The sequence below is a fragment of the Streptomyces odontomachi genome (assembly GCF_024435355.1).
Lineage (GTDB): Bacteria > Actinomycetota > Actinomycetes > Streptomycetales > Streptomycetaceae > Streptomyces > Streptomyces odontomachi.
The window spans coordinates 57672-115342 of the sequence record NZ_JAMJWG010000007.1; the positions used below are offsets into that span (position 1 = coordinate 57672).

52 protein-coding genes and 1 tRNA gene (1 of these 53 only partly in view) are annotated in these 57671 nt (G+C 70.4%); 30 read left to right on the forward strand and 23 right to left on the reverse strand.

What is annotated here, in order from left to right:
• Positions 1–435 precede the first annotated feature (435 nt).
• The 3 genes from NQO67_RS16620 to NQO67_RS16630 all read right to left on the reverse strand — a co-directional run bounded on the left by NQO67_RS16620 (position 436) and on the right by NQO67_RS16630 (position 4585).
• Positions 436–2787 (reverse strand): hypothetical protein, encoded by a 2352-nt coding sequence (locus NQO67_RS16620; RefSeq protein WP_255950770.1) that lies wholly within the window; start codon positions 2785–2787, stop codon positions 436–438.
• Positions 2784–3689: a hypothetical protein gene (locus NQO67_RS16625; protein ID WP_255950771.1), complete on the reverse strand. Its 906-nt coding sequence runs from the start codon at positions 3687–3689 to the stop codon at positions 2784–2786. The genes NQO67_RS16620 and NQO67_RS16625 overlap by 4 nt, the downstream gene beginning before the upstream one ends.
• 83 nt (positions 3690–3772) lie before the next feature.
• A complete protein-coding gene (locus NQO67_RS16630) occupies positions 3773–4585 on the reverse strand; it encodes a hypothetical protein (RefSeq protein WP_255950772.1) in 813 nt (270 codons plus the stop codon).
• 182 nt (positions 4586–4767) lie between these two features.
• Here NQO67_RS16630 and NQO67_RS16635 point away from each other — a divergent pair, with 182 nt between their 5' ends.
• Positions 4768–5148 carry a thiol-disulfide oxidoreductase DCC family protein gene (locus tag NQO67_RS16635; RefSeq protein WP_255950773.1) on the forward strand — a complete coding sequence of 127 codons (381 nt, stop codon included), beginning with the start codon at positions 4768–4770 and terminating at the stop codon, positions 5146–5148.
• Between the two features lie 58 nt (positions 5149–5206).
• Here the strand turns inward: NQO67_RS16635 and lspA are convergent, their stop codons facing one another.
• Positions 5207–5818, reverse strand: a complete 612-nt coding sequence (gene lspA, locus NQO67_RS16640) for a signal peptidase II (protein WP_374119011.1) — start codon at positions 5816–5818, stop codon at positions 5207–5209.
• Positions 5819–5933: 115 nt separating this feature from the next.
• Between lspA and NQO67_RS16645 the strand changes: the two genes are divergently transcribed.
• Complete coding sequence (locus NQO67_RS16645) at positions 5934–6476, forward strand: DUF1707 SHOCT-like domain-containing protein (protein WP_255950774.1); 543 nt, start codon at positions 5934–5936, stop codon at positions 6474–6476.
• Between the two features lie 38 nt (positions 6477–6514).
• On the opposite strand, the gene NQO67_RS16650 is transcribed toward NQO67_RS16645, so the two are convergent.
• From NQO67_RS16650 to NQO67_RS16665, 4 genes are all read right to left on the reverse strand, one after another.
• Positions 6515–6590 (reverse strand) — tRNA-Gln (locus NQO67_RS16650).
• Between the two features lie 99 nt (positions 6591–6689).
• Positions 6690–6908, reverse strand: a complete 219-nt coding sequence (locus NQO67_RS16655) for a hypothetical protein (RefSeq protein WP_255950775.1) — start codon at positions 6906–6908, stop codon at positions 6690–6692.
• A 106-nt stretch (positions 6909–7014) separates the two neighbouring features.
• Positions 7015–7638, reverse strand: coding sequence for a CE1759 family FMN reductase (locus tag NQO67_RS16660; protein WP_255950776.1), 624 nt, complete (start codon positions 7636–7638; stop codon positions 7015–7017).
• Between the two features lie 4 nt (positions 7639–7642).
• Positions 7643–8764: an LLM class flavin-dependent oxidoreductase gene (locus tag NQO67_RS16665; RefSeq protein WP_255951018.1), complete on the reverse strand. Its 1122-nt coding sequence runs from the start codon at positions 8762–8764 to the stop codon at positions 7643–7645.
• Positions 8765–9043: 279 nt separating this feature from the next.
• Between NQO67_RS16665 and NQO67_RS16670 the strand changes: the two genes are divergently transcribed.
• On the forward strand, positions 9044–10027 hold the full coding sequence (locus NQO67_RS16670; protein ID WP_255950777.1) for an aldo/keto reductase: 984 nt from the start codon (positions 9044–9046) through the stop codon (positions 10025–10027).
• A 116-nt stretch (positions 10028–10143) separates the two neighbouring features.
• Here the strand turns inward: NQO67_RS16670 and NQO67_RS16675 are convergent, their stop codons facing one another.
• Together NQO67_RS16675 and NQO67_RS16680 are read right to left on the reverse strand one after the other, a co-directional pair.
• Positions 10144–10512 carry a hypothetical protein gene (locus NQO67_RS16675; protein ID WP_255950778.1) on the reverse strand — a complete coding sequence of 123 codons (369 nt, stop codon included), beginning with the start codon at positions 10510–10512 and terminating at the stop codon, positions 10144–10146.
• A 47-nt stretch (positions 10513–10559) separates the two neighbouring features.
• Complete coding sequence (locus tag NQO67_RS16680; protein ID WP_255950779.1) at positions 10560–10934, reverse strand: hypothetical protein; 375 nt, start codon at positions 10932–10934, stop codon at positions 10560–10562.
• Positions 10935–11017: 83 nt separating this feature from the next.
• On the opposite strand from NQO67_RS16680, the gene NQO67_RS16685 reads away from it, so the two are divergent.
• Positions 11018–13261, forward strand: a complete 2244-nt coding sequence (locus tag NQO67_RS16685; protein WP_255950780.1) for a tetratricopeptide repeat protein — start codon at positions 11018–11020, stop codon at positions 13259–13261.
• Positions 13262–13288: 27 nt separating this feature from the next.
• Here the strand turns inward: NQO67_RS16685 and NQO67_RS16690 are convergent, their stop codons facing one another.
• The 5 genes from NQO67_RS16690 to NQO67_RS16710 form a co-directional block, all read right to left on the reverse strand.
• Entirely contained in the window at positions 13289–14203 is a 915-nt protein-coding gene (locus tag NQO67_RS16690) for a carbohydrate ABC transporter permease (RefSeq protein WP_255950781.1), read from the reverse strand.
• Positions 14200–15156, reverse strand: a complete 957-nt coding sequence (locus NQO67_RS16695; protein ID WP_255950782.1) for a carbohydrate ABC transporter permease — start codon at positions 15154–15156, stop codon at positions 14200–14202. The genes NQO67_RS16690 and NQO67_RS16695 overlap by 4 nt, the downstream gene beginning before the upstream one ends.
• A complete protein-coding gene (locus NQO67_RS16700; RefSeq protein ID WP_255950783.1) occupies positions 15153–16520 on the reverse strand; it encodes an ABC transporter substrate-binding protein in 1368 nt (455 codons plus the stop codon). The genes NQO67_RS16695 and NQO67_RS16700 overlap by 4 nt, the downstream gene beginning before the upstream one ends.
• 25 nt (positions 16521–16545) lie before the next feature.
• Positions 16546–17928 (reverse strand): ADP-ribosylglycohydrolase family protein, encoded by a 1383-nt coding sequence (locus NQO67_RS16705; RefSeq protein ID WP_308295669.1) that lies wholly within the window; start codon positions 17926–17928, stop codon positions 16546–16548.
• Between the two features lie 199 nt (positions 17929–18127).
• Positions 18128–19138, reverse strand: coding sequence for a LacI family DNA-binding transcriptional regulator (locus tag NQO67_RS16710; protein WP_255950784.1), 1011 nt, complete (start codon positions 19136–19138; stop codon positions 18128–18130).
• Between the two features lie 221 nt (positions 19139–19359).
• Between NQO67_RS16710 and NQO67_RS16715 the strand changes: the two genes are divergently transcribed.
• The 3 genes from NQO67_RS16715 to NQO67_RS16725 all read left to right on the forward strand — a co-directional run bounded on the left by NQO67_RS16715 (position 19360) and on the right by NQO67_RS16725 (position 22003).
• Positions 19360–19938 (forward strand): carboxymuconolactone decarboxylase family protein, encoded by a 579-nt coding sequence (locus NQO67_RS16715; protein WP_255950785.1) that lies wholly within the window; start codon positions 19360–19362, stop codon positions 19936–19938.
• Positions 19935–20801, forward strand: a complete 867-nt coding sequence (locus tag NQO67_RS16720; protein WP_255950786.1) for an RNA polymerase sigma-70 factor — start codon at positions 19935–19937, stop codon at positions 20799–20801. The genes NQO67_RS16715 and NQO67_RS16720 overlap by 4 nt, the downstream gene beginning before the upstream one ends.
• A 173-nt stretch (positions 20802–20974) precedes the next feature.
• Positions 20975–22003 (forward strand): peptidoglycan-binding domain-containing protein, encoded by a 1029-nt coding sequence (locus NQO67_RS16725; protein WP_255950788.1) that lies wholly within the window; start codon positions 20975–20977, stop codon positions 22001–22003.
• A gap of 146 nt (positions 22004–22149) precedes the next feature.
• On the opposite strand, the gene NQO67_RS16730 is transcribed toward NQO67_RS16725, so the two are convergent.
• Positions 22150–22680: an HAD domain-containing protein gene (locus NQO67_RS16730; RefSeq protein ID WP_255950789.1), complete on the reverse strand. Its 531-nt coding sequence runs from the start codon at positions 22678–22680 to the stop codon at positions 22150–22152.
• A 56-nt stretch (positions 22681–22736) separates the two neighbouring features.
• Entirely contained in the window at positions 22737–22901 is a 165-nt protein-coding gene (locus NQO67_RS16735) for a hypothetical protein (protein WP_255951035.1), read from the reverse strand.
• Between the two features lie 320 nt (positions 22902–23221).
• Here NQO67_RS16735 and NQO67_RS16740 point away from each other — a divergent pair, with 320 nt between their 5' ends.
• Entirely contained in the window at positions 23222–23815 is a 594-nt protein-coding gene (locus tag NQO67_RS16740) for a hypothetical protein (protein ID WP_255950790.1), read from the forward strand.
• 48 nt (positions 23816–23863) lie between these two features.
• Here NQO67_RS16740 and NQO67_RS16745 read toward each other — a convergent pair whose 3' ends face one another.
• The 6 genes from NQO67_RS16745 to NQO67_RS16770 form a co-directional block, all read right to left on the reverse strand.
• Positions 23864–24907, reverse strand: a complete 1044-nt coding sequence (locus NQO67_RS16745; protein WP_255950791.1) for a DMT family transporter — start codon at positions 24905–24907, stop codon at positions 23864–23866.
• Positions 24904–26043: an arginine deiminase family protein gene (locus NQO67_RS16750; RefSeq protein WP_255950792.1), complete on the reverse strand. Its 1140-nt coding sequence runs from the start codon at positions 26041–26043 to the stop codon at positions 24904–24906. Before NQO67_RS16750 ends, NQO67_RS16745 begins: the two co-directional genes overlap by 4 nt.
• Positions 26043–27242, reverse strand: coding sequence for an ATP-grasp domain-containing protein (locus NQO67_RS16755; protein WP_255950793.1), 1200 nt, complete (start codon positions 27240–27242; stop codon positions 26043–26045). The genes NQO67_RS16750 and NQO67_RS16755 overlap by 1 nt, the downstream gene beginning before the upstream one ends.
• Positions 27230–28495: an ATP-grasp domain-containing protein gene (locus tag NQO67_RS16760; protein ID WP_255950794.1), complete on the reverse strand. Its 1266-nt coding sequence runs from the start codon at positions 28493–28495 to the stop codon at positions 27230–27232. The genes NQO67_RS16755 and NQO67_RS16760 overlap by 13 nt, the downstream gene beginning before the upstream one ends.
• A 119-nt stretch (positions 28496–28614) precedes the next feature.
• Positions 28615–29283 carry a heme oxygenase-like domain-containing protein gene (locus NQO67_RS16765; RefSeq protein ID WP_255950795.1) on the reverse strand — a complete coding sequence of 223 codons (669 nt, stop codon included), beginning with the start codon at positions 29281–29283 and terminating at the stop codon, positions 28615–28617.
• 764 nt (positions 29284–30047) lie between these two features.
• On the reverse strand, positions 30048–31412 hold the full coding sequence (locus tag NQO67_RS16770) for an AMP-binding protein (RefSeq protein ID WP_255950796.1): 1365 nt from the start codon (positions 31410–31412) through the stop codon (positions 30048–30050).
• A gap of 929 nt (positions 31413–32341) precedes the next feature.
• Between NQO67_RS16770 and NQO67_RS16775 the strand changes: the two genes are divergently transcribed.
• The 22 genes from NQO67_RS16775 to NQO67_RS16880 form a co-directional block, all read left to right on the forward strand.
• Positions 32342–33607, forward strand: a complete 1266-nt coding sequence (locus NQO67_RS16775; protein WP_255950797.1) for an aminotransferase class I/II-fold pyridoxal phosphate-dependent enzyme — start codon at positions 32342–32344, stop codon at positions 33605–33607.
• Between the two features lie 418 nt (positions 33608–34025).
• A complete protein-coding gene (locus NQO67_RS16780) occupies positions 34026–35870 on the forward strand; it encodes an AfsR/SARP family transcriptional regulator (RefSeq protein WP_255950798.1) in 1845 nt (614 codons plus the stop codon).
• Positions 35871–35974: 104 nt separating this feature from the next.
• The gene (locus tag NQO67_RS16785; protein WP_255950799.1) at positions 35975–36715 is read left to right on the forward strand and encodes a maleylpyruvate isomerase family mycothiol-dependent enzyme; all 741 of its coding nucleotides are present in this window, start codon (positions 35975–35977) and stop codon (positions 36713–36715) included.
• Positions 36716–37050: 335 nt separating this feature from the next.
• The gene (locus NQO67_RS16790) at positions 37051–38817 is read left to right on the forward strand and encodes an AfsR/SARP family transcriptional regulator (protein WP_255950800.1); all 1767 of its coding nucleotides are present in this window, start codon (positions 37051–37053) and stop codon (positions 38815–38817) included.
• 147 nt (positions 38818–38964) lie between these two features.
• Positions 38965–39222 carry a hypothetical protein gene (locus NQO67_RS16795; RefSeq protein ID WP_255950801.1) on the forward strand — a complete coding sequence of 86 codons (258 nt, stop codon included), beginning with the start codon at positions 38965–38967 and terminating at the stop codon, positions 39220–39222.
• Between the two features lie 551 nt (positions 39223–39773).
• Positions 39774–41366, forward strand: coding sequence for an AMP-binding protein (locus NQO67_RS16800; protein ID WP_255950802.1), 1593 nt, complete (start codon positions 39774–39776; stop codon positions 41364–41366).
• A gap of 15 nt (positions 41367–41381) precedes the next feature.
• Positions 41382–41618 carry an acyl carrier protein gene (locus tag NQO67_RS16805; protein ID WP_255950803.1) on the forward strand — a complete coding sequence of 79 codons (237 nt, stop codon included), beginning with the start codon at positions 41382–41384 and terminating at the stop codon, positions 41616–41618.
• A gap of 12 nt (positions 41619–41630) precedes the next feature.
• A complete protein-coding gene (locus NQO67_RS16810; RefSeq protein WP_255950804.1) occupies positions 41631–42560 on the forward strand; it encodes an amidohydrolase family protein in 930 nt (309 codons plus the stop codon).
• Positions 42561–42597: 37 nt separating this feature from the next.
• Positions 42598–43500 carry a chlorinating enzyme gene (locus NQO67_RS16815; protein WP_255950805.1) on the forward strand — a complete coding sequence of 301 codons (903 nt, stop codon included), beginning with the start codon at positions 42598–42600 and terminating at the stop codon, positions 43498–43500.
• A 35-nt stretch (positions 43501–43535) separates the two neighbouring features.
• Positions 43536–43817 (forward strand): hypothetical protein, encoded by a 282-nt coding sequence (locus tag NQO67_RS16820; RefSeq protein ID WP_255950806.1) that lies wholly within the window; start codon positions 43536–43538, stop codon positions 43815–43817.
• A gap of 43 nt (positions 43818–43860) precedes the next feature.
• A complete protein-coding gene (locus tag NQO67_RS16825) occupies positions 43861–44805 on the forward strand; it encodes a beta-ketoacyl-[acyl-carrier-protein] synthase family protein (protein WP_255950807.1) in 945 nt (314 codons plus the stop codon).
• An 88-nt stretch (positions 44806–44893) separates the two neighbouring features.
• Entirely contained in the window at positions 44894–45349 is a 456-nt protein-coding gene (locus NQO67_RS16830; RefSeq protein ID WP_255950808.1) for a GNAT family N-acetyltransferase, read from the forward strand.
• Positions 45350–45442: 93 nt separating this feature from the next.
• On the forward strand, positions 45443–46393 hold the full coding sequence (locus tag NQO67_RS16835; protein ID WP_255950809.1) for a hypothetical protein: 951 nt from the start codon (positions 45443–45445) through the stop codon (positions 46391–46393).
• Positions 46394–46834: 441 nt separating this feature from the next.
• The gene (asnB, locus tag NQO67_RS16840; RefSeq protein ID WP_255951020.1) at positions 46835–48664 is read left to right on the forward strand and encodes an asparagine synthase (glutamine-hydrolyzing); all 1830 of its coding nucleotides are present in this window, start codon (positions 46835–46837) and stop codon (positions 48662–48664) included.
• Between the two features lie 54 nt (positions 48665–48718).
• The gene (locus NQO67_RS16845; RefSeq protein ID WP_255950810.1) at positions 48719–49585 is read left to right on the forward strand and encodes a TauD/TfdA dioxygenase family protein; all 867 of its coding nucleotides are present in this window, start codon (positions 48719–48721) and stop codon (positions 49583–49585) included.
• Positions 49582–51192 carry a GMC family oxidoreductase gene (locus NQO67_RS16850; RefSeq protein WP_255950811.1) on the forward strand — a complete coding sequence of 537 codons (1611 nt, stop codon included), beginning with the start codon at positions 49582–49584 and terminating at the stop codon, positions 51190–51192. Before NQO67_RS16845 ends, NQO67_RS16850 begins: the two co-directional genes overlap by 4 nt.
• A gap of 55 nt (positions 51193–51247) precedes the next feature.
• Complete coding sequence (locus NQO67_RS16855; protein WP_255950812.1) at positions 51248–52648, forward strand: DUF8614 domain-containing protein; 1401 nt, start codon at positions 51248–51250, stop codon at positions 52646–52648.
• On the forward strand, positions 52648–53340 hold the full coding sequence (locus tag NQO67_RS16860) for a class I SAM-dependent methyltransferase (RefSeq protein WP_255950813.1): 693 nt from the start codon (positions 52648–52650) through the stop codon (positions 53338–53340). The genes NQO67_RS16855 and NQO67_RS16860 overlap by 1 nt, the downstream gene beginning before the upstream one ends.
• A 121-nt stretch (positions 53341–53461) precedes the next feature.
• The gene (locus NQO67_RS16865; protein ID WP_255950814.1) at positions 53462–54754 is read left to right on the forward strand and encodes a diaminopimelate decarboxylase; all 1293 of its coding nucleotides are present in this window, start codon (positions 53462–53464) and stop codon (positions 54752–54754) included.
• Positions 54751–55581, forward strand: a complete 831-nt coding sequence (locus NQO67_RS16870) for a 2,3,4,5-tetrahydropyridine-2,6-dicarboxylate N-succinyltransferase (protein ID WP_255950815.1) — start codon at positions 54751–54753, stop codon at positions 55579–55581. Before NQO67_RS16865 ends, NQO67_RS16870 begins: the two co-directional genes overlap by 4 nt.
• Positions 55582–55583: 2 nt before the next feature.
• Positions 55584–56759 (forward strand): aminotransferase class I/II-fold pyridoxal phosphate-dependent enzyme, encoded by a 1176-nt coding sequence (locus NQO67_RS16875; protein WP_255950816.1) that lies wholly within the window; start codon positions 55584–55586, stop codon positions 56757–56759.
• Between the two features lie 241 nt (positions 56760–57000).
• Positions 57001–57671 carry the 5' portion of an MFS transporter gene (locus NQO67_RS16880; protein ID WP_255950817.1) on the forward strand. 646 nt of this gene lie beyond the right edge of the window, so the window shows 671 of its 1317 coding nt (coding positions 1–671); the start codon lies at positions 57001–57003; its stop codon lies beyond the right edge, outside the window.

The window sequence follows — 57671 nt, forward strand, 5'->3', positions numbered from 1 at the left end:
GCGCCCGAGCAGGCACGGCCGATGCCGGTCCACAGGTTCTCCTCGACGTAGCCGTCGTCGTCCGCTGCCGCCCGCAGCTCGTTCTGCCGCGCCACGCCCGCGGACGCGGTGTCCAGCGAATCGGCCGCGCACCCGCTCGCCGGTGGTGTCGCAGCAGGTCCACCAGCTGGGCCTCGTGCCCGCGGCGCAGCAGAACGAGCGGGTTCGGCTGGCTCATGGGCATGCTCGCCGAGGATGACCACGCCATGGAATACCGTCAACGTTCCGAACAAATTCCGTGCGCACGCCGGATGGCGGCCGTTGCCTCAGGGGGATTCAGCCCATACCGGCCGGATGCAATGCGTTGGAGCTCGTCCGTGAGGGCTCCGAGCGGCATGTGGACTTCATCGGGGGACACACGCCGTTCATGACGTGGGTCGTGCGTTATGGCTCGGATCAGTAGCCGGCGCCCCCGCTGAACGCGCGGAACACCTGTTCGCCGAGCTGGCGCACATCGTTGTAGATGGACTCGATGTCTTCTGAGTCGACGGCTCGGCCCAGCCGGCTGGACATGTAGAGGGTTTCGCTCAAGTGCGCACCGTCACGGAGGAGTTCGTTGATCACCCGGTCGTACGTGCGGCACAGGTTGCTGATGTGATCCCCGACGTCGACGGACGAAGCTCGCTCGAAGTCCCGTTCGGCGTTGTGCCGGAGCAGGGCGTAAGCGTCGCCCAACGCATCCCGGAACGCCATGACGATCCGTTCGGCCTCGACGAGCAGACGAAGCAGGGTCGTCACGCGAACGTAGTCGTAAAGGTCCTCACTGGTGAACCGGCCTTCGCGGACTGATGGCCAGCTCATCGGCCGAGCGCCCGTTCCGGAATCCGGTGGGGGGAAAACAGCGGCCAGCAAGGTGTCGGAATAGGACCGCAACGCACGCAGCCGCCCCAACAACCCGTCGATACGGAGCACGACGGTGACCGGAAGGTCGGTTCTGGCCGGGACGTCGAACCCGGTCCGCTCGCCCAACGCGCCGCGAACGGCCCGCAGTACCGTCTGCTCGACCTCCGCGGACGAGGTCTGGTTGTGCTGGACGATGTTGATCTCGCTGCGCAGGCTGCTGGTCTGGCGCAGCAGCCGTTCGATCCGGTTCTCCATGCGGCCCATGCGGTCTTCCGCGGAAGCGGCTTCCAGGCGGTGTACGAAACCGGTGATCGTGGCCGCGAAGTCCTCGGCGAAACGGCGCTGGGAATAGGCGTGCACCCGGTCGAACCGCTCGTCGACCGCTGCCGCCAGGCTGCCGGCCAGATAGCCGTTGACGACCAGGACGCAGAACGAGGGCTGCCCGGTGGCCGCCTTGACCGCCTCCCGGCGCAGCAGCAGGGATTCCGCATCGGCCTCGTGCAGCATGGACTGGCTGATGAGTACCGCGCAGCCGGCGTTCTCCTCGCCCACCGGCAGCCAGAAGTCGACCAGAGTGGCTTCGTCCTCGCCGAGTTTCCTGTTGCGCGCGTAGTCCCAGCCGTTGCCGTCGAAGACGCGTGATATGTCGGCGCGTACGTCATCCGGGGCGGAGATCTCGAACTGTTCGCGCGCGACCTCGCGGACCATGGCCCGGGTGATCGGGTTTCCCGTTGCGAGGCTGGACTGGTAGACGTGGTAGCAGAGCCTGATGATTCTTCGCGCGTTACCACCGGCGAGCTCCACCAGGTAATGGGTGACGTCGTCTCCGAACGGGTCGTCATCCGGGGCGTCGTCCCCCGCGGACTCCAGAACGTGGTGAATGTATTCCTGGGCGTCGGCGAAGGAGAGCGCGGTGGGCCGTACCAGAGTGGCGAACCGCTGCTGGGCGTCCTCCGGGAGGAATTCGAGGAAGTCGGGCAGCCCGCTCAGCACCAGGAGGGAACGCGATTGCGTGAAGACCTCCAGCAACTTCTTGAATGCCAGTACCGAGGCTTCGTCGCGCGCGCTGGGGCGGCCCCTGGAGAGCACCTTCTCGAACTCGTCGATGACCAGGACGAACCTGTGGTGCTGGCGTCCGTAGAGGAAGGCGAAGACACCGATCGCCTCCAGTGCGGCAATGTCGTTGTCGATCGTCCTGGTGATGCCGCGCTCGCGTAGCGCCGAGTCCGCGGGATGCCCGCCCAGCCACTCCCAGACGGCCGACTGGAATTCCGGTCGGATGGCGAGTGCGAGGGCGGTGCCGAAGTCCTCGTGCCGGGTGATCTCCTTCAGCCTGCTCTGGAGTTGCTGGCGGAAGGCCGCCTCGGTCAGCCCCAGACCGTGGATGAGCTCGTCCGGGCCGAGCCGGCGATCCTTGAGGCGCGCGGCGAGCTCCCGGGTCAGCGGGGAGTCGCTGAGATCCTCGGCCACGATGTCCGCGTAGTACTCGGTGACCCGCTGGAGGAGGTCGGCACGGTCGAGCTGCCGGAAGAACCGTTCGCGGTACAACGTGAGGAAGTTGTCCGAGGGCGCGTCGACGTAGAAGGCGTGCACGGTCTCGTCGGACACCGCATGGATGTGGTGCAGGATCTCGACCGCGAGATGCGTCTTTCCCGTGCCGTACTCGCCGACGACGGCGATGACATTGCCACTGTTCTGCTTCTGGGCGTGGCGGCGTTTGCCGGAGCCTTTCGGCTTTTCCGCGCTCGACGCGGCGAGATACTGGTCGACGTACCTGACGACGTCCTTGACCGCCCGGGTACGGATGCTGATCGTCTCGCTGCCGGCGGGCGAGAGCCGGGCCACCGCCGAGATGGGGAACGGATTGCGCCCCCAGGACAGGGGACCTCGGGAATGGGAGCTCACGACAGGGTCGCCTTCTCGATGTAGTACTGCGTGAAGTCGCCGTACTCGACCTGCGGACGCTGCGTCTTTATGGCGACGGAGAAGACGCTCTCGCAGGTCCTCTGCAACTCCCGGATGGTCGTCCTGCCCCGGCCGGTGATCCGGTCGCGCATGAACTGCGCGATGGTCGCCTGCTCGATGGTCGGCGCCGGTATGCCCGCCGCGGTCGCACGGGCCAGCCGATTGTTCACGAACGTCCAGCCGTCGGCTTCCGTGAGCAGGTCGACCTCGAGGTGGACGATCGGCTTGCCGCCGACCGTCAGGCCCGCCTCCGGCCGGGCGATGTAGGAGGACTCGGCGAAGAAGAAGACATTGGGGCGTGCGTACCTCGCATAGCGCCGGATGTCGTCGGGCACCTCGATCGGAGGCAGCAGCACCAGCAGGGCGACGGAGTGCCGCGACAGGGCGGACGACAGGTAGGGCAGGGCCAGGGACAGCTTGTCCTCGCGTTTGTCCAGGCCCTCGAGTTCCTCCGTGCTACAGACGGTGAGTTGTCTCGCCTCGTCCAGCATCCGGCGCATCACGTGCTCGACGCGGACTTCGCTCGCCTCGCCCGCGCTGCGGTCCGCCATGAGGTCGACGATGTGGACGTCCGGCGCGGGGAGACCGAGGTTGCCCCGGGCCCACCACGCCGCCCGATGGATCAGGGCGGACTTTCCGCACCCCTCATGCCCGGTGATGAGCACCATCCGGCCACCCGACTTCAGGTCCGGGTCCTCGCGCAGGGCGCGCTGGAATTCCATGAAGGCCGTCTCGGTGTGGTCCACCGGCGCGTACAGGTGCTCGTGCTCCCCATGCTGCCAGGGGCACAGCGGGCGGGCGTCCGACTCACTACGGGCCGGAACAGCAAAGGGGTTCTGCATGGTGTTCCTTGACCACCCTCTCGTTCAACCATCTTCACGGTGCGGGTCGTGCGGGTCGTGCGGGTCGTGCGGTCGTGCGGGCGTCACGTGAGGGACACGCCGGTGGATGCCGGCGTACGCGTGCGCATGCGGCGTCGCTTGACCACGGACAAGGACTGCACGGCCGACGCCAGCAGTTCCGTATCCGTGTCGAAGGCCCGCAGCAGGCCTTCGACGTGCTCGGCGCGCGCCTGCTTCTCCTGCTCGTTCCTGCCGTGCCAGCCTTCCGCGATCTCCACCCGATACCGCGGGCCGTGCAGATCGTCCAGGAACCTCCGGGCGAAGCTCCAGCGTTTGCGGTGCCCGGTCGTGCGGGCGAGCGTGGCGGCGAGCGTGCGACGCGCCTGGTCCAGCGCCGAAAGGGAGGGCGCCGGGCCGACGGTCGTGCCCACCCAGGCGCTCGCGTAGTCGCCCACCGCTGCACGGAACGCGCCGGACACCGCCCGGATCTCGTTGGCGGCCGACTGGCCGCGGTCCCGTGCACTGCGGTATTCGGTGGCCGCCCAGGTCAGCCCCGCGCCCACCAGCAGGGGCAGGAACCATTCGAGGAACGCGGGCTTGCCGGAGTCGGACGGGGCCGCCTGGTCGAGTGCCGAGGCGTCGACCAGCGCCGTGCAGGCACGCTCGAAGTCCGCCGGCCGTCCCTTGACCCAGGCGGACCACTGCCGCGCCGCGCCGCCGCGGGCCAGCACGATGTGCCCGGGCCGGCTGTCCGCCGTGACGAGTCCCAGCGCGCCGGCGGCGCCGACCAGCTCGGCGCGGTGCTCTCTCGCCAGGCAGAACACCAGTTGGGCGTCGGTCAAGGACGCACGGGCCGCCGCGCTCTGCGCGCCGCCGCCCATCAGCAGAGCGGCCACGAACACCACGATGGCGCACGCACGACCGCGCACCCGTACCCCCCAACGCCATGCCCTCAAGGGTCCGACATGCCGACACACCTGAGACTACCGGCCGAAGTCGGATATTCACTCCGTGCGGTGCACACGACGCGGTGACCGCCCATGCCGTGGGGGCGGCGGGCGCGCGTCATGATGGAGACATGCGGACTCAGCCTGTGCTCGTCTTCGACGGAGACTGCGGTTTCTGTACCACCTCGGTGAGATTCGCCGAGCGACGTCTCCGGCCGCGTTGCGAGATCGTCCCCTGGCAGTTCGCGGACCTCGGAACGCTCGGCGTCACCCGGGAACGCGCCGAGCACGAGGTGCTGTGGGTGACGCCGGCGGGCGCGGTGTACGGGGGCGCCCAGGCCGTTGCGAAGGTGCTCCTGAGCTCGGGCCGCGGGTGGTCGGTGCTGGGTGCGTTGCTCACGCTGCCTCCCGTGCGGTGGGCCGCCCACGGCGTCTACCGGCTGGTCGCGGAGAACCGGCACCGCATGCCGGGCGGGACGGCCGCGTGCGCGCTGCCTCGCCATCGCCCCTAAGGGGTGTGGGGCACGCATGGCGCACATGGCGCGCCTGCCGGGGAACGAGGCGGTGGGCTCACGCGGTGACGTCGGCTCCGTCCGGCCGCGTCGGACCAGGACGGCCGGTGCCGTCCGCGCCGCCGGCGGGGCCCAGGTCGTGCCCGCGGAACGTCAGCAGGAGCACCAGGGCGCTTCCACAGGTGATCGCCCAGTCGGCGAGGTTCATCACGCTGAAGTCGCGTACCGCGATGAAGTCGACCACTGCGCCCTGCATGTCGCCGGGGGCGCGGAAGAGCCGGTCCGTCAGGTTTCCGAGCGCGCCGCCCAGCAGCAGACCCAGCGTGACCGCCCATGCCGTGCTGGTCAGCCGGCGTGACACCCGGACGATGACGACGGCGACGGCCGCGGCGACCAGGGTGAACACGATGGTCGTCGTCTGACCGAGACCGAACGCGGCGCCGGGGTTGCGCTGGACCCGCAACTCCAACCAGGTGCCGATCAACGGGACGGGGGCGTGCCCCTCCCGCCACGCGACCACCGCCAGCTTGCTGCCCGCGTCGACGGCGTACGCGAGAGCGGCCACCATCCACAGCACCCACACCCGTCGCCTGGCGGGTGGTGCCTCGCTCGCAGGCGCGGGGTGTGCGTCGCTCGCAGCCGCGGCATCGGCGGCATCACTGGTCGTCACGCTCGGTCTCCTCGCCGGTCCGGTCTCCCGCCAGCCTACGCGGGCCGCCTTCGGGGGCTGGCGGCCGCTGTGGCGCGGCTGGGCGCGGTCCCGGCACGCCGCTTAAAGTGATGCGGTGAACCCGCAGCCGGAAGACCCGTCGTCGTCGATCGGCGAAGACGACCGCGACAGGGGCGTGCAGCGCCTCCAGGACGCGTACGCCGAAGGGCACATCTCGCACGAGGAGATGGACGAACGCCTCCACCGGGTGCTCACCGCAGGCAACCGGGACGAGCTGGTGGCGGCGCTGGCCGCGCTCCCCCAGGAGCGTGCGGGCACCACGTCCACGATCGGTGCACTGAGCGGGCGGATCAAGCGGCGCGGCGCATGGCGGGTCCCCCGGGTCCTCAAGGTCGAGTCCGCGTGGGGGCGGGTGCACCTGGACCTGTCCCGGGCGGTCATCGACCATCCGGTGATCGACATCGAGCTGGCACTCGGCACCGGCAAGGCCCACATCACGGTGCCACGGGACGCGATCGTCGACCTCGACGGGCTCCAGACGACGTGGAAGGACCCGCGCTACAAGGTCCCACGGCGTCCCCCCTCCGGCGGGCCGACGATACGGATCTCCGGCGTCATGGGATTCGGACGGTTGACGATCCACCACGCGCGGCGTTGAGACCCCGCCAGGCGTCTTAACCGTCTGCCGGGAGAGGGTGGCAGGACCGGCCGGAGTCGAACCGGCGTCCTGGTCATCAGCAACAAGGCGCGACTGCCGCTGCGCTACGGCCCTGCCGTCCGGCAGCGTACGGCGACACCCGCCCGGGCCCGCCCGGGCAAGCGGGTGGAGCGGGTGCGGTGGCGGTGGCGTCGTCGTGCTGCTGCGCCGGGGTCATGGCGGGGGTCCGGGAGCGTCGACGGGCGGGGTGGGCCCGCTGTCGTCGGACGGGGGCCAGCGGTCGGGCGTGAGGTGGTCGAGGAGGTAGGGACTGGTCTCGGCGCATGCGTCGCACAGGTAGTGGCCGGGGGCGTCCGACACCGGGGTGAGTTCGTCGAAGGGGAGCGATCGTGCACACTCCCCGTCGCAGGTACGTGTCCTGATGGCCGCCATACGTTCGACGGTCCGCGGCCGACCGGGGGCGCAGGTAGGGCGCTCGCCGGTTGCACGGGTGCGTCAGCCCAGCTCACCGACGTGCTCCGACGTGCCGGTGGCGGGGTCAGCGGGAGCCGCCGAGGAGGTGCTGCATCGCCGCCACGTCGTCCGCGAAGGCGTCACGCCGCTTGTGGCTGCCGCAGCCGTCGACCAGGCGGGCGTAGTCGGCCGCGGCGGTCCTGATGCGCTCGCCGAGGGCGGTACCCGCGCCGGCGGCACCCTCGGAGCCGAAGTCGTCCGTGGCGGCGTAGACGCCCCGCGGGGAGACGATGGCGTGCAGGTAGGAGAACATCGGGCGCAGCGCGTGCTCGAGGACGAGGGAGTGCCGTTCGGTGCCACCGGTGGCGGCGATGAGCACGGGCATGTCCGACAGCGCCTCCTCCGGCAGGACGTCGAAGAACGACTTGAACAGCCCGCTGTAGGAGGCGTTGAAGGCGGGTGTCACCGCGATGACCCCGTCGGCGCCCGCGACCGTTTCGAAGGCCTCTTCCAACGGCGTGGTGGGGAACCCGGTGAGCATCGCGTCCATGACCGCGCGACCCAGCGGCCGCAGTTCCACGAAGGACGACTCGACGGTGTGGCCCAACTCGCCCAGCTCGGCGCGGACCGTGCTCTCGAGTCGGTCGGCGAGGAGCCGTGTGGAGGACGGCTCGCGCAGCCCGCCGGTGATGACCGTCAGCTTCGTCATGGCGTCACCGGTCCCGCTCACCCGGAGGTGCCTGGGGGTCCGCCTCGGCGGTGTGCGCCGCCTTCGCGCGCAGCGACGCGTGGGTGGGAGCGTCGGGCACCTCGGCAGGACGGCCGACGGCGAACTCCTTGCGGAGCACCGGAACCACCTCCTCACCCAGCAGGTCCAGCTGCTCCAGGACGGTCTTCTGCGGCAGCCCCGCGTGGTCGATGAGGAACAGCTGCCGCTGGTAGTCGCCGGCGTAGTCGCGGAACCCCAGCGTCTTCTCGATCACCTCGGCCGGTGAGCCGACCGTCAGCGGGGTCAGCGAGGTGAACTCCTCCAGGGACGGGCCGTGCCCGTACACGGGCGCCTCGTCGAAGTACGGCCGGAACTCGGAGACGGCGTCCTGGCTGTTGCGCCGCATGAAGACCTGCCCGCCCAGGCCCACGATGGCCTGCGCTGCCGTGCCGTGGCCGTAGTGCTCGAACCGCCGGCGGTACAGCTCCACCATCTGCCGGGTGTGGGAGGCGGGCCAGAAGATGTGGTTGGCGAAGAACCCGTCGCCGTAGTACGCGGCCAGTTCGGCGACCTCGGGGGTGCGGATGGAACCGTGCCAGACGACCGGCGGGATCCCGTCCAGCGGCCGGGGCACGAGGGTGAAGCCCTGGAGCGGGGTGCGCAGCTTGCCCTCCCAGTCCACCGCCTCCTCGCGCCACAGCCGGTGCAGCAGCCCGTAGTGCTCGACGGTCAGCGGGACCGCGTTGCGGATGTCCTGGCCGAACCAGGGGTAGACCGGGCCGGTGTTGCCGCGGCCCAGCATCACGTCGGTGCGCCCGCCGGACAGGTGCTGGAGCACGCTGAAGTCCTCCGCGATCTTCACCGGGTCGTTGGTGGTGATCAGCGTGGTCGAGGTGGAGAGGATGAGCCGCTCGGTCTGCGCGGCGATGAAGCCCAGCAGGGTGGTGGGGGAGGAGGGCACGAAGGGTGGGTTGTGGTGCTCACCGGTCGCGAAGACGTCGAGCCCGACCTCCTCGGCCTTCCTGGCGATCTCGACCGTCGCCCGGATGCGTTCCGCTTCGGTGGGGCTGCGGCCCGTGGTCGGGTCCGGGGTCACGTCGCCGACCGAGAAGATGCCGAACTGCATGCCGGCCGTACCCGCTCCCGTCGCTCCCGTCATACCTGCCTCCACGCGGTGGCTCGGGACGACGTCTGTGTACCCACGCAGGCGGCGCCAAACCGGCGGGCGGACCCCTGGGGCGCCACGGGCGCTCGGGCGGCGGTTCTCGTTTCCGGCCGGACGGGAGCGTGCTCGCCCGCGGCGCGGACGGGCGCGCAGCATGCCGCCCGGCAACGGCACCGGCCTGCGGCGCCGCGGTACGGTGAGCGCTGTGCGGCCAGGAACCAGCTCGCGGAGGATGTGACCGTGTCCCTCGAACGTCTCCCCGCCACCCCGGTCGGCCGTATCGGGCTCGGCCTGGCGGCGGTGGGCCGCCCCGCGTACATCAACCTCGGCCGGGCGGCGGACCTGCCGGCCGAGCGGACCGTGCACGCCATGGAGGCCCGCGCCCACGAGGTGCTCGACGCGGCCTACGCGCACGGCGTGCGGTACTTCGACGTCGCCCGCTCCTACGGGAAGGCGGAGCAGTTCCTCGCCGACTGGCTGCGCGGCCACCCGGAGATCCGCGATGTGGTGATCGGCAGCAAGTGGGGCTACCGCTACACGGCCGACTGGCACGTCGACGCGAAGGTGCACGAGGTCAAGGAGCACAGCAGGGCCATGTTCGACCGGCAGCTGGCCGAGACCCGGGGCATCCTCGGCGACCGTCTCGACCTCTACCAGGTCCACTCCGTGACGCCGCAGAGCCCCGTCCTCACGGACCGTGCACTCCAGGAGGCACTCGCCGCCCTGGCCGCCGAAGGCGTCACCGTGGGTGTGAGCACGAGCGGCCCCGAGCAGCCGGCCGCCCTGCGCGCCGCACTGGAGGTCACGGTCGCGGGCGTGCCGTTGTTCTCCACCGTCCAGGCCACGTACAACCTGCTGGAGCCCTCGGCCGGTGCCGCGCTCGCGGAGGCGCACGCCGCGGGACGCACCGTCATCGTCAAGGAGGCCCTCGCCAACGGCCGCCTGGTGCACGAGGCCGCGAAGTCACCCCTCGGCCACCTCGCGGCCCGGACCGGCACCGCCCCCGACGCACTCGCCCTGGCCGCCGTGCTCCGCGAGCCCTGGGCCGACCTGGTCCTCTCCGGCGCCGCCACCCGGGACCAGCTCGACGGCAACGTCTCGGCGCCGGCCGCCCTGCGCACCGTCGAGGACACCGAGGGCGGCGCCGGCTTCGCAGGGCTGTCCGCGCTGGCGGAACCGGCACCCGCGTACTGGCGGCACCGGTCCGGACTGCCGTGGGCCTAGGTGTGCTGACCGGACAGGTTGGTGACGCGGCTGGCTGGTGTGTGGCCGCCGAACTCCCCACCACCCGGCGAAGACCGGCGCCACGGCAGGGGCCCGGCAAGCCCGTATCGCCCCCGTCAGCAGAACGGGTTGCTCGGGTAGACCTCGACGTAGCCGTACACGTCGCCCGCCGTCGTGTGTGCGGTGCCGACCGCCCACTCGCTGGCGCCGGTGCTCTTCCAGACGTAGCGGTCGACGGTCATCGTGTTCCCGTAGTAGAGGACCCCCTTGACGTGGGAGAGATCGGATTCCCGCACCCACGCGTCCTGGGCGCAGACCGTCCGGACCTCCGCGGCCAGTGCCGGCCCGGCGGGCACGGAAATCGGCGCCGCCTTGCTCGACATCGCCGGCTGGGAGGCGCCGGGTGCAGCGGCGTTCGCGGGGACCGCGAGCACGCCGAGCGCCGCCGCCGTCGCCAGGGCCGAGCCAAGAATCTTGATCGACATCATGTTCCCTTCGGTGGAAGTCGGGAGCTCACGTGCAGTCCGGGAGCTCACGTGCAGACGTAGCCGACCTTGAAGTAGCCGTCGACAGCCGCACCACCGCCCGGCCGGCCGTAGCCGAGAGCCCAGCCGGCCGGGATCGACGGATCGGAGTTGTGCGTCCGGTAGACGTGCATCGGATTGCCGGTGAACACCTGCGCGATACCGACGGCGCCATCGTTGGGTGCCTGACGGATCCAGAGACTTGCGATGTTGCAGAGGTAGCCGTCGTAGCCGGTCTGATCCGGCGCCATCGGTGCCTGGAGCGACGGCGGCGCGGTGGCCGCCACGGCGGAGGTCGGGGCGATCAGAACGGATGCCGCGGTGGCGACCATGGCGCCGGTGAGCCACCGGATCGCGGTCCCCCGTGTTCTGGTGATGTCCATGTCATGAATGCTCACGCCTGGTGGTGGCCGCTGATAGCCTCCCTAGGACCGCTTAGGACAACGTGGGACACGGAAGGCGGGCCATGCCCGACGACGATCCGGTACGCGTGTTGGGGCGCCGTCTCGACGCGGCGCGACGGCAGCGGGGGTGGACCTTCCGCGAGTTCGCCGAACACACCGGAATGTCCAAGAGCACGTTGCAGTACCTGATCCGAACCAGGCGCACCGCCCCCGACTACTACGAGCTGGTCGCCCTGGTGGGAAAGCTCGGCCAGCCGTGGACCGAGGAGTGGGAGCGGCTGTGGCGCCGCGCGGTCGACGGCACACCCTCCGACCCGGAAGCGGTACCGGCCCAACTGCCGGCCGCCGCACCGGGCTTCGTCGGGCGTGACGCGGAGCTCGCCGAACTCGGCCGGGTACGGGACGCGGGCGCGGCGCTCGTCGTCCTGTGCGGGATGGCCGGGGTCGGCAAGACGGCGCTGGCGGTCCGGTGGGCGCACCGGGTGCGCGAGGAGTTCGCGGACGGGCAGCTCTACCTCGACCTGCGGGGCTACGACCCCGACCCGCCGCTGCCCGCAGCCGACGCGATGGCGAGCCTGCTGCGCGCGCTCGGCGTACGCGACACGGCCATGCCCTCCGCGCTCGACGACCGCGGCGCGCTGCTGCGCACCGTGACGCACGGGAAACGGCTCCTCGTCGTGCTGGACAACGCCGCCACCGTCGAGCAGGTCCGGCCGCTGCTGACCGCAACCGACGCGTCGTTGACCCTCGTGACCAGCCGGGATCGGCTCGCCGGCCTGGTGGCACGGGAGGGCGCGGTGCGCGTGGAGCTCGATCCGCTGCCGGTGTCCCACGCGACCGGCCTGCTCACCGGCCTGATCGGCGCACGGGCCAGTACCGACCGGGCGGCGCTGGCCTCGCTCGCCGAGCACTGCGCACGATTACCCCTGGCCCTGCGGGTCGCCGCGGAGTTCGTCGCCGGGCACCCGGGCACGCCGCTGCCGGACCTGGTCGCCGAACTCGCCGACGAGCAGCGCCGCCTGGACGCGCTGGACGCGGGCGGCGACCGGCGCACCGCGATACGCGGCGTGCTCTCCTGGTCGTACCGGCACCTGCCGGCGCCCACCGCCCGGATGTTCCGGCTCCTCGGGCTGCACGGCGCGGTCGGCTTCTGCGCGGCAGCGGCGGCGGCGCTGGCCGGACTGCCGGCCGCCGACGCCAGGCCCCTGCTGGACCGGCTGTGCCAGGCCTACCTGATCCGGCCGGCCGGCGCCGACCGCTACCAGATGCACGATCTGCTGCGGGCGTACGCGTCCGAACTGGTGCTCACCGTCGACACGCGCCCCCAGCGCCGCGCGGCCGTCCGGCGGCTGCTGACCTACTACCTGCACTCCGCGCACGCCGCGGCCCTGCGTCTTGAACCGCACCGGCTGCCCATCACGCTGCCCCGCGCCCGCGCGGTGACACCGGAGCGCCCGGCGTCCACGGCGGCCGCGCTGGCCTGGTTCACCACCGAGCACCCCGCCCTGCTGGCGGCGATCAACCTGGCGATCGCCGGCCACCTCGACGCGTACACCTGGCGCCTGGCGTGGACGTTGCTGACCTTCTTCGAGCGGCGCGGCCACTGGCAGGACTACGCGTACACCCAGCGCGCCGCGCTCGCCGCGACCGAGCGCCTCGGCGACCGCTCGGGCCAGGCCCACACCCATCGCTGCCTCGCCCGCGTGCACAGCCGGCTCGGCCGCTGCGACGAGGCCGACGCCCATCTGCGCCGGGCCCTGGAGCTGTACCGGGAGGCCGGCGACCGCGGCGGTCAGGCCCGCACCTGCCTGAACCTCAGCATGACCGCCGAACGCGGCGGCCGGTACCTGGAGGCGATGGACCACGACCGCGAGGCGTACGCACTCTTCGTCGCCGCCGGCGACCGGCACGGGCAGGGTCTGGCCCTCAACCAGATCGGCTGCGACCACCTGCTGCTCGGCAACCCCGACCAGGCGCTCGTCGACTGCGGCCGTGCCCTCGCCGTCTTCGAGGAGTTCGGCGACGTCTCCTCGCAGGCCGCCGTGTGGGACAGCCTGGGCGCCGCCCACCACGCCCTGCGCCGGACGGCGCGCGCCGTCGCCTGCTACGAGCAGGCCATCGCCCGCTACCGGCAACTCGGCAACCGCTACCACGAGGCGGACTCGCTCATCCATCTGGGCGAGACCCATGAGGCGTCCGGCGACCGGGACGCGGCGCTGGCGCACTGGAAGCTGGCCCTGGAGATCCTCGACGAACTGCACCACGGCAGGGCGGACGAGATACGGGCCCGGCTCGCCGCCCGGTGAGCACGCAGGCGGTACCCGAACCGCGGCTCACATGCCTCCCATTCCGGAGCTCGCAAGACCGTCGATGAACCGGCGCTGCAACAGCAGGAAGAGGACGAGCATGGGGGCGATCATGATGAAGCCGGCGGCACTGATCAGCGTGAAGTTCTGCGTGAAGCCCTGCTGGAAGGTGAAGAACGTCGTCGACAGCGGCATCTTCGACTCGGACTGGAGCATCGTCACCGCGAACAGGAACTCGTTGTAGGCGGACAGGCCCGTCGTCAGTGCCACGGTGAGGATGCCTGGCAGCACGTTCGGCAGCACGATACGGGCGAAGACGCGCAGCTCACCGGCCCCGTCGACACGGGCCGCCTCCTCTATCTGCGGCGGCAGCCCCATCATGAACGAACGCAGCAGCAGCGTGGCGAACGGCGAGAACAGGCCGCAGTAGATGAGGACGAGCCCGAGCCGCGAGTCGTAGAGACCGGCCTTCGCCCACATGTAGAACAGCGGTACGAGGAACATCTGCGCCGGCAGGGCGCTCGACACCAGCAGGTAGGTCATGAACACCGACGCGCCGTGCACCACGAGCCGCGCCAGCGCGTAGGCGGCGCAGCACGCCACGACGCAGGTCAGGGCGACGGTGCCGAGCACGATCACGACCGAGTTCCACAGGCCGGCGCCCATGTTGGCCTGGTTCCAGGCGGTGACGAAGTTGCCCCACTCCCAGCTCTTCGGCAGGCCGAGGGAGTCGGCCGCGTACTGGCCGTTCGTCTTCAGGGCGTTGAAGAAGAACAGGACGATCGGGCCGATGGCGAAGACGGCCAGGCCGGCGAGGACGACGCCGACGAGCCAGCGCCCGGCCGGCACCCGGCGCGGACCGGCTCCGGCGGCTCGGCCGCCCGGGGCATGCCCGGCGGTGACCCGCCGGGCGGACGCGTGCGGCGGTACGGCGGCGCTCATGTCTCCCACTTCCTTACCTTCCGGACGACGAGGTAGACGGCGACCACCACACCGCTGATCAGGGCCATGACCACGCCCATGGCCGAGGCGTAACCGCCCTGGAGGTTGGAGAAGGCGTCCCGGTACAGCACCGTCGACAGCAGGTCGGTGGAGCCTGCGGGACCGCCCTTCGTCAGGATGTAGACGTAGTCGAAGGCGAGGAACGACCAGATGATCGTCATCAGCCCGAGGAACGCGAACGTGGGGCGGATGGCCGGCAGGGTCACCGCGAAGAACTGCCGCACCGACCCGGCGCCGTCGACCGTCGCCGCTTCGTAGAGGACCGGGTCGACGCCCTGCATCGCGGCGAGGAAGACCACGACCAGGAACCCCCACCACGCCCAGTTGTTGACGAACTCCACCGACCACAGGGCGAGCTGCGGGTCACCGAGCGGGTTGATGTGCAGCAGGTTCCCGATGCCGGTCTGCGGGTCCAGGATGCTGCGCCAGATGGACGCGTTCACCACGCTGGCGACGATGTACGGGATGAAGTAGAGGGTGCGCAGCAGCAGCCGGAAGCGGCGGATCCTGGACAGCGCGTAGGCGCCGAAGAGTCCCATCGCCATGGGCACGATCAGGAAGAACAGCGTCCACAGGATGTTGTGGACCAGCCCCTGCACGAACTCCGGGTCGCCGAGCAGGTTGCGGTAGTTGTCCAGGCCGACGAAGCCTGCGCGGTCGCTGATGCCGGTCCAGTCGGTGAAGGAGTACCACACCGAGAAGACGCTCGGGACGAGGACGACGAACAGGTTGACCAGGATCAGCGGCAGCAGCAACAGCCAGCCGGCGACCTTGCGGTCGCGCAGCCGGGCGGTCGGCCCGCGGCGGGCCACCGGTGCGGCGGTGCCGTGGGAGGGTGTGGTGGCGACGGTGCCCGATGGTGCGGTCGACGGGGTTTCCTGACGGGTCGTCATGACAGGCCTCCGCCCGGCTTCGGTGCGGTGGGCACCCGGCCCTGGGCCCGCTCCGTCGCGAAGCGGGTGGCGATGCCCTCGCAGTACTGCTTGGCGCTCAGCTGTCCCGTGATGACGTTCTCGAAGTAGTCGATCATGTAGGTCTCGGTCTGCTGCGGGAAGAACGTCCAGGTGGTGTAGCCGATGGAGGTCGCCGCCGACAGCTGCGCGTACAGCCGCGCGATCCGCCGGTCGGCGCGTGCGGAGAAGTCCGCCGCGCGGATGTGGATCGGGGGCGGCTCGAAGCTCATCTCCTCGATGCCGGTGATGATCGTCCGCACGTCGGTGGTGAGGAAGTTCAGGTAGTCGGCGGCCGCCGCGGTGTCACCGAAGTTGGTGTTGACGCCGGCGGACTGCCCGATCGCCAGGTCCCACACGATGCGCGGGACGTGCTCGCCCAGCGCCGGCAGGGTCGTCCAGTCCCAGGTGGCGTCGTTGCCCGCGGCCTTGCCGAAGTACGCGGGCAGGTTCGCGAACTCCCAGGTGCCGGAGATCATCGCCGCCGCCTTCCCGGTGGCCAGCTGGCGGTAGACCGTGGGGAAGCTGTTCGTGAAGTACAGGTCGACGGCGCCGCCGAACCAGCCCTTCCTGAAGTACCCGGCGAGCCGGTCGACGGCGTCCACGAACACCGGATCGGTCCACTTCGTCTCGCCGGCCAGCGCGGAGTACACCGCCTCAGGCCCCGCGCCGTGGTTGAGCCCGACCCCGACGAACCACTCGTTGGCGCCCTGGTAGTCCGCGTTGCCGGCGGCGAGCGGAACGTAACCCCTGCCCTTGGCCTCGGTGCAGAAGTCCTCGAACTCCTCGCGGCTGGTGGGCGCCTTCAGGCCGAGGTCGTCGAGCGTGGCCGGGTTCGTGTAGAAGGCCATCGTCTCGTAGGAGGCGGGCAGCGTGACGAGCTTGCCGTCGACCTCGGAGGCGGCCAGCGCCCACGGCGCGAACTTCCTGCTCCAGCCGTACTTGCGGGCGTACGGCGTGAGGTCGGCCAGGTAGCCGGCCGAGTAGTAGGCGGCGACGAAGCTCGACGGGCCCGGCGTGACGATGATCGACGGCCCTCCGCCGGCGGCCAGCGCCGTCTGGATCAGCCGGTCGATCGTGCCGCTCGGCTTCGGGCTGAACCGCACCCGGCGCGCGCCGCGGTAGGCCTCGGCGAAGTGGGCGCGGAAGTAGTCGTTCTGTTGCGCGTCGGACAGGTTGTTCCAGATCGTGAGGTCGTCCCCGGCACCGCCCGGACCTGCCGGCCCGCACGCGTCGAGGAGCGCCGTCACACCGAGCGCACCGCCCGCTCCCAGGAGCCGGCGGCGGGTCATCGCAGACATGCTCATCTTCCCTCCTGCGGCCGGGAGCGGCTCAGCCGGCGCGTGCCACGCGTACGGTGCGGGCGGCCAGGTCGGAGATGACGGAGTTGTCGAAGCCGAACAGGGCGGACCTGGTGCGGTCGTGCAGCGGCTCGATCAGGTGCGCCGGCAACGCCGCGGTGCCCGCGAGGATGCCGGCGACGGAACCGACCGTCGCACCGTTGGAGTCGGTGTCCCAGCCGCTCATGACGACCTTGCCGACGGCGCTCGTGTAGTCGCCTTCGGACCACAGCAGGGCCGCGGTGACGGCTGCCGCGTTGTTGATGGTGTGCACCCACGAGTAGTGGCCGTAGGCCGCGCGGATGTCGGCGAGCGCGGACTCCCAGGACAGCCCGTCGGCGCGCAGCCGCAGCACATGGCCGAGGGCCTCGTGGAGCCGGGAACGCGGCGGGACCACGGTCAACGCGGCCTCGACGGCACCGGCGGCGTCGGACGCGGTGAACGCGCTCGCGACGAGCGCGGCCGCCCACATCTCCCCGTACACGCCGTTGCCGGTGTGCGACAGGGCCGCGTCCTGGTAGGCGAGGGCGGCGGCGGTCCAGGGATCGCCCGGGTTCACATAGCCGAAGACGTCACCGCGGATCTGCGCGCCGATCCACTCGCGGTAGGGGTTGCGGAACCGGGCCACCCGCGGCACCCGCAGACCGTTCACGAGGTTGACGTACGCCGCACGTTCGGCGGTGAAGATCTGCCGCACCGGGAACAGCGTCGTCCACGCCTCGCCGACGTGCTCCGGGCGCAGCGCGCGACCGTGCGTCTGAAGCAGGTGCAGGGCGAGGATCGGGTAGTCGATGTCGTCGTCGCGCGCCGACCCGTCGATGCCGCCGCGGGTGGTCTCGGGCCAGCAGTCCCGGAACGCGAACCCCTCCGGCATGGGGTCCAGCACGGGGAAGTAGTCGGTCAGCGGATACGCCTCGGCGAGCGTCAGGTACTCCCGGATCCGCTCCACCGTCCAGTGGTCGCCGTGCTCGACCGGCTTGCCCAGGTTGCAGCCGGCGATCCGGCCGAGCCACGCGGCGTGCACGCGGTCGGCGTACCGGTCGCCGTCCGTCGCGGCCGCCGTCGCCGTCGCACCGGAGGCGGCGGGGGCCGGAGCGACGGCGGCCCGGATGTCGTCCAGGGCGTCGGGCTCCTCGTAACGCCAGCCGGGCGGCCGGGTGCTGTCCTCCATCGCGTCGACCAGGGCCAGCACGGCGGCACGGTCCTCGGGGTCGGTGGCGTTGGCGGCGCGCACCACGTCGTCGACGTCGTACCCGCTCTCGCGGCGCTGGGCGACCTCGTCCACCAGGAGGTCGCGGGGTTCGCACGCGTCGAAGGTGCTGTGCCGGTACGCCTCGGCGAGCCCGACGGCGGAACGGGGGGACGTCTGGGTCATGGGCTCGGGTTTCCTTCTGTCTGTCGGTGTGCGGGTGGGCGGGTGCCGCGGGTGCTCGGGCCAGCGCGCAAAACGTTTTGCGCGCGGACCGCAGAGGGCACCGGATGGGGCTGGGCGACGTAGGGGACGGGTGGGGAAAGCGGGGAAGGGGGGCAGGTGAGGGAGGCTTCGGCTGCTCGGGTCTTCGGATGCGGGTGCGTCAGGCCGAGTCTCTGACGACCAGGTGGGTCGGGAGGAGGACACGTCGGTAGGGGGCGTCGGGGCCGTTCTCGACGCGCCAGAGGATCGTGCGCGCCGACGCGTCGCCGACGGCCGGGGCGGGATTGACGACGGTCGTCAGCCGGGGTGTCACCAGGGCCGCCGTCTCGATGTCGTCGAACCCGACGATCGCGAGGTCGTCGGGGACCCGCAGGCCGGCCGCGCGCACGGCCTCCGTGGCGCCGATCGCCATCAGGTCGTTGGCGCACAGCAGGGCGCGCGGGCGGTCGGTGCCGTGCAGCAGGCTGGTGGCGGCCGCCGCGCCGCCGCCGCGGGTGAACGGCGCGTGCGCGATCCACTGCCGTCGCACCTCGAGCCCGGCCGCGGCCATCGCCGCCTCGAAGCCGGCGAGCCGGAGCGGTCCCGAGACCGCGCCGGGCGGGCCGCCGATGAACCCGATCTCGGGCATGCCCCTGCTCACCAGGTGGCGGACCGCCTCGGTGAGGCCGCTGGTGTCGTCGGTCACGACGCGATCGGCGGGGACGTCACCGGTCTCCGCGGTGAGCAGGACGAGCGGCAGGTCCGGGCCGACGATCTCGCGCGCCTCGGCACCGGTCAGCGCCATCGGCTGGATCACCACGCCGTCCACGCCCCGCGCCGCCATCTCCTCCAGCAGCCGCCGTTCCGTCGCCGCTTCGCCGTCGGTGTTCCCGATGAACGACACGTAGCCCTCGGTCGCCAGCACGTCGTGCACGGCCCGTGCGACGGCCGGGTAGTACGGGTTGGCGATGTCGACGAGCAGCAGCGCCACCGAATGGGTCTTCCGGCTGCGCAGGCTCCTGGCCACGATGTTCGGGCGGTAGTTCTGCTCCTCGATGGCCTTGAGGATCCGCTCGCGGGTCTCCGGCGACACGGCCCGCTTGCCGCTGAGGGCGTGCGAGACCGTGGTGAGGCTGACCCCTGCGGCCGCGGCGACGCTCGCGATGCTGGGACGGTCCGGTTGGCTGGGCACCGCGCGTCACCTCCGGCCGGGAGCGGTGCGTGCAAAGCGTGATGCAAAACGTTTTGCACGCGATGTGTGGCTCCACCTAACGAAACGGAACGGTGCCGTGTCAATACCCGCGTCCCCGCACCGCGGTGCGAGGCGCGCCGCCGGCGGCTGTCACATCCGGCGGCCCGGCGGTGTCTTCATGCCGAACACGCACACGTACTCACACGTACAGGGAGCACACGATGGCACTACGCGTTCCGAAGGCCGAGCTCAGCGCAGAGGTCACGGAAAGCATGATCGAGCAGTTCGGTGCCGTGCCCGAACCCCTCGAGGCGACGTGGCACAACCCCGAAGTGGCCCGGGCGGGCCAGGAGATGGGGGCCAGGGTGAATGCTTGGAACGGGGCCGACGCGAGCCTGAAGTCCTTCGCGCACATGGCCGTCGCGGCACAGGTCGGATGCAGCTGGTGCCTCGACATCGGCTACTTCCAGGCGCAGAACCAGAACCTGGACCTGACCAAGGCGAGCCAGGTGCCGCGCTGGCGCGAGTCGGAGGTGTTCACCCCCTTGGAGCGTGACGTGATGGAGTACGCCGAGGCCATGACGAACACGCCGCCGACCGTCACCGACGAGCTGTCCGCGGCCCTGCTGGACCGGATCGGCACGGCGGCGTTGGTCGAACTCACCGGGTTCATCGCCTTCGCCAACTTCGCGACCAGGAACAACACGGCGCTGGGGGTCACGTCGCAGGGCTTCTCCGCCGCGTGCGAGATTCCGCTGGCCGCGCCGGCCGAGACGTCGGGCGTAGGGTCGCCGGCGTGACCGAGGATCCGTTCGTCGTCCATCGCAACCTGCTGTTCACGGTCGCCTACGAGATGCTCGGGTCGGCCGCCGACGCCGAGGACGTCCTCCAGGAGTCCTGGTTGCGGTGGGCCGGCGCCGACCGGTCGCAGGTGCGTGAGCCACGGGCGTACCTCGTGCGCATCGTGACCCGGCAGGCGCTCAACCGGCTGCGCACGTTGTCGCGCAGCCGCGAGGACTACGTCGGCGAGTGGCTCCCGGAGCCGCTGCTGACCAGCCCCGATGTCGCCGACGACGTCGAGCTCGCGGAGAGCGTCTCGATCGCGATGCTGACCGTGCTGGAGACGCTCGGGCCGGCGGAGCGCGCGGTGTTCGTGCTCCGCGAGGTCTTCGACATGCCCTACGGCGAGATCGCCGAGGCGGTCGGGAAGTCCGCGGCCACGGTGCGGCAGATCGCCCGACGGGCACGCGAGCACGTCGCGGCCCGCCAGCCGCGGGTGCAGGTGACCCGGACGGAGCAGCAGGCCGTGGTGGCGCGGTTCCTGAACGCGTTGCGCACCGGGCGGTTGCAGGAACTGATGGAGGTCATGGCGCCGGACGTGGTCATGATCACCGACGGTGGCGGAGTGGTGGCCGCCGCCCGGGTACCGATCCACGGTGCCGACGTGGTGGCGAAGCTGCTCGCGCGCGCCCACCAGGTCGTGACCGGGTTCGAGCCGACCTCCGTGTGGCTCAACGGCGCGCCCGCCGGCCGGATCGAGATCGACGGCGAGGCGACCGCGATCAGCCTCGTCGTGGCGGACGGGCGGGTCACCCGGATCTATGTGATGCGGAACCCGGAGAAGCTGACGCGGTTGCACGAACCGGCCGAACTCGCCAGGTGAGCCCGTGAGTCCGCCGCCGGCCTGACCCCGTGCGGGCCCCGGGCGGTGCGCACCGCCCGGAACCCGCACGAGCGGACCGTTGCGCAAGGGTCGGGTCTCCCGCCCTCTTTCCTGTGGTGTCCGTGGTGCGGTAGGTCTGTGCCTCGATCGTGCCATCGACCGAGGGAGGAAACGTGACAGGGGCCAAGGTCTTACGCCGCAGACGCGCCACCGACGGTCAGCGAAGGGGGGTGTGGGCCCGGCTGGGCGTGCTGTTCGCCGTCGTCGCGGCGTTGCTGTCGGCCGTCGCCGTGCAGCCCGCGCAGGCCTTCTCGGCGGCGTTCTTCCCGACGCAGAGCCTCGACAACCGGGGCAGCGACGTCACGGCGATCCAGTACCTGCTCCAGGCACAGGGCCAGAACGTCACCGCCGACGGGGTGTTCGCGGCGAGCACGGACACCGCCGTGCGTGCCTTCCAGACCAGCAAGGGCCTGGGCGTGGACGGCATCGTCGGCCCGCTGACCTGGGGCGCGCTCGCCACCACCGTGCGTGAGGGCGACTCGGGGCCGGCGGTCAAGGCCGTGCAGTCGTTGCTCAACGCCAAGCGGGGCAGCGGCCTGCCGGTGGACGGAGTCTTCTCCGCCGCCACCCGCTCGGCGGTGACCACGTTCCAGAGCCATGCGGGGATCTCCGCCGACGGCATCGTGGGCCCGGTCACCTGGAAGAACCTCGCCTGGCACTACGAGCGCCCGGACTTCGCCGCCGCCAACATGTGCGACCAGGACCCCGACGGCAACGGCACCGCCGCGAACTGGGCCACCGCAGCGGCGATCGCGCAGCTGGAGGCCGCCACGACCGCCTATGCCGCGGCCGGCAACGGCCAGGTGCCGATGGGCGACTCGGGCTTCGAACACGGCGGCACCATTCCGGGCCACGCCAGCCACGACCAGGGCCTGGACATCGACATCTGGCCGATCCGCACGGACGACGCGCAGTGCACGGCGGGCCGGATCACCTGGCAGTCCGCCACCTACGACCGCGCGGCCACCCGTGAGCTGGTCAACGCGGTACGCGCCGCCGCCCCCGGCCATGTGAAGTTCATCCTGTTCAACGACCCCACCCTGATCGACGAGGGCCTGACCACGCACTACGACAACCACGACAACCATCTCCACGTGCGCTACTGCGAGAAGGTCCACCCGAGCTCCCTCTACGTCTGCTGACGCGAGGCGGCGCGCCGGCCCTGCGGCGGCGCTGCCCCGGGACGTACGCGACCAGGACGTACGCGACCGGGGCGGACGGCAGCAGGGCGCGGGTGTGTGGGGTGCGCCGGCGTCGTGGCGACGCCGGCGGCCCCGGCCACCGTGGATCAGCTGCCCTCCCCACGATCCGGGCCGTGGCGCAGCCAGTCCTCCAGGACGGCGAAGTCCGCGACGGTGAGACCGCGGTGGGAGTCGACGCGGTGCAGCAGGGCCCGCCCCCGGTGGTGTGCGCCCACCCAGGCGCGATCGCGGTCGGTGATCTCGTCGTCGACCCAGATGAACGGCCGCCCGGCCGCCCCGTTCACCAGGGCCCGGGTCTTCCAGTGCAGCGTGCCCGGCTCGTCGTCCCCGGGTGCGTCGGGGAGGTCCGCCACCGGCAGCTGCGGCAGCCCGAGCAGCGGGGCGATCACCGCGTTGGCGTCAGCCATCCATGCGGTGGCCCATGTCAGCGCGCAGGGCAGCGCCAGCAGACGTGGACCGTGCGTGAGGTCGATCTTCGCCAACTGCGGGTTCGCCAGGTCCTGCCACCGCTCCCACTCGTGCGGGGCGGACGGCAGGTGCGCTCCGCCGTACGGCAGGAGCGTCCCGTCGACGTCGAGGAAGAGCAGCGGCTGCGGTGCGTGAGGGGCTTCGGCCATGGCCGCACGGTAGACGGGTCGCCCGCCGGGCGACCCGTCTCGTCGGTTCCGGGTGATCAGCCGTTCTGGAAGACGGTGGCCTCGCGGGCGGTCTCACCGATGCCGTCGGTCCCGTGGAAGATGCGCTCGCCCCAGTCGCTGAGCTGGTCGGGGTCGAAGTTCAGCGCCAAATCGAGGACCGGATGGGGGCGCTCCCATAGCACCCACTGTGTCGTAGGCATGTCAAGCGTCTCGGGTGAGGGGAGAGGGCGCGCTGCGGGGTGACAAGTAAGGAATAACGGGATCATCCCGTTGTTCGACCGGCGCCAGGCGGACAATACCGGCAACGCTCGGCGTGGAATTCGCGTCGCCGCCTCACGCGATCCGGCTTCCTCTCGGCCCGCCCGTGTTGGCGTTCGACCGTTTCGACAACGGGAAGGCGCGCGGAATTCGGTGCGCGGCGTCATGTCTCCCGCGCTGTCGCGCGCAGGGCACGGAAGATGACGAACTCATGAGTACCAGGACTCATGACGGCCACGCGGCACGGGAGGAAGATCCCGGTATGACGATGATCAGAACGGTGGGCCGTCGAAGACGGACGCTGCCGACGGCGGTACTGGCGCTGGCAGCGCCGATCATCCTGGTGGCGGGATGCGGAACGCTTCGACCGGGGGACGAGGTCACCGGGGGCGGACCCGCGCGAACCCCGGTGCCGACGCCGAGCGTGGCGGCGGACTTCACGTGCCCCGGCGAGAGCCCCTCGCCGACGCCTCGGAAGACCGCGTCCACCCCGGACCCGACCACGCCGCCCACCGACCACTACGCGGAGAACCACGGCTTCATGGTGCCCTTCCCGCTGCACGGCCAGCGCCGTTGCGACGGGCTCGCGGCCGTCGAGCGCGTCGAGCACGCCCTCGAACCGCTGCGTGAGCGCGGTGACTTCGCGCCGCAGAGCACCGTCGACGCGCTCACCCGCCTCGGCTACGCCGCAGGGTCCGTGCAGGCGTACCAGAACGGCCCCACCGGGGTGAGCTTCCTCCTCGACACCTACCCGGTGTGCGTTGAGGGCACGATGGACCGGGCGACCACCAAGGCGGATGCTTTCGGCGGTTACCCCGACCACCCCGGCTGCGACCGCCCCTCCGGCGGCCACTGACGCGGGCGCCCGGCGCCGGGCCTCCGGTGCCGGGCGCCGGGTACCGCTTCAACGCCTGCCCTGACCTCCCCCGGCCGGGTCCGCCGCCGACGCGTTCGTGGCCGGTGGCGGTGCCGGAGCCGGTTCAGGCACAGGTCCGGGTTCGGGTGGGACGGGCGCCGCAGAGGGGTCCGTGCGGCGGCGCGCGTCCAGCACCTGGAAGCCGCAGAGGGCGGCGAGGATGACGACGCCGCCCACCACCTGGAGCGCGCCCACCGCCTCGTCCAGGACCACCCAGGCGAGCACGGTGGTGACGACCGGCCGCAGCAGCGCGGACATGGAGGCCAGGCCCGCGTCGACCACGCGCAGCGCGTACGTCATCAGACCGTGGCCCACCAGCTGGGCCACCAACGCGTATACGACGATCAGGGTGTAGCCGCCGAAACTGTGCGGCAGGATCGGATCGCTGGTCAGCAGGGCCAGCGGGAGCAGCATCACCGTCATCACAAGGGAGTTCGTGATCATGATGAGGGTGGTGGGGATACGCTCCCGCAGGTGCTTCGTCATCAGCAGGAAGATCGCGTAGCAGGCCGCCGACGACAGCGCGAGGGCGTCACCGAAGAAGTGGTGCGGGCCGATGGCGGGCCGGTCGGCGCCGCCCATCACCACCAGGACGCCACCGGCGATGGCGACCAGCACGATGGCCTGCTTCGCCAGCGCGACCGACTGACGCAGCACCAGCCAGGTCAGCAGCAGCACGAAGACGGGGGAGAGGTTCATCAGGAACGCGGTGTTGGCGACCGCGGTGAAGTGCACGGACCACTGGTTGGCCAGCAGATCGAGCCCGGCCACCAGGCTGGACACCACCAGCAGGGTCAGGTCACGGGGGCGTACGTCGCGTAAGGAGGTGCCGCCGCCCCGTGGCACGGTCACTGCCCCGACCAGCACGGAGGCGACCACCATGCGCAGCATGAGGGTGGAGGTGGGGTCGACCTCGCTCAGCCGCACGAAGATGAGTGCGGAGCCGATCCCTATGGTGCTGGCGGCCAGCGCCAGGTATCCCAGGGCTCTCTCGCGTGCGGCGGCCGTGTCGGTGGTGTGGTCTTCGGTCATGCTTCTTCTTCCGTGGCCGTGCGGTCGGCGGGCGTGGTGACGGTGTTGACCGCGCAGTGGATGCTGCCGAACTGCTTGTGGTGCTCGTCGAACGGTACGGGGACCACATCGATCTCGCACGGCTCCAGCAGGGGCGCCACCTCCTCGTAAGCGGTCCGAGACGTGACGGCGACGCGCCGGCCGGGGACGAAGAACGCGTTGGCCGCGAACCGCTCGATCTGTGCGGGGGAGAGCGGGACGATCCGGGTCTGTGTCTCGTGCAGCGCCCGGCGCAGGGTGACCGGTTCCGCCGAGCGGGCCGGTCGTCCGGTGGGCGTGTCGGACCGGTGGAGGGTGGCCGTCACGGCGGGGCTGTCGAGCCGTTCCTCGGCCACCAGGGCGAGACCGGGGCCCAGCGAGAGCCAGTGGTCGAGGTGGAACTCCTCCGGGCGCTTCAGGCCGTCGCGTACCTGGATGACCTGCCGGTCCGCCGAGGCGAGGTGCGGGACGAGCGCGTCGGCCGACTCCGGGCTGGTGCGGAAGCCGCAGCCGAGGACGGCGAGGTGCTCGGCCACCGCCACGTCACCGCCCTCCAGGTAGTGCCCGTCCCCGGGCACCAGGTCCGCGCCGCGCCCCCGCAGGTGGTGCAGCAGCACCTCCATCACCGCGGTCTCGCGGGCCCGGTCACGGCGCCGGATGCGGCCGAGCGCCACCGGGCCGCCCAGGTCCGCGTAGTGGTCGCGCGGGAACATCAACCCGAACAGCGGTCGCAGCACGTAGCTTTCGTACGACGCGTCCGGGCTGATCGCCGCGAGCTCCGGGTCGGCCTGCAACTCCAGGCGCGGCTGGCGGAGCACGATGTCGATGAGGTCGGACTGCGCCCAGTGCGCGAAGGCCTGCTGCACACCGTCGCGCCGGCCGGGGTCGAGGGCGCCGACGGCCTCTTCGGCCAGCCGGACGACCTCCTTGCGCTCGACCGACGTGAGGCCCTGCCGCACCGTCACCACCGGCCCGTACGCGGCGAGTGCCGCACGCAGCTCCGCCGACTCCGCCGCGGCACGCTGCGGGTCGTAGGGCGGGTCCGCTTCCATGAACAACGCCATCTCCACCGGCATCACCTCGGCCGGGTTCTGGACGATGAAGGTGGTCGAAGGCATCAGTGGTCTCCCGCCAGTTCGTAGTGATACGACGCGATCGTCTCCAGGATCGCCTGTTCCACGTCCTTGGCGGACGGTCCCCGGAAGCGGAAGCGGCCCAGGATGGCCTCGTAGCCGCCGGATCCGTCGAAGTGGTGGCCCGGCTGCGGCAACTCCTCGGCGTACAGGTGGGGCACCCGCCCGAGCATGCTGGTCCGGGAGAGCAGGGTGTGGCCCTCGGGCTCCGGAAGCATCAGGAAGCCCGCGTACAGCTGCGGGTCGGGACCGGACGCCGGTATGCCCACCGGGGCCTCGCCGAGCAGGACGCGTATCCACTCCTGGAAGAGGTCGATGCCGTACACCTCGTGCAGCACGAAGGGGATCTCCCCGCCGCCGACCCGCGCCCCGACCTCCAGGAACGCGAGTCCGTCGGGGTGCTGGATGACTTCCAGGTGGTAGGGGCCCTCGGCCAGGCCGAGCGCGTCCAGGCAGCGGTCGGCGAAGTCGGCCACCGCGTCGGCCTCCGCGTCATGGGCCACCACGGACCCCAGCGGCTCACCGAGCGTGAAGCCGTGGCAGGTGCCGAGGTAGCGGGAGGCCAACCGGAAGACGCTGCCGCCCTGGTGCCGCAGCCCGTCGACGTGCCAGATCGGCCCGTCGAGGAACTCCTCGACCTCGTACCCCTCGTCCTGCGCGCCGCCGGACAGGTCGGGCAGCGGGTCCGAGGCGTCTTTGACGACCACCACGCCCACGGAAGCGGCACCCGTGCGGGGCTTGACGACCACGGGCCCCGCGCACGAGCGGGCGAAGGCGGTGACGTCGTCGGCCGAGCGGACCGTGGCGTAGCGCGGTATGCGCAGCCCGGCCCGGGCGACGGCCTCCTTCATCACGGTCTTGTCGCGCACCAGCAGGGTGGCGTGCACGTCCGGGCCCGGCACCCCGAGGAGTTCGCGCACCCGTGCCCCGGTCAGCAGGTCGAACTCGGACAGCGCCAGCACCGCGTCGAAGGGCCCCGCCGCACGGTGGCACCGCTCGGCCGCCGTCAGGACCGGATCCGGGTCCTTGAAGGAGCCGACCGTCTCGATGTGCCCGCGCTGCGGCGGAATCATCGGTACGTGGTCCGTGACCGTCACGTACGACACCTGGTGCGCCGTGTGGTCCAGGTACCGGCCGTAGTCGGCGAACTCGTCGCTGTAGCGGTTCAGCATCAGTACACGCATGGCACCGGCTCCCGTGTCGCGCTGGCCACCAACCGGTCGACGGCCGCGAAGGCGGCGTCCAGGCCGGCCCGGTCGGCCGCCGTGACCACCGCGTGCCCGAAGCGCTGGCGGAAGTCGGTGGCGGGGGTGAGGACGGCACCGGAGGCGCAGGTGACGGCGGCCTCCGTGCAGGCGGGCAGCAGGGTGAGACGTTCGTACAGGCCCACGGGGTCCATGAGCCGGGCGGGCTGCGGCACGCTGAAGAAGCGCACCCCGGCCACCCCGGTGGCGGGCCCGGGCTCCGCGACGTGCCGTCCGGTCAGGCTCAGCACCATCGCCTCGGGCAGCGAGAAGCCGTAGACCTCCGAGACGAGCCGGTGGATACGGTCGCCGCCGAGCCGCGCCCCGACCTCTATGACCACCGGACCGGCGGGGGTCAGCCGGGCCTCCAGGTGGAAGGTGCCGGCCGTCAACTCCAGTGCGGTGACGGCGGCGAGCGTGACGCTCTCCAACGCGGCGCGGTCCCGCGGCGCCAGGTCCGCCTCGACGACATGGCCGACCTCGACGAAGTGCGGCTCGGCACCGAGCTGCTTCCCGGTGACCGCGACGACCCGTGGCCCGGCCCCGGTCACGTAGCCCTCGACGCTGAACTCCGGCCCCTGAAGATAGGGTTCGAGCAGTAGCTGCTCGCCGACCAGCCGTCCCATGTCCTCGACCGGTCCGACGGCCGCGTCCTCGGCCAGCATCCGGCGCAGCTGCGCCAGGTCGTCCACGCGACGCACCCGCAGGCTGCCGCAGCCGTTCACCGGTTTGAGCACGGCGGGGAAGCCCACCTGGTCGGCCAGCGACCGCAGCCGGTCGGCACCGGTCTCCTCCAGGGTGAAGGGCACCCCCTTCACCGCCGGGACACCGGCTCGGGCCAGTGCCTGCTCCATCCGGTACTTGTCCCCCAGCACGTCCGCGGTCGCCGGCGTGATGCCCGGCAGACCGAGCACGGCCGCCACCGCCGCTGCCGCCGGCACCGCGTAGTCGAAGCCCGGCGCGACCCCTACGACCTCGTGCTCGTCGGCGAACGCCACGGCGGCCTTGACGAACGAGGCGGGGTCCGTGTCGACCCGGGTGACGGTGACGCCGGCCCCGTGCAGCGCGGAGGGCAGGGCGTGCGGCGGCCGGCTGGTCACGACATGGACGGGAACGCCGAGGGCCAGCGCCGCCGAGACGACGTCGAAGCCCGACGATTCCGGTTCGAGCACGAGGAACGTTCCAGGTGACACCTACTACCCCTCACTGCCCCTGCGCGGAGCACGAAACGCGGGTACGGCGGCTGCCTCGGGTCATGGTGAGACCGCGGCGGGCGGATGTGGACCGCGCCCGCCGCGGTCCGATCGAGTGACTACTGCTTGACGGTGCTGGCGTGCAGTTCCGTGAAGTACAGGGCGATGAGGTCGATGAAGTTCGTCAGGAGGCGCTCGGCGGAGGCGAAGTCGCCCCAGCCGCGCACCGCGCGGTCGACCGTGGACCACATGAGGTCGTCGTGGTCGTGGGACTCGTCGTACTCGATGTGGGCCTGGGAACCCTTGACCATGTCGAGGCCGAAGGCGTCGGCGGCCTTCTTGGTGATGCCGGGGTTGAACTGGTCCGAGTACCACTCGACGAACCAGTTCCAGACGGCCGTCGGCAGGGGGCCCTGCTCGTTGATGGCGAAGTACAGGTAGCCCATCAGGTACTCGGTCGACGGGAACGGGCGCATGGCGTCGACCTCTTCCTTCTCGAGGCCGAAGTGCCGCAGGTCCCGCAGGAACATGCCCTCGTGGTTGTTCTCTTCGGAGAGGTACTGCGCGAGCGTCGCGGCCAGTCGGTGGTCCTTCGAGCCGACCTTGTACAGACCGTAGGCGTCGACCTCGTTGTTGAGGCGGATGCGCAGGACGGTCTCGATCAGGTGCCGCTTGTAGTACTCGCGTTCGATCCAGGATCCGTTGTGGAACTCCCGTGCTCCGGGAACCTTCTCGAAGAGCGCTTCGGTGCGGTCGGCGGCAAGCTTCTCAAGACGTTCGCGAGACATGATCTCCCCTTGGTTTTGCCTTCATGGAGTCTCAGTGGGCCGGCGTGCGCGGTGGTGTCGCCGGCGTCGGCCGGGGTGGGCCGGGCCCGAAGGGCTGATTCGTCCCAGTTCACCCGTGGGTGTTCCTTCTTGTCGGCTTTCTTGTCAGCTCCTTTCACAGCCCATGGGAAAGGAGGGGCCTGCCCGGGGCGTCCGGGCGTCCGGCGGTTCTTAAGGCATGGCGTGGCCGCGCGGGTGTCGTCGGCGCGGCACCGGACGGCCGCGTCACGGCGTGCGGCGGCCGTCGTGAGGAGGCCCCGCGCGGGTCGCACCGGGAAGGTCGACGGTGACCAGCGGTGGGGCCGGCGGGTGGGCCGGCTGGGGGAAGTGCTGCGGGCGGCCATCCGGTGGATCGGCCGCCGGCGGTCCTCGGGTCCTGCTCGACGTCGCCGGTCGGAGCGTCCCGTGCTCTCCCGGCGGGTCGGCGGGTGAGGTCGTCGGTCAGGGTGGGCTGACGGGGGTGGTGCGGAGGCCCGGACGGCGCCGCGCCCGCCTGCGCGTCCGTCGTGCGCCGCCGGCCTCTTCGGGGGTTCGTCAGTGGCCTCTCTGGATCGAGGTGATGGGGGTGGGCCGCGGTCCGTCACGACGACGCTAGGCGCAGACGTCCTCGGTGCGTCCTCGGTCCGTCCTTGCCAGAGAGTCGGAAACCGGCCAGTGGGACGGGAAATCAGCTGTGAGGTGGGTGGGCTCTCAGGTGGTCCGGTCCCGCCACGTATGCAAGGAGTTCATACGCGCGCCACCGGCAGCCCTCGGCGATCCGTGCGCGCCGCCCTCCGGCCGGTCACGTACAACTCGCCGGCCAGCAGGAACCCGAGGTCGCCGGTGTGCAGCCGCCCGCCCCGCCAGGTACGCCCGGTCAGCTCCGCGTCGTCGTAGTAGCCGAGGGCCATGTGGCTGCTGCGTAACGTGATCTCACCCTCGTGGGCCTCGGGCAGCTCTCGTCCCTCCGCCGACATGATCCGCACGTCGGTGCCGTGCAGCGGGCGCCCGCTGGAGGCGATCTCGATGCCCTCGCCCCTGGTGGCGGTCGGCACGGCCCTGCGCTCGGCGGCCAGCACACCGCGGTCCACCACCGTGGTGGTGAACGCGCTCGACGCGGGGGCGACGGTCACCGCGAGGGTGGCCTCGGCCGTCCCGTAGCAGGGCCGCACCGCCTCGGGCCGGAAGCCGCTGCTCTCGTAGGCGGCGGCGAAGCGTCGCAGCGCCGCGACCGACGGCGGCTCCTGCTCCGCCCCGCAGCCGGCGATCCGCCAGGCCGACAGGTCGAGGCCCTGCGCGGGCGTCGTGGCGGCCTCGGCGGCGAGCAGCCCGTAGCCGAGGTTCGGGGCGAAGGAGATGGTGCCGCGCACGTCGCTCATCAGCCGCAGGAAGCCGAGGGGGTCGTGGACGAAGTCCAGCGGAGGCAGGTACCAGGTACTGGTCTGGGTGAGCATGGGGGTGAGGATCTTTCCGATCAGTCCCATGTCGTGGTGGAAGGGCAGCCAGGACACGCACCGGTCGGTCTCGGGATCCACGGCGAGCGCGGCGGACAGCGCCCGGACGTGCGCCAGCAGCCGGCCGTGCTCCACCGCGACGCCGTGCGGCCGCCCCGTGTCGCCGCTGCCGGTGAACTGGATCAGCGCGAGGTCCTCGGGGGCGGGCAGCGGCGTCATCGGTCCGGTCCTGGCCCCGGTCAACGCCTCGAAGGGCAGCGCGCGGAGGGGCGGTTCCCACTCCTTCGGGAAACCCGCGAAGGAGTCGTCGGTCAGGCACAGGGCGGCACCGGAGGCCCGGCAGATCCGGTGCAGGCCGGTGCGGTAGGCCTCTTTGCGGCTGGCGGGCGTCGGCGGCGCGGCCGGTACGGTCACCAGCCCGGCCCGCAGCGCCGCCCCGAGGGCCAGGATGAACTGCCGGGCGTCGGCCATGAGCAGGACGACCCGGTCACCGGGGTGGAGGCCGAGCCCGGCCCAGCGTGCGGCGAGCGCCTCCGTGCGATCGGCCAGTTCGGCGAAGGAGATCTCCTCCTCCCGACTGTCTTCCGGGAAATGCAGCGCACGGTCCCTGCGTTCCCATGACGCGCAGACGTCCGCGAAATTCGAGATTTCGGGCAAGGGAATTCGCCCCCTGTCGTGAGTGCGCCGTAAGGGCCTTCACCGATCGGCGTGTGAAGTGGCGAACGGTGCGCACGGTGGCGATCGATGCGTGGCGAGCGATGCATGGCGATCGATGCGGGGAGTGAAGCGGAGCTGTGGAGTAACGCGGGCCAGGGGGCCCGAAGCGTCGACGCTTATGGTGAGAGGTCTTCAGTGCGCGGTCGACGATGGATCCGCGGCACCGCGATGCACACGGCCGTACGGCGGAGAGTTGTGCAGCGGACCTCGCCGATTCGGCCCGGGGCCAGGAATGCCGCCCAGCATCGGCGGTGGGATGATGGCCTGTCAACCCTCATCTGTTTCGGCCGCGGGCATGGGCGAATACCAGTCCATTGCCCCCGCCGGTCGCGGGGAACGCCGTGAGGACGCGGCGAGGACCGGGCGAGGACGGCGCTACCGAGAATGGCCGTCGCAAGGCGCCACGAGTTCCCGTGGGAAAGGCGGAAACCCGTCGCCCGACGAGGGCGCCGACATCGTGCGCGCGGTACGCATCACGCAGCCCGGCGAGGCCCCACCTTCACCGCCTCGCACGTGCACGGCCCGCTGCTCGACACCGCTGAGCGCGGCGCCGTCCGCTCTTCTCGGGCCAGCACACCCAGGAGCGACACCGGCCCGTCCGCGTCACGCCCACGGGCGGACCGTCGCGATCAGGAACGCTCGCCGATTCCCCGGTACCCGGGGCCGGAACGCGACGCCGATGCGCCCATGGACGAACTCTTCCGGCATTCCACGATGAAGAGTGTTTCCACCCACCTTGGGGACCGGGCCTCGGTATCGTGACGCCGCACCGCCACGCCGCACCCTCGGTCGCACGCCGGGCGTACCGGGCCGGACAGGAAGGCCGACGTAGGGGTCGACGCCTCCTCATCAACGGAAGGACTCTGCTGGTGGAACTCTCTCCCCGGGGCACGAAGATGGGCGGGCTCTCGGGCATCCGCACCATCATGGAGGACATCGGCATCGCCGCCTCCGACTCCTCCGGCGGGACCTGGCTCAATCTGAGCCCGGGAAACCCCGCGGACATATCCGAGGTGACCGACACCTGGCGCGGATTACAGCAGGAGGCACTGGCCGCGCGCTTCCCGGAGGTCAGTGGCCGCTACGGCCCGTCACGCGGCTCCGAGGGGCTCGTCGACGCGATCGTGCGCTACTTCAACCGCCGCTACGGATGGTCCATCACACCGAGGAACGTCCTGGTCGGCACCGGTTGCCAGATGCTGGCGTTCATGGCGACCACCATCTTCACCGGCACCTATCCGGACGGCCCCAGACACCTGGTCCTGCCGTCCGTCCCGGACTACACCGGCTACCAGGGCCTGAACCTGGAGGCGGGCGGCATCGTCGGTGTCGCGCCCGGCGTCGAGCACCTGGAGGGCCGCCTCTTCCGGTACACGTTCGACCTGGAGGCGGTGCGCCGGCAGCCCTCGATGGGGATGATGCTGCTGTCCAGTCCGGGCAACCCCACGGGCCGCAGCATCGAGCCCGACGCACTGGCCGGGCTGATCCAGATCGCCGAGGAGCGCGACGTACCGCTGTTCATAGACCACGCCTACGGCGACCCGTTCCCCAGCGTGGCGCAGGACCTGGTGGAACCGCCCCTGCACCCCAACGTCATCAACGGCTTCACGCTGTCCAAGGCGGGCCTGCCCGGTGAGCGGATCGGCTTTGTGATCGGCCCGGAGGAAGCGGTCGACGTCTTGGTGTCCTTCACCGCCAACTCGCACCTGCACGCACCGCAGTTGATCCAGGCGACGGTCGAGCGGGCACTGAACACGGGCGTGATCGACACCCTCACCACCGAAGTGGTCAAGCCCTACTACCGGCGCAAGCGCCTGGTCGCCGAGAAGCTGCTGCACGAGATCCTGCCCGACTCGGTCGACTGGCGACTGCACTCCACCGAGGGCGGGATGTTCTGCTGGCTGTGGATCGACCACGACTGGTTCGACGACCTCGAGATGTACGAGGCGCTCAAGCGCAAGAAGGTCTTCGTCGTGCCCGGTCGCCACTTCTTCGTACCGCCCTTCGACTCGCCGTTCCTCGCGGAGCACGCGACCCGCTGCATGCGGCTGAGCCTGAGCCCGGACGAGTCGGTCCTCGCCGAGGGGATCCGCCGGTTCGCCGAGGCGCTCGAGGAGATGCGCGCGGCGCGCTGAACGCATCCTGATCCGCCCCGCCCGTCGGCTCCCGGGCGGCGGTGAGGGACGGGCCGGTGTGCCGCGCGCGTTGATCCCCGTGCTGCGTGACGCGTGACACACCGGCCCTTTGCCGTTCCACCCGTCGAATAAAGCATGCCGGTCGTATGGGTTTCGGCCATCTTTGGCGTCGATGTTGGCTGATAAGGCGCTTGCTTCCACACCTTGTGACCTGGGGCGACGTTCCTGACCTGGGCTATCCCGAAAGTTGGAAGCAGCCTGTTCCTCGCACGCCGCTTCTGGGTAGCCTAAGCGGCGCGAATGCCCAAAAAGCATTCCTGGAGCGCGCCATCAATATCTTTGGAGGCACGGGGGGCCGGTGTTGGAATATCGTATCCTGGGTTTGCTTGAAATGTGGCACGGTCAACAGCAGCTGGGGTTGTCGGGAAGAAAACGCCAGACGGTGCTCGGCGCACTGCTGCTCGCCGACGGCATGCCGGTTTCCCTGAACCGACTCATCGACACCGTATGGGGACACCAGGCCCCGGTCACCGCCATCAAGCAAATACGCAACGCCACCTCCGACCTCCGCAAGACCCATCCCGAGATCGCCCAGCGGCTCACGCTGGTGGGGGACGGCTACCGGCTGGTGATGGACGGGTGCGGCCTGGACTCCCGTAAGTTCACCGCGCATGCGGCACGGGCCCGCGAGCTGCGGGGAAAGGGCTGCATCGAGGAAGCCCTGGCGGAATTCCGTGCCGCGCTGCTGCTCTGGCGCGGTCCCGCCCTCGCCGGACTCGAAAGTCCGGCGCTACGCGCGCAGATCGCCGGGCTCGAAGAGTTACGGCTCGCCGTCATGGAAGAACGGGTCGAGCTTGAACTCGCCCAGGGCGACCACGAATCCGTCATCGGGGAACTCTCCGTCTGGGTGGCGGAGAACCCGTTGCGTGAGCGTCTGGTGGCCCAGCTCATGCTTGCGCTGTACCGTTCCGGTGCCCAGGCACGCGCACTCACCGTTTATGAGCAGACGCGTCAGACCCTCAAGCGTGAACTGGGCGTCAGCCCCGGAGTGGAATTGCAGGAACTCCACCGCCACATTCTGCTGAGTCAGCTACCGCCGCCGTCCCGCAAGATTCCCGTTCCACAGTGCAACAACCTACCGGCCGGTGTCGTCCATTTCACGGGTCGAATACCGGAACGCCGCCTGCTGAACCAGGTGGTGCACCACCACGGAAGGGTCGGCCGGCTGTCCGCCGCCGCGCCCGCGGTCATCGCGATCGATGGGATGGCCGGCATCGGCAAGACGACACTGGCGGTACACGCCGCTTACGAATGCACGCCGTCGTACCCGGACGCGCAGCTGTTCGTCGACATGGGTGCCTGCGCGGTGGACGATCGGCCGCTGGATCCGAAGGCGGCCCTGGGTGCCCTGCTGTCGGGCCTCGGGGTGCCGCCCAGCCGCATTCCGGAGGGCCTGGAGGAGCGCGCGTCCACCTGGCGCCGGCTCATCGCGGACCGCCGCGCGCTGATCCTGCTCGACAACGTGGCCGACACCAACCAGATCCTCCCGTTGCTGCCCGGTGCGCCCAGCTGTCTGACCATCGTGACGAGCCGTGCCCGGCTCACCGACCTCATGGCCACCTGCCAGCTCACCCTCCAGGAGATGTCGCCCACGGAGGGCCGGGAGCTCTTCAGCAGGATCATCGGGGACAAGCGTGCGCAGGGGGAGCGCGACGCCGTCGACATGATCGTCAACGTCTGCGGCCGGCTTCCGCTGGCGATCCGGCTGGCCGCCGCCAAACTGCGCCACCGTCCTTCCTGGTCGGTCTCGTACCTCGCTTCCCGCCTCACCAGCGGAAGGCAGCGGCTGGCCACGCTGGAGGCGGAGGACGGCGGTCTGACCGAGGTGTTCCGGCAGTCCTACGAAGGGCTCACACCCGGCCAGCAGCGCATCTTCCGGTTACTCGGCCAGCTGCCCGGCGACCACATCGAGACGCACATCGTGGCGGGGCTCGCCAGAATGTCCATCGTGTACGCGGACACCCTGCTCGAATCGCTGGTCGACGCCCACCTGCTCGGCACGTCCACCCCGGGGCGCTATGTGATCCACGAACTGCTCCACGCCTACGCCGTGCAACTCACGGGGGACCCGGCGCCACCCGCGGCCGACCTCGGTCCCACCATCCTCAGAGCCGAGACCCGCCCGGAACGTGAACCGGACCCGCCCGCGTACCGACTCGCCGCCCACACTGAGCGCGCCGACCGCCGCCTGCCGTATCCCTGAGCGCGACGGGGTATCAACGCGGAGGGGCCGGCGCGGTGAGCCGGCGTGCCGGGCTGACGCCCGAGCCTGCCCGGCCTGTATCCGCCCGGCGAAAGGATGCGCGCATGCGGACGACGGAACTCATCGACGTCACGGAGGCCGAGGGGCTCCTGCTGCTGTCCACGGCTCTCGGGACCGGGTGGGAGGCGGGCGTCCCGAGCTGCCCGGGCTGGCGGATGAGGGAGCTCGTCGGGCACCAGGGGAACGTCCATCGCTGGGCCGAGGAGTACGTGCGTGCGGGCCTCACCCAGCCGCGGCGGGTGCCCGACGAGCAGCCCGCGGACGATGAGCTGGCCGCCTGGTTCGAGGACGGGCTGCGCCGCCTCGTGGCCTCGTTGCGGGCTGCCGACGAGGGGTCGCAGGCCTGGACCTTCCTGCCCGGTGCCCCCGACCCCCGGGCGTTCTGGGCACGCCGTCAGGCGCACGAGACGACCATCCACCGGGTGGACGCCGAGCTGGCCGCGGGAGGGGCCCCGACCCCCGTCGCACCGGAGGTCGCCCTGGACGGCGTCGACGAGCTGCTGACGGCCTGGCACGGCCGCTCGCGCTCCCCGCTGCGCACCGAGCGGCCGGCCGTCCTCGCCGTGCGGAGCGCGGAAGGCCCGGAATGGACCCTGCACCTGGGTCCCGAGGCACCCCGGCCGGTGCGCGAGGCCGCCGGACGGTGGGACTGCCGCATCAGTGGCCCGGCGCAGGAGCTGTACCTGGCCCTGTGGAACAGACGGTCCTCCGCCGGCGACGGGTTGGTGGTGGAGGGGGACGAGCACCTGATGGAGGTGTGGCGCAGCAAGGCACGGATCGCCTGACGTCCGCCGCGCGGGCGGCCGGCCGCGCTTCGCGTAGAGCTGACATGAGGGCCTTCCCACGGTGCGGTGGCGTCACGCACACTTCAGGCGTCGTTTTCCCTCCGGTGGCGTCGCGTTCCGTCACCACCTGCGGGATCTGGTGATGCGGAATTCCCTCCACCGCATGGGGTGAGGGACCGAAGAATGACCGGGGCGACTTCGTGGCATGACGCGCGGACTTCTTACCGACCCGCTAGCACCTGGGGCGTGCAGTGGTATTTTTTCGCATTCTCGGGCCACTTGAACTCTACGACGGAAACGAACAGTTAAAGGTGTCAGGTCGTAAGAGAAAGGCAGTGCTGGGCGCCTTATTGCTGGCCGACGGAGCACTGGTCTCGATCGACCGGCTGATGGACACCGTATGGGGACAGCGGATTCCGGCGACGGCCGTCAAGCAGATCCGTAACGCCATATCCGATCTACGCCGTCTCCACCCCGACCTCAGCGCGAGCCTGATTCTCGCGGGCGACGGGTACCGGCTGGCGGTGGACGACCGCCAGGTGGACGCCCGGACGTTCGCCCACCGTGCAGCTCAGGCCCGGCGGCTCCTGGCGGCAGGGCGCACCGCGCAGGCCCTGGAGGGGTACCGGTCCGCCCTCGCCCTGTGGCGCGGACCCGTCCTGGGCGGTCTGGACGGAGCGGTGCTACGGGCGCAGACCGATGCGCTCACCCAGGCGCGGCTGGCGGCCATGGAGCAGCGCATCGACCTGGAACTGGCCGCGAAGAACCACCACTCCATTCTCGGGGAACTCTCCGCATGGGTGGCCGACCATCCACTCCGCGAACGCCTGGTGGCGCAGTTCATGCTCGCGCTGCACCGTTCGGGAGCGCAGGCCCGGGCTTTCATGGTGTACGACAGGACCCGACGCATCCTCAAGGACGAACTGGGCGTGAGCCCGGGCGCCGAATTGCAGGAGATCCGCGATCACCTGCTCAGGGGAGGGCTGCCCGAAGGGCACGAGCGGATTCCCACGCGCGGGCACAACAATCTGCCGCCCGGCGTCGCACATTTCACCGGTAGAACCCGAGAGCAGCGCACCCTGCACGAGACCGCCGGGATGTCGCCGGCCACGGGCGGCCGGGGCGCACGGCCGGAACCGGTGGTCCTGGCGATCGACGGAATGGCCGGAATCGGCAAGACCACCCTTGCCCTGCACACCGCGCACCGTTTGGCGCCGTGCTACCCGGACGGCCAACTCTTCGTCGACATGCAGGCCTGCGGCACGGCCGGCCGTCCGCAGGAACCCCATCCGGTCCTGGGAATGCTGCTGTGCGGCTTGGGCGTGCCGCCCGAGGACATTCCCCTTCGGCTTCCGGCGCGTATCGCCCTCTGGCGCCGGCTGGTCGGCGACCGCCGGGTGCTGATCGTCCTCGACGGTGTGCCCGACGCCCACCGGATCCTCTCCCTGCTGCCCACCACACCCGGTTGCCTTACGCTGCTGACCAGCCGCAACCGGCTGACGAGCCCCCTCGTGACCCGGCATCTGACGGTGCGGGAGATGTCCCCCTCCGAGGGGCGTGCGCTGTTCTGCAAGATCGTCGGGGACGCCCGCCCGCTCCGGGAGCCGGCGGCCGTGGAGTACATCGTCGAACGTTGCGGCGGTCTTCCGCTGGCGATCCGGCTCGCCGCGGCCAAGCTCCGCCACCGCCCGTCCTGGTCCCCGTCGTACCTGGCCTCCCGCCTCGCCGCGGGCAAGCAGTGGATGTCCACGCTGGCCGCGGAGGGCGACAGCCTGGCCGGGGTGTTCCGCCAGTCCTACGAGGGGCTCGACCCGCTCCAGCAGCACGTCTTCCGGGTGCTGGGGCAGGTGCCGCCCGACCGGATCGAGGCCCGCGCCGTCGCGGCGGTCGCCGGCCTTTCTCAGGCGCACGCCGACCGGCTCCTCGGCTCGCTGGTCGACGCCCATCTGCTGAGCGCGTGCGGACCCACCCGCTACGGCATCCACGAGTTGGTGCACGCCTACGCCGCCCAACTCGCGGACGCGGTACCCCTGGCGCAGCAGGCGGGGCAGGCAGGCCAGGCGGCGCACGTGGAGCGCGCCGTCGAGCGGCTCGCGCGGTGAGGACATCGTGAGGACGGCCTGAGGACGATGAGGGGTGAACCCGTCTGCGGCCCTGGGCAGGGCCACCAGGGTGCGAACGAGAGGAAGCACGTGCGACCACAGCGCCTGAGTGCAATGGACACCGGCCAGCCAGCGACCCTCCCTCCGGTGCCCGGAGTCGTTGACGGCTTCATCGCCGCGGTGACCGACCCGGACGGCAACGTCTGCCTACAGATCAGAATCAAGATCCCGGGCGCGGGCCCGGAGGGCGGCCAGCGGATCGAGGTGATTCTCGACCCGGAGCAGAAGGCAGCCCTCGGGAGCGTGCTGCAAGCCGCGGGCGGGCCGGCCGCCGGTCCCGTCCACCACCTCCCGGTCATCCCGTGCTCGGTCGGCGTGGGCGCCCAGGGCCGCCTGGAGCGCTGATGGCGGCGGTGCCCATCGGGTCGGCGGCACCCGCTCGGTGGGCACCCCGGTGATTCTCCCGATTTGCACCTCTTTCTTGCCCTCTATATGCAAGGCATCAAGCTGTCATGCAGCTTGATGCTGCCGTGCTGCGATTCGCTCCGGCCCTCGTTCTGGCAATCTGATGCACGTCAGCGCCCGGCCGAGCGGACCACACGTGATGACGGCGCTGGTGTCCAGACCCGCCAATCATTCAGGGGGGCCAGTGAGGCACGCAGAACCGTCTGTGGTGTGGTGCGTCGAACGAGCCGCCCAACACGGCGGCACCATGTGGGAGGCCGCAACCGGGCCCGGCCCGTCCGGGACGGAGCCTGGGCGGCGCAGGGTTGTCCCGGTCGTCACGGCAAGGTGTGCACCACGCCGGACCTGAACCCGCCACAGGACCTTTCCCAGAATCTGTGTCGTTGCGTCATGCCCTTCTGCCATGCCCTGCCCAGGGATGTCGGATGCCGCTGTGACGTGCACAGCCGGACCTCGAGTTCGCTCCACGACATGCCAAGGAACGGTAACCAGTGTCGATATACGACCTGCATGACAAGCTGGCGGCTCATCCGGAACGGGTGATGCGCTTCTTATCCCTTGACGGAACCCTGGTCACCAAGAGCTTCGCCGATGTGCACGAGGACGTGGACCGGCTGGTTGCGGAACTCACGGCCTGCGGCATCGGTGCCGGAGACACCGTGGGCATCCTGGGGCCGAACTCCTATGAATGGGTGATCGCCGACCTCGCCCTGCTCACCCTGAGAAGCGTCTCCGCCGCGCTGCCCGCCGAGCAGAACGCGCAGCCGATGGATCCGGAGCAGCTCTGCGCGCAGTACGACCTGTCGGCCCTGCTGCTCACCAGGGCGCTGCCGGGCGGCACGGCACTGCCGCCCGCCGTCGCACTGCTCGGCGGAGGACCGGTGGTCCTGGACAAGCGCACGCGCAGCGGCGACAAGCACCCGCCGCTGCCCGACCACGTGTTCACCATCGCGTTCTCCTCCGGGACATCGGGCACCAAGAAGGGGCTCATGCTGACCAGGGAGGGGGTCGAGAACACCATTCTCACCTCCATCCGGGCCTGGGAGGTCGGCGAGGACGACAACATCCTCATCGTGATGCCGTTCTCCAATTTCCAGCAGCGGTATCTGATGTACACGGCGATCTGGACCGGATGTGACGCCACGGTGGTGGCGCCGGAGCGCATGTTCCAGAAGCTCGGAGAATTCCAACCGACCATCGTCCTCGGCCCGCCGTCGTTCTTCGAGATCATGTACAACCGGGTGCAGGCCGCGAGCCGGCGCGAGAAGCTGCCCTACTACCTGGCGACGCTGCTGCACGCGGTGGCGCCGGCCCGGCTCACCCGCGGTGTGCGGGCCCGGCTGGGCCGGAAGTGGACCCGTATGTACGGCGCCCGCACGCGCCTGATGTTCACCGGGTCGGCACCGGTGCCCTCCCGGACGGTGCAACTCTTCCAGCGGCTGGCCGCCCCCCTGTTCGAGGTGTACGGCAGTACGGAGGTCGGCTGGATCGCCTTCAACCTGCCCCGGGCGCACCGCGCCGGCAGGGCGGGCCGGGCGGTCGACGGGGTCGACGTCACCATCGCCCCGGATGGCGAGGTGCTCGTGCGGACGACCACGCCGCAGGCCGCCGGCTATGTCTTCGCGGGCATGGAGACCCAGCAGTCCGTCTTCCTCGGTGACCACCGGCTCGCCACCGGTGACCTGGGGCGCCTGGACTCCGCCGGGTTCCTCCAGATCCAGGGCCGCAAGAAGAACGTGATCATCACGCGCAGCGGGGTGAAGATCAACCCGGAGGAGCTCGAGGAGGACGTCGAGAAGAACTGCCGGGTGACGAAGGCGGTGGTCGTCTCCCCGGGGCAGGACGGGCTGCTCACCTGCATCGTCTGGGTCGACGACGAGCAGGCCGCGGACGGGTCGGCGGAGATCGAGGCGTACGTCGAGAGCGCCAACCAGAAACGGGCCGCGTCCCATCGGATCTCGCGCGTTCTGGTCAGACCGGCACCGGAACTGACGGTGGACACCGGCCTGCTCACCAGAAACCTCAAGATCGACCGGGCAGCGGTCATTCGGAGAGTATTCGCCGACAGCAATCGGGTGGGATGAATGAACAAGGGGCCCGTGACCGATGACGACATATGCCAGATCATCGGGAGCGTCATTCCGAAGAAGGCCGCAAAGGCGGGCATCACACCGGCGATGAGCCTGCGGGCAGACCTGGGCATCGACTCGCTCGCTCTGATGAGCATCGTCTTCGTGCTCGAAGAAAAGATCGGAATCGACGCATTCGGCAAGGTGGATCAGTTCGTCGGTGCCGAGCGCGTATCCGACATCATCAAGATCGTGCGAGAGAGCTGAGAGGCCCGGTTCATGAGCGACCGTACGGAGATCATCGACTTCCATTGCCACATCGCATCGGAGATGTGTTTTCCGCGGTCCTTCCAGAGCGGTGTCGTGGACAACATGACGGTGGCCCTCCAGAGCAAGGGCCTGCCGGTGACCAAGGACAAGGTCGCACGGATGCACGCCGGCACCCTCCAGGACCCGCTCTGCGACGAGCTGGTCACGCAGATGGACGAGGCCGGCATCAAGAAGTCCGTGCTGCTCATCCCGGACTTCACCTACGCGCTACGGGACAGCACGCACAGCATCGCCGAGGTCATCGACCACCACAGAACGGTCGTCGACCGCCATCCGGGCCGGTTTTTGGTGTTCGTCGGAGTCGACCCGCGCTGGGGCGCCGAAGGCCTCGAACTCTTCGAGAAGTCGATCGTGGAGTACAAGTTCGACGGAATGAAGCTCTATCCGCCGTGCGGCTACAAGCTCTCCGCCGACGAGCTCTACCCGTTCTACGAGATCTGCGCGCAGTACGGCATTCCGGTGCTCTCGCACATCGGGGCCACCTCGCCGGTGCTGGACTTCGAGATCGCACAGCCGATCTTCGTGGACAGGGCGGCCAAGGACTTTCCCGGAGTCGACTTCGTCCTGGCGCACGGCAGCGTGCACTATCCGGACGAGTGCGCCATGTTGTGCAACAACCGGCCCAACATCTACATGGACGTCAGCGGGTACGAGGCGGCCGGCAGCGCCGCGCTCAACCGGCTGTTCCGGCGTGGCATCACGCACAAGGTCCTCTTCGGCACCGACTGGCCGGTGTTCCGGCTCCAGGGCCGGCAGATCGACCTCATCGAGAAGTTGACGAAAGAGGACGCGTTCCCCGAGTCGATGTCCGACGCCGACCGGGAGCTGTTCTTCCACAAGAACGCCGCTCGCCTGCTGGGCAAGAAGAAGCTCACGTGAGCACCACGACCTGCCGACCGCAAAAGGGGTAAGAAGAGTGACGCAGACCACGTCTCTGGGACTGACCAGCGAGCAGGTGGAATTCTTCCGGGAAAACGGGTACGTGGGACCCTTCGACCTGTATCCCGCGGAACAGGCGCCGCTGTTGTGGAACCAGGCCATGATCGAGATGGTGACATCCCGGAACAAGCCGCACAATTCCACGGTCATCAACTACGACCGGCACCTGGACTGCAACACGCTGTCCCAGCACATCAGCCGCCCGGAGATCGTGCACAAACTCCGCAGCCTGATCGGCGACGACATCCTCTGCTGGAAGTCGAACATATTCCAGAAGCAGCCGGGTGACGCCGGAACCGGCTGGCACCAGGTCGAGGCGTTCGTGGTGGGCGAGACCACCACGGCCGTGACCCCGTCGCTGAAGTACACCGAGGAGACGTCCTACCTCACCCAGGAGCTCACCGTCTGGACCGCGTTCTCACCGGCCAGCGTGGAGAACGGCTGCCTGCGTTTCCTCCCCGGCAGCCACAAGAAGTGGTACTACGACGAGTCCAAGCCGCTCACCCGCAACGTGCAGAGCAAGTCCCACGACTTCTTCGGATACGACTACTCGGAGAACAAGCTCGACAAGGACTGGGATCCGAACCAGGAAGCCATCGTCGACATGGCCATGCAGCCCGGCCAGTTCGTCATCTTCCTCGCCAAGACCATCCACGGCTCGCGGCCGAACATCAGCGACGTGACCCGGCTGGGTTACGCGTCACGCTATGTGGCGCCCTCCGTGAAGGTCTACGAGGACGTCGACTCGCTCAGCGAGTTCGGCGACACCATCAGCCTCGACTACCACGGCTGCGTCCTGGTCTCCGGGGAGGACAGGTTCGGGCACAACCGGCTCCACCAGCAGAACCTGAACGGTTTCCCCTTCCGCAAGGCCGACTGATGAGTGCCGTATCACCATCCGACCAGGAGACCACCGTGTCCGACGACGAGTACCTGAAGACGTTCGTGGACTTCCTCGGCACCCAGCCGGGCCTTCCCGACCTGACGTACGAGGACGTGGCCCGCGCGAAGACCAGGGACGAGCTGGGCATCAGCTCGCTCGCGATCATCCTGGTCCTGGTCAACTACCTCAAGGAGCGCACCGGCGACACGGTCACCCTCCAGCCGGAGTGGGTGTCCAGGCTCCACGACGTCGACGGGATCGTCTCGGTGATCCGGCTGATCGAGGAGGCCCGTCCGACCGAGGCGTCGGCGTGACCCACGCCGTAGGACACGGGAGAGCCATGAGAGCAGGAGAGCCATGAGGGCCTCGCAGGATCAGGACGGTCACCACGGCCGGGTCGGCATCGGCGCGTTCGCCCGGGTCCTGGGCGACGTGGTGGGCAAGCCGGAGGACGTGCCGGACTTCGACGCGTTGTGGCAGGCGGCGTCACCGGGCGCGGAGTTCGCCACGATGGGCTGCGGCACCTTCCGGAAGATGTCCGGACCGGTGGACGGATACGTCGTCGAGTCGATTCGGCGGACCCTGAAGGAACAGGAGGTGGCCGCGGCCGAGGTGGACCGTGTCATCTTCGCCACCAGTGACGCCCTGCTGGGCGATCTCGGCCCGGACTTCGCCGCGCGGGTGCTGCGCACCATGGGCATGTCGTCGTCCGTGCCGCTCGTCCTGTCCTACCAGCAGTGTTGCAGTTCGCTTGCGGCGCTGAGCCACGGCTGGGAGCTGTTACGCGACGAGCGGGTGGCCCATGTCGTCCTGGTGTTCCTGGACTACACCCGCGACGACCGCGAGCGGATCCGGCCCTTCGCACTGTTCTCGGACGCCGTCACCAGCTGCCTGATCAGCCGGGCACGCGCCGGCACCGTACGGCTGCTGGCCTCCGCGGTGCACACCGACGAGGCCGGGCTCAGGGGCGAGGACTCCTTCGCCTCACGGCAGCAGGCGGCGCGCGCCGTCCTCTCCGAGGTCTTCGAGGACAGCGGTAGGGCACTTCAGGACGTGGCGAAGGTCTTTCCGACCAACCTCTACTGGCCGGTGACGGTCTTCAACGCGGCAGCCGCCGGAATCACCCGGGAGAAGCTGCACTTCGCCGATACGCTGCGGTCCTACGGGCACTGCGGAAACTCCGACTGGCTGATCAACCTGGCCGACCACCAGGACCGGGTCGGCATCCGGCCGGCGACGACGTACCTGGCACAGGCTTCGGCCCCGGGGTTCTTCGCCGGCGCACTGCTCGAAGGAGTGTGAGGGCGCCCCGGCCCACCGCGGCCGGGTCGCCCGGGCATCCCTGGCACCGAACATCCCTGCACCGACTCATTCGAAAAGGCACGCGTACATGAAGATCGCCGTCGATGACCTCTCCGGCCCGGACATTGCCGAATTCCTGGCGGAACACGTCCGGGACATGCGGGCCATCACGCCCCTGGAGAGCAAGCACGCCCTCGATCTCGACGGGCTGCGCCGGCCGGAAGTCACCTTCTGGTCCGTGTGGGACGCGGACGTGCTGGTGGGCTGTGGTGCGCTCAAACGCCTCGACGACCAGCACGCGGAGATCAAGTCGATGCGCACCAGGCCGGTCCGCCAGCGCAGCGGTGTGGCGTCTCACCTGCTGACCCACATGATCGCCGAGGCCCAGCGCATGGAACTGCGCCAGCTGAGTCTGGAGACCGGCGCCACCGAGCACTTCGCCCCCGCTCGGGCCCTGTACACCAAGTTCGGCTTCGCCTACTGCCCGCCGTTCGCCGACTACAAGGAAGACCCCAACAGCGTCTTCATGACGCGCACCCTGTAGCCCACCCGTCTCCCCCCACCACCCTCAAGGGAGCGCTCCGCGCACTTCCCCAGCCTGGTGCCATCGCCCCGCGCGATTCGAAAGGGCCGAGCCATGACGGACGACATCCACTCCTACGACCGCGACCTGTACGGCCGGCTCTTCCTCAACTGCTACCAGCGGCAGGCCCTGGTGATGCTGGCCGAGCGGGTACCGGACGTGCCCCTGTTGTTCCATCGGTGTCTGATCAGCACGGACGACCTGCTGGACCAGGTCGTCCGGCTGCAACGGCCCAAGTACGACTTCACCAGCCGGATCTGCTCCGCCGACGACCTGGCGCTGATCGGGCTCGCGCGCGCTGACACCACGTTCGCGAGCTACGCGGAAGCCCGGCCCCTGCTGAAGGAGAGCGTCAGCAGGGACGGGTACGTCATCGTGGTCGGGGACGTCTTCTACTGGCCGCACTGTCCCGAGTACCGGACCCGGCACCTCATGCACACCGTCATCCTGCGCGACCATCACGCCGATTCCGGGGAGTGGTCGATCATCGACGACAACCCCGCCAGCGTGCTCTGCGCCTACCGGTACCCCGAAGAGCTGATCGCCGACGGCTTCGACAACGGCGAGCTGCGCGAGGTCAGGTCCTTCACCCTGCGGCCCTACGACCCGGGCGAGGCGCACCGCGGCACCCGGGAGTCGTTCTCCGCGCTGCTGGCGGACCACCGGGACAGCTGGACCCTGTTCTGCGAGGTCGAAGCCATCCTGGACAGCCCGTGGACGGCACGCGAACGCGCCATCGCGGCCCTGTACGACGTCTTCTCGCTCTACCAGGGTTCGCGGATCGCCCTGCGGGCTTATCTGCACCGGGCGTTCGGCGACGAGGCCGCGGGGACCCTGCTGGACGGTGCGGTGCAGCAGGCTGCCGGTGTCCAGAACGCCCTCCTGCTCGGCAAGGTCACCGGGGCGGTGGACCCGGCCTGGCTGGCAGGCGCCTGCCGAGGCCTGCGGGAGACGGAGGAAAAGCTGGTGGACCGGGTGCGAACGCTCGACAAGGAGGCTGCCTGAGCCTCCCGTCACCCGGGACCGGGGCCCGGCATCATGCTGCCATGCAGCTTGATGCTCGGCGTTGACGAGCCGGTTCCGTTCTCCGGTCTGGCAATCTGATCGGGCGATCCCGGGTCTCCCGGGCGCATCCGATGTGTCGTCATTGTTCTTCTGCGCAGGCCTTTCTGCGCAGGCCTTTCTGCGCAGGTTTTCTGCGCAGCCACGGCAGGCACCCATGGCGTGGCCACGGCACCGCACCTCTCGGCTCCTGGTCCGGTTCTCCCCGCACTTCTGCGCCCCCAGCACGAACGTCACGATCAGCGTGCCATCGCGGTGATCGACAGCACCCGCTGCCCTGCCTTGACGCGGGCACCTTTGCGCCGCCGGCCCCATGGCCGTGGTCGGTACGGCGCGCGCTACCGAAAGCACGAAGAACTCGGAGGTGATCGAGTGAGTGGCTTGGTGGGCTGGATCGATTTCCGGCGCGATCTGGGGGTGTCCAGCGACATCCTCCACACGATGACGGAAACGATGCAGCACCGAGGCCCGGACACCAAGGACGTCTGGGTGTCCCAGCACGCGGGGATCGGTCACCGCGGGCTGACGACCTCCCACTCGACCGAGCACGCCCGACCCACCCGCATCGAGACCGACGCCGGCACGTTCGCCGCGGCCCACATCGGGGAGCTGTACAACGCCCCTGAGCTGCGGCGGGACATCGAGGCGGCCGGCGGCGCCGTGCGCACCGCACGGACCTCGGAACTCCTGGTGCGGGCCTACGAACTCTGGGGCCGGGACTTCGTCACCCGGGTCGACGGCGCCTTCGCCTTCGCCCTGTGGGACGGCCCCCACCGCCGCGTGCTGCTGGGCCGCGACCGGCTGGGCATCAAGCCGCTCTACTACGCCCCGTACCCCGACGGCCTGCTCTTCGCCAGCGAGCCCAAGGGGATCATGGCCAACCCGCGGTTCACGGCGCGCCTCGACGTCCACAAGCTGCCGCTGGTCCTCCAGCCACGGCTGGCGCTGCCCGGCGAGACCCCGCTGGTGGGACTCCACGAGGTGCGCCCCGGCCACGTCCTCGAATGCTCTGAGACGAGCCGGCACGAGTACCGGTACTGGCAGCTCACCAGCCGGCCGCACCACGACACGTTCGAGCAGACCGCGCAACGCGTGCGCGAGCTGCTGGGCGACGCCGTCGGCAGCCAGCTGGCCACCGGTGTCCCGATGGGCGCCATGCTCTCCGGCGGGGTGGACTCCACATCGGTGGCCGCGCTGGCCGTGCGGGCCCTGCGGGAGCGGGAGCCGGACGCCGCCCTGGACACGTTCTGCGTGCAGTTCGAGAGCGACCCGGCGCACTTCGTGTCCACCGAACTCCGCCCCGACGTGGACGCACCCTACGCGGCCCTGGCCGCCACCTACCTGGACACCCGGCACCGCACGCTCACCGCGTCCGTGGAGGACCTGCTGGACGCCGTCCCGGCCACCCGCAGCGCCCGTGACCTGCCGGGCTGGGGGCAGTTCGACGCATCGATGTACCTGCTGTTCCAGCAGATGCGCCGGCACTGCACCGTCGCCCTGACCGGCGAGGCGGCGGACGAGGTCTTCGGCGGCTACCCGTACTTCTTCAAGACGGAGTTGCTCCAGCGGCCGCAGTTCCCCTGGCTCTTCGACGGCCCGAAGCTGTCGGACTGCCTCTCGCCGGAGCTGACCGCGCTGATCGACCCGCAGGAGGACGAACGCGCCCGGTACGCCCAGCTGATCCGCAGCGTCCCGCGGCTCGCCGGGGAGGACGCGGCGGACGCCCGGATACGGGAGGTCTTCTTCCTGGGCCTCTCCGGGCCGCTCTCGGTGATCCTGGACCGCAAGGAGCGCATGAGCATGGCGAACGGTCTGGACGTGCGCGTGCCGTTCTGCGACCACCGGCTCCTCGAGTACGTCTGGAACGTGCCGTGGTCGCTGAAGTCGCGCGGCGGGGTCAAGGGGCTGCTGAAGGCGGCCATGGGCGAGCTGCTGCCGCCCGAGACCGTGCACCGGAAGAAGAGCGCGTATCCCCACGTCCAGAGCCCGCGCTACGACGAGGGCATCATCCGCGAGGCGTCCCGCGTCGTGACGGACAAGGACTCCGTGCTGGCCCCGCTCTTCGACGCCGCGCGCCTGGACGACCTGATCCAGCGGATCGGCGCCAACCGGATCAGCGCGGAACTGCCGGGCGGTTCGAACCCCGCCGCACTGCTGATCCAGCTCGTCGAACTGGACCGCTGGGTCACGGACTACCAGGTGTCCCTGCCCTGACGGGTGTGCCCACCCCGGACCAACGCGTCGAGAAGCCCAAGGGAGTCCCCCCTCATGCTCGAGCTCGTCCCCATCACCGAAGGCATCGGCACGGAAGTGCGCGGCGTCGATGTCACCGGACACATCTCGGACCGCGATTTCGGCCGTATCTACCAGGCCTGGATCGACACGACCATCCTGCTCATCCGGGGCCAGCACATGACGCCCGCGCAGCACGTCGCCTTCACCCGCCGGTTCGGCGAGGTGTACGCCTACACCCGGTCGAAGTTCGACCATCCCGAGCACCCGGAGATCCTGGTCCTGTCGAACATCGTCCGCGACGGCAAGCCGATCGGGTCGGCCTACAGCGGCCGGGTCTGGCACACCGACGGCCACTACCTGACCGATCCGCCCGCCGGATCCATGCTCTACGCCCTGAAGGTCCCGCCGGTCGGCGGCGACACCTGGTTCGCGAACATGCTCGGCGCCTACGACGCCCTGCCGCAGCACGTCAAGGAGCGCATCGACGACCTCAAGGTCGTGATCAGCCGGGTGCAGTCGCGGCCGTACAACTATCCCGACCGGCCCGCCCCGACCGCGCAGGAGATCGCGGAGTGGCCCGACGTGCCCCAGCCGCTGGTGCGGGTCCACGAGGAGAGCGGCCGTAAGGCGATCTACGCCGGCGGAAACGTGCCCTGGCGCATCGAGGGCATGTCCGAGGACGAGAGCCGGCCCCTGGTCACCTTCCTCCAGGAGTTCTCCGTGCAGCCCCGGTTCACCTACCGGCACCGGTGGCAGCCGGGCGACATCGTGCTGTGGGACAACCGCAGCGCGATGCACCAGGCCACGCCCTACGACTACACGGCACACCACCGCCTGATGCACCGCACCACCGTCGCGGCGCCGCACGCCGCGGTGCCGACGGGCAGGGCGGCGTCATGACCACCTACGACTACATCATCGTCGGCTCCGGCGCGGCCGGCGCCGTGCTGGCCGGGCGGCTGACCGAGGACCCGCTGATCAGGGTGCTGCTGCTGGAGTCCGGCCGGGAACGGCGCAGCCCCCTGCTGACCATCCCCGCCGCCGAGACCATCCTGATGGGCAACCCCAAGTACGACTGGTGCTTCTCGACCGACGCCGACCCGACGATCGACGGCCGCAGCGTGGCCATTCCCCGGGGCCGGCTGCTCGGCGGCTCCAACGCCATCAACGGCATGATCTTCGTACGGGGCCAGCGCGAGGACTACGACGACTGGGAGCGGCTGGGCAACCCCGGCTGGTCCTGGTCGCACGTGCTGCCGTACTTCCGGAAGATGGAACGGGCCCCGCAGCTCGGCGGTCGCACCCGGGGCCTGAACGGACCCATCTCGGTGGGCCCGCCGCGGGAGCGCGACCGGCTCTGCGACGCCTTCCTCACCGCCGCCGCCAAGGCCGGCTACCCGGAGAACCGCGACTACAACTCCGGTGACCAGGAGGGCTTCGGCTACTACCAGGTCAACCACCGGGCCGGGCGCCGGTCGTCCGCCGGGCGCACCTACCTGAAGGAGGCGCGCCGCCGGTCCAACCTGGAGCTGCGCACCGACGCGCACGTCACTCAGGTGCGCTTCGACGGCACCCGCTGTGTCGGGGTGACCTTCCGGCAGGGCGGCATCGAGCGGCAGGCCGACTGCGGCCGTGAGGTGATCCTCAGCGGCGGCACCGTGCAGTCGCCGCAGCTGCTGGAGCTGTCCGGCGTCGGATCGCGCCAGGTGCTCGCCGACACCGGCGTGCCGCTGGTGCACCATCTGCCGGGCGTGGGGGAGAACTTCCACGACCACTACGCGGCCCGGCTGCGCTGGCGGGTGCAGGAGCCCATCACGTTCAACGAACGCTCCCGCGGCCTGGGCCTGGCGCGTGAGGTCGCCGAATACCTGCACACCCGCAGGGGGCTGCTCAGCCTGCCCATCGCGCTCGGCTTCGGCTTCGTGCGCACCTCGGACGCGGAGGAGCGGCCCGACATCCAGTTCCACTTCGCACCGGCGAGCTACGGCGAGGGGTCCAGCCGGCGGCTCGACACCTCGCCCGGGATGACGCTGGGCGTCTACCCGCTGCGGCCCGAGTCGCGCGGCTCGATCCACATCCGCTCCCGCGAGCCGCTGGTCGCGCCCGCCATCCGGCCGCGCTTCCTGTCGGCCGAGTCGGACCGGCGGCGGCTGGTGGCGGGCATCCGCATCGCCCGGCGCATCGTCGAGGAGTCCAGCCTGGACCGCTACCGGGGCTACGAGCTGAAACCCGGTCAGCAGGTGCAGAGCGACGACGAGCTACTGGACTACGTGCGGGCCCACGGGGACACCTCGTACCACCCGGTCGGCACCTGCCGGATGGGCGAGGACCCGCTGGCCGTGGTCGACGAACGGCTACGGGTGCGGGGCGTGCACGGGCTGCGGGTCATCGACGCCTCCGTCATGCCGGTGATCGTCTCGGGGAACACCAATGCCGCGAGCATGATGATCGGCGAAAAGGGCGCCGACATGGTCCTGGAGGACCACAAGAAGGGATCGCGCCCCTAGGGGCGCCGCCCCGGACCGAATGTTGTCTCCTCTGCATTCCCGGATGGACGTTCTCGTGTCTGAAAAGCTTGAAGTCGACCGTTTCGACTACACCACCAATCTCGGCCGTGCGAGCTCCTATCGCGAATACCGCAGCGCCTTGTGGCCACCGTCGGACCGCTACACGCTCGCCCAGCTGAACCTGGCCGACGCCACCCCCGATCTCGGCGAGGAGTTCCTGCGCGGCCTGGCCGCCCTGAAGTCGGCGGTCGAGGCGGAGTGGCAGCGGACCAAGGACGTCGGCGTGCCGGCCCGCCGCCGTTTCAACGATCCGACGTCCACCGCGGACGCCATGCGGGCCGTCGGCGCCCGGCTGCCGGGCGAGGCGGACCGCCGGGCGATCGAGCTGCGGGCCAACGCCGTGCAGCACGGCTACACCGACGACATCCTCCAGGAACTCGCCGCGCTCACCGAGGAGTTCACCGTCGTCGCCGGGCAGGTCTCCACCTTCTACGGCAAGGAGGTCAAGGGCCTGCCGACGGCCTTCGCCTGCCGGGGTGACGCCGAGGGCCAGGCCGTGGTGACCAAGGCGCTGGAGGACCAGGACGAGGTCGCCGGCTATCTGCGCAGGCTCCATGCGGACCTGCGGCTGGGCGACCTGCCGGCGTTCGGCGCCGCGCAGTTGTTCTTCATGGCCGGCGAGGGAAATCACCACCCCAAGCACATCGCCTATTTCCTGCCCGAGGACGAGGGCGTCAAGTACTCCCCGTTCAAGAAGACGTACTACTTCCGCAACAGCCACCACGCCATCCTGAAGCACATCTCCGCCCCCCTGGCGGCGGAACACATCGAGGGCGACAGCGTCTTCGACCCGGCCGACGCACGCTTCGACGCCATTCCCATGCTGGGGGTGCTCAGCCATGAGCTCGGCCATTTCGTGCACCGCCCGCACACCGACTTCAAGGAGCTGAACGCGGCCGACCGGTGGGCCTCCGTGGTGCTCCAGGAGACCGCGGCGGACGTCTTCGGCATTCTCATCCTCGCGGATGTGTGGGCCGAGCGGTTCGGCATCGCGCAGGCCGATGTCGTCGCGTACTACCTCGCGGAGTGCCTGCGCTATGTCGACCGTGGCCTCGGCCACTTCCCCGACAGCGACGGCATGTTCCTGCAACTGGGCTACTTCCGCCAGCTGGGCGCGCTCACCGCGGAGCCGGGCTCGGCCCGGATGTCCGCCGACTCCCAGGTGGTGCTGGCCGGTCTGCGGTCCCTGGCCCGGGTACTGGCCGACACGCTGCTCGCCGGTGCGGCGGCGCCGTCCATCGCCCTGCACACGGCCTTCGGCCCGGCTACCCCCGCCCCCCTTGCCGCCCTGATCGAGGCCATGCGCCGGACCCCGTTCTCTTCCGTCGAATACGGCCAGGAGCACATCTACCTCCCGCGCCGCCCGTCCGCACGCCCCAAGGAGATGCCGAGCTGATGCAGTCCACACAGAACCTGGACGCGGTCCGGGACTACTACACCACGGTGCGCGCCGTCGGCGAGGAGCACGCCACCATCTACGACATATGGGAGAAGGGCGGTGCGTTCAACGACTCCATCACCCCGTCCACCTTCACGCCCGAATACCGCTCGCACATGGTCCTCAAGCTGCTCTCCCTGACCACGGACGGTGCGAACATCTTATCGCTGGGCTGCGGAAACGCCTTTGTCGAAGGGGTCGTCGCCAAACTCGACCGGCGTCTCAAAGCCATCGACTGCAACGCCGAGGCGGTCGCCCTGGCCCGGCGGAAGAACGTCGACGCCATCACCGCCGACTACTTCGCCCTGGAGTCGTCGTACGCGGCGGGCGTGGACGCCATCTACGCGGATGGATTCCTCGGCCACCTCTTCGACGCCGAGCACCACCTGAAACCCGCCCTGGAAAAACTGGTGGCCCTGAAACTGAAGTCCGGCGCCCATCTGGTGTTCTCCAATGACGCGCCGGCCGACCCGGAGGTGGAGTTCGCGCCGCACCCGCGGGTCGAGGACTTCTGGTTCATCGCCAAGGACTATCTCCAGGAGCAGCTGACCGCCATCGGTCTCGCCTCGGTGGAGAGCTACTACTTCCCGTACATGCGCCCCCTGAGCGGCATGCGCAACCGCACCATCTGCGTCGCCCGGGTCCCGTGACGATCGCCCCGGCTCCGTGACGATCCTCCCGCACTGCCCGGAACGGGCTCCCCCACTGCCTTGAGGGCGTGGGCGGTGCCCCCGTCCGGTGTCCCACCCACGCCCGCGAGAAGAGGCAGACGTGCCGATAGCAGAGGGATTCGCACAGCGGCTGCTCCCCGTGCTCGAAGAGCTCGTGGCCGCCTACGGCACCCCGTTCCACATCTATGACGCCCAGGGAATCGTCGACACCCACCGCAGCATGGTCAGCGCCTTCGGAACGGAGCCGTTCCGGCAGTACTTCGCGGTCAAGGCGCTGCCCAACCCTGCCGTGCTGTCGATGCTGCTCGACGAGGGCAGCGGCCTGGACTGCGCCTCGCCGACCGAACTGGCGCTGGCCGACCAGGTCGGGGCCGGTGGCGAGGACGTCGTCTTCACGTCCAACAACACCGCGGGCTGGGAGTACGACCTGGCGCGCACGGCCGGCGCGCTGATCACGTTCGACGACCGTGTCATCTTCGACAGGGCCGAGCCGCTGCCCGAGACGGTCGCCTTCCGGGTCTCCCCGCACGGTCTGGCCCAGCGCTCGAAGCTGATGGGGGACGCCGCCGGCACCAAGTTCGGGGTGCCGGTGGCGGAGCTGGCGGACGCCTACCGCGCGGCCCGGCGCCGCGGCGTCACCCGCTTCGGCATCCACGGCATGACCTTCGCCAACGAACTGGACGTCGGGCACGCCGGCCGGTCGTCCGCCGCCGTGGTCGAGTGCGCCGCCCGGGTCGCCGAGGAGGTCGGCATCGCCTTCGACTACATCAACGTCGGAGGCGGTCTGGGCATCCCGTACCGGCCCGGGGAACGGCCCGTGGACTTCCGGGCGTACGCCGACGTGATCCTTGCGGCCCGGCGGCGTTGCTTCCCCGACGGCACGGCCCCGCGGATCCTGATGGAGTGCGGCCGGTACGTGACCGGACCGCACGGCGTCCTGGTGACCCGGGTGGTCAACCGGGTCCGCAAGGGGCGGGACATCATCGGAGTGGACGCATCGATGTCATCTCTGATGCGCCCCGGGTTCTACGGCGCGTATCATCACCTGACTTTGCCGTACGCCACCGGGCGCCCCGAACGGGCGTTCGACGTCGTCGGCTCGCTCTGCGAGAACATGGACAAGTTCGCCGTCGACCGGACGCTGCCCGAGCCCCACGAGGGCGACATCGCGCTGATCCACGACACCGGCGCCCACGGGCACGCCATGGGCTTCACGTACAACGGCCGGCTACGGCCGGCCGAGTTGCTGATGACGCCCACGGGGGAGGTGGTCGAGATCCGGCGGGCCGAGGACTTCACGGACTACGTGGCAACGGTGCGCTGGCAGCCGAAGCCGGTACTGGCCGCGCCGTCGGCCATGCCTTCCGCCCAGCAGGCAGGAGACCCCAGGTGAGTGGTGTGATCGACTTCGCCCTGATCGAGTCCGCCTTCGAGCGCCGTACCGAGCTGACCGAAACGGAACTGAAGGCCCTCGGCCCGCAGGTCGAAGCGGGCATCGCGGCGCTCGACCGCGGCGAGTTACGCGCGGCCGCGCCCGTCGACGGATCCTGGGTGGTGGACACCCGCGTCAAGAAACTGATCCTGCTCTCCTTCCTGACCCGGCAGAACACCTCGGCCGAGTCCGGCGCCGGACGGCCGAGGACCTACGACAAGGTGCCGCTGAAGTTCGAGGACTGGCAGGACCCGGACTTCGAGAAGGCCCGGGTCCGGGTGGTGGCCGGGGCCGTCGCCCGGCGCGGCGCCCACCTCGGCCCCGGCGTGGTCCTGATGCCGTCCTTCGTGAACATCGGGGCGTACATCGGCGCCGGCACCATGGTCGACACCTGGGCGACGGTCGGCTCCTGCGCGCAGATCGGCGAGCGGTGCCACATCTCCGGCGGCGCCGGCATCGGCGGCGTGCTGGAACCCCTCGGGGACAGCCCGGTCGTCATCGAGGACGACGTGTTCCTCGGGGCCCGCAGCGAGATCGCCGAAGGCGTCCGGGTACGCCGCGGGGCGGTGATCGGCATGGGCGTCTTCCTGGGCCGCTCCACCCCGGTGATCGACCGGGCCACGGGCGAGGTCCACCACGGCGAGGTGCCCGAGAACGCCGTGGTGGTCGCCGGCTCACGCGCCGACGCCCGGCGCCCGGAGCTGTCGATCTACTGCGGCGTCATCGTGAAGTACGCCGACGAGCGGACCCGCGGCAAGACCGCGCTCAACGACCTGGTGCGGGACTGAGGATGGAGTACGCCCCCAGCGCCTTCGACCGCCTGCGCGCGCTGCTCCACGACATCCCCGCACCACCGGAGCTGACGGTCGTACCGCTGCAACTGGGCGAGTCCCGCCTGGAGCTGCCGGATCTTGACGTGACGGGCCTGGCCGACCCCGCGGGCTGGGCGCGCTACCCGCAGCTCGGCGGCACGCCCGAGCTGCGGGCGGCCTACACCGGGTGGCTGGAGCGCCGGTTCGGCGCCGGCGCTGCGCTGGCCGACGGGCGGCTCGCCGTCGAGCCCACCCCCGGCAGCAAGCAGGCGGTCGCCGCGGCCCTCACCCAGGCCGCCGGCCGGTCACGGGACGCCGGTCCGCCGGCCGTGATCATGCCCAATCCGTGCTACCCCACCTACCTTGCCGCGGCCCAGGCCGCCGGCGTCCGGCCGGTGTACTACACCATCGACGACACGGACGACGCCTCCCCGATCGCCGCTGCCGTGGCGGACGCGGGCGGCAGCGCGGCGGCGATCGTGCTGTGCAACCCCGGCAACCCGCGCGGCGAGATCATCTCCGCCGGCGCACTGCGGGACGTCGCGAAGCACGCCGCGGCGGCCGGTGCCGTGCTCCTCATCGACGAGTGCTACACGGACCTCGCCCTGGACACGGACCCGCCGGGCTTCCTCTCCCTGGTGGCGGACCGCACCGTGGAGCCGGGCCCGTTCCTCGTCCTGCACAGCCTCTCCAAACGGTCCGGAGCACCCGGACTGCGCAGCGGGTTCGTCGCGGGCGACCCCGCGACCGTGACCCGGTACGCCCGCTACAACCGGACCTGCGGGGTCCCGACACCGCTCCCGGTCTGCGCGGCCGCCGCCGCCCTGTGGTCCGACGACACCCGGGTGCGGCAGACCCGCCGGGCGCTCGCCCGCAACTGGGCGGCGGCGGACGAGATCGTGGGCACGCTGCCCGGATACCGGCGGCCCGCGGCCGGGTTCTTCCTCTGGCTGCCCGTGCCCGACGACGAAGCCGCGGCCCGCCGGCTCTGGCGCGAGCAGGCCCTCGTCGTCATGCCCGGCCGCTACCTTGCGGCGGACGGCCCTGACGGGGTGAACCCGGGAGCCGGTCATCTGCGCATCGCCCTCGTGCACGACGGGGCACTGACGCGGCAGGCGCTGCGGCGCCTTCGGGACGGGCTAGGGGGTGTCTGACAAATGAGCGCGGGAGAAGGAGCGTCGTCTGGTGCGTGCGATCGCAAGGCGCCGGAGCGCCCTCGTGGCGGAGTCACGTGGGCGTTTCGGCAACGCGGCGAGCGTGCGTGCCAGACGACGCGGCGCCGCGGGCATTTGTCAGACACCCCCTAGGGCCCTTCTGATGGATCTCCGTGGAAGAAGGGCCCTAGACGAGGAGCGGTCATGACGGATCGGTCATGACAGGAGAAGGGGAGCACACATGACGGGGACAACGGAGACAACGGCCGGGAAGGACACACCGGCCGAGGACGGCGGGGCCACCGCGGCACCGCCGGCCCGCCGCCAGCTGGTCGCCGCCGCGGTCGGCAACATCGTGGAGTGGTACGACTGGCACGTCTACACCTACCTGGCGGTCTACATCGCGGCAGCGGTCTTCCCCAAGCACACCGGGGACTCCTTGGTGCCGCTGCTCTCCACGTTCGCCGTCTTCGCGGTCGGCTTCTTCATGCGGCCCTTCGGCGGTCTGGTGCTCGGCGCGCTCGCCGACCGGCACGGCCGGCGCGCCGCCCTCACGGTGACCATCATGATGATGGGAACCGCCTGCCTGATCATGGCGATCACCCCCACCTACGCGACGGCGGGCGTGTGGGGGCCGGTGGTCCTGGTGATCGCGCGACTGCTGCAAGGGCTCTCCGCGGGCGGCGAGTTCACCGCCAGCACCACCTTCCTGGTGGAGTCGGCGGCACCGGGCCGGCGGGGCCTGTTCTCCAGCTTCCACTACCTGGCCGCCACGATGGGGCAGATCCTGGCCTCCGGGGTGGCCGCCCTGATGGTGCTGTGGCTGGCCGACGGACCCATGCACACCTGGGGCTGGCGGATCCCCTTCGTCGTCGGGGCGCTGCTCAGCCTCGCCGGCCTGTGGCTCAGGCG

What these genes read in the sequence shown, in the direction of transcription:
- NQO67_RS16625 (WP_255950771.1), bottom strand. Translation starts at nt 3,689, where the DNA reads ATGCAGAACCCCTTTGCTGTTCCGGCCCGTAGTGAGTCGGACGCCCGC.
- NQO67_RS16635 (WP_255950773.1), top strand. Translation starts at nt 4,768, where the DNA reads ATGCGGACTCAGCCTGTGCTCGTCTTCGACGGAGACTGCGGTTTCTGT.
- NQO67_RS16655 (WP_255950775.1), bottom strand. Translation starts at nt 6,908, where the DNA reads ATGGCGGCCATCAGGACACGTACCTGCGACGGGGAGTGTGCACGATCG.
- NQO67_RS16660 (WP_255950776.1), bottom strand. Translation starts at nt 7,638, where the DNA reads ATGACGAAGCTGACGGTCATCACCGGCGGGCTGCGCGAGCCGTCCTCC.
- NQO67_RS16665 (WP_255951018.1), bottom strand. Translation starts at nt 8,764, where the DNA reads ATGCAGTTCGGCATCTTCTCGGTCGGCGACGTGACCCCGGACCCGACC.
- NQO67_RS16675 (WP_255950778.1), bottom strand. Translation starts at nt 10,512, where the DNA reads ATGTCGATCAAGATTCTTGGCTCGGCCCTGGCGACGGCGGCGGCGCTC.
- NQO67_RS16680 (WP_255950779.1), bottom strand. Translation starts at nt 10,934, where the DNA reads ATGGACATCACCAGAACACGGGGGACCGCGATCCGGTGGCTCACCGGC.
- NQO67_RS16685 (WP_255950780.1), top strand. Translation starts at nt 11,018, where the DNA reads ATGCCCGACGACGATCCGGTACGCGTGTTGGGGCGCCGTCTCGACGCG.
- NQO67_RS16690 (WP_255950781.1), bottom strand. Translation starts at nt 14,203, where the DNA reads ATGAGCGCCGCCGTACCGCCGCACGCGTCCGCCCGGCGGGTCACCGCC.
- NQO67_RS16695 (WP_255950782.1), bottom strand. Translation starts at nt 15,156, where the DNA reads ATGACGACCCGTCAGGAAACCCCGTCGACCGCACCATCGGGCACCGTC.
- NQO67_RS16700 (WP_255950783.1), bottom strand. Translation starts at nt 16,520, where the DNA reads ATGAGCATGTCTGCGATGACCCGCCGCCGGCTCCTGGGAGCGGGCGGT.
- NQO67_RS16705 (WP_308295669.1), bottom strand. Translation starts at nt 17,928, where the DNA reads ATGACCCAGACGTCCCCCCGTTCCGCCGTCGGGCTCGCCGAGGCGTAC.
- NQO67_RS16715 (WP_255950785.1), top strand. Translation starts at nt 19,360, where the DNA reads ATGGCACTACGCGTTCCGAAGGCCGAGCTCAGCGCAGAGGTCACGGAA.
- NQO67_RS16730 (WP_255950789.1), bottom strand. Translation starts at nt 22,680, where the DNA reads ATGGCCGAAGCCCCTCACGCACCGCAGCCGCTGCTCTTCCTCGACGTC.
- NQO67_RS16735 (WP_255951035.1), bottom strand. Translation starts at nt 22,901, where the DNA reads ATGCCTACGACACAGTGGGTGCTATGGGAGCGCCCCCATCCGGTCCTC.
- NQO67_RS16740 (WP_255950790.1), top strand. Translation starts at nt 23,222, where the DNA reads ATGACGATGATCAGAACGGTGGGCCGTCGAAGACGGACGCTGCCGACG.
- NQO67_RS16745 (WP_255950791.1), bottom strand. Translation starts at nt 24,907, where the DNA reads ATGACCGAAGACCACACCACCGACACGGCCGCCGCACGCGAGAGAGCC.
- NQO67_RS16750 (WP_255950792.1), bottom strand. Translation starts at nt 26,043, where the DNA reads ATGCCTTCGACCACCTTCATCGTCCAGAACCCGGCCGAGGTGATGCCG.
- NQO67_RS16755 (WP_255950793.1), bottom strand. Translation starts at nt 27,242, where the DNA reads ATGCGTGTACTGATGCTGAACCGCTACAGCGACGAGTTCGCCGACTAC.
- NQO67_RS16765 (WP_255950795.1), bottom strand. Translation starts at nt 29,283, where the DNA reads ATGTCTCGCGAACGTCTTGAGAAGCTTGCCGCCGACCGCACCGAAGCG.
- NQO67_RS16785 (WP_255950799.1), top strand. Translation starts at nt 35,975, where the DNA reads ATGCGGACGACGGAACTCATCGACGTCACGGAGGCCGAGGGGCTCCTG.
- NQO67_RS16810 (WP_255950804.1), top strand. Translation starts at nt 41,631, where the DNA reads ATGAGCGACCGTACGGAGATCATCGACTTCCATTGCCACATCGCATCG.
- NQO67_RS16825 (WP_255950807.1), top strand. Translation starts at nt 43,861, where the DNA reads ATGAGGGCCTCGCAGGATCAGGACGGTCACCACGGCCGGGTCGGCATC.
- NQO67_RS16830 (WP_255950808.1), top strand. Translation starts at nt 44,894, where the DNA reads ATGAAGATCGCCGTCGATGACCTCTCCGGCCCGGACATTGCCGAATTC.
- NQO67_RS16835 (WP_255950809.1), top strand. Translation starts at nt 45,443, where the DNA reads ATGACGGACGACATCCACTCCTACGACCGCGACCTGTACGGCCGGCTC.
- NQO67_RS16845 (WP_255950810.1), top strand. Translation starts at nt 48,719, where the DNA reads ATGCTCGAGCTCGTCCCCATCACCGAAGGCATCGGCACGGAAGTGCGC.
- NQO67_RS16850 (WP_255950811.1), top strand. Translation starts at nt 49,582, where the DNA reads ATGACCACCTACGACTACATCATCGTCGGCTCCGGCGCGGCCGGCGCC.
- NQO67_RS16860 (WP_255950813.1), top strand. Translation starts at nt 52,648, where the DNA reads ATGCAGTCCACACAGAACCTGGACGCGGTCCGGGACTACTACACCACG.
- NQO67_RS16875 (WP_255950816.1), top strand. Translation starts at nt 55,584, where the DNA reads ATGGAGTACGCCCCCAGCGCCTTCGACCGCCTGCGCGCGCTGCTCCAC.